The 57,671-nt window shown below is 68.3% G+C and carries 54 protein-coding genes and 1 riboswitch (1 of these 55 running past the window's edge); of the genes, 14 read left to right on the top strand and 40 right to left on the bottom strand.

Features of this window, described 5'->3' with window-relative positions:
• On the bottom strand, positions 1-294 hold a 294-nt coding region (locus QM693_RS29675), incomplete at its 3' end, for an OsmC family peroxiredoxin (RefSeq protein WP_283354130.1).
• Positions 295-333: 39 nt separating this feature from the next.
• On the bottom strand, positions 334-1,284 hold the full coding sequence (locus QM693_RS29680) for a helix-turn-helix transcriptional regulator (protein WP_283354131.1): 951 nt from the start codon (positions 1,282-1,284) through the stop codon (positions 334-336).
• A 61-nt stretch (positions 1,285-1,345) separates the two neighbouring features.
• Between QM693_RS29680 and QM693_RS29685 the strand changes: the two genes are divergently transcribed.
• Positions 1,346-1,930: a TIGR03086 family metal-binding protein gene (locus QM693_RS29685; RefSeq protein ID WP_283354132.1), complete on the top strand. Its 585-nt coding sequence runs from the start codon at positions 1,346-1,348 to the stop codon at positions 1,928-1,930.
• A gap of 68 nt (positions 1,931-1,998) precedes the next feature.
• Here the strand turns inward: QM693_RS29685 and QM693_RS29690 are convergent, their stop codons facing one another.
• The 18 genes from QM693_RS29690 to QM693_RS29775 form a co-directional block, all read right to left on the bottom strand.
• A complete protein-coding gene (locus QM693_RS29690) occupies positions 1,999-4,536 on the bottom strand; it encodes an ATP-dependent Clp protease ATP-binding subunit (protein ID WP_005244954.1) in 2,538 nt (845 codons plus the stop codon).
• 604 nt (positions 4,537-5,140) lie between these two features.
• A complete protein-coding gene (locus QM693_RS29695; RefSeq protein WP_283354133.1) occupies positions 5,141-6,076 on the bottom strand; it encodes an esterase/lipase family protein in 936 nt (311 codons plus the stop codon).
• 100 nt (positions 6,077-6,176) lie between these two features.
• Complete coding sequence (locus QM693_RS29700) at positions 6,177-6,527, bottom strand: histone-like nucleoid-structuring protein Lsr2 (protein WP_005244957.1); 351 nt, start codon at positions 6,525-6,527, stop codon at positions 6,177-6,179.
• A 138-nt stretch (positions 6,528-6,665) separates the two neighbouring features.
• Positions 6,666-8,177, bottom strand: a complete 1,512-nt coding sequence (gene lysS, locus QM693_RS29705) for a lysine--tRNA ligase (RefSeq protein WP_280779118.1) — start codon at positions 8,175-8,177, stop codon at positions 6,666-6,668.
• 45 nt (positions 8,178-8,222) lie between these two features.
• Positions 8,223-8,645 carry a rhodanese-like domain-containing protein gene (locus QM693_RS29710; protein ID WP_005244960.1) on the bottom strand — a complete coding sequence of 141 codons (423 nt, stop codon included), beginning with the start codon at positions 8,643-8,645 and terminating at the stop codon, positions 8,223-8,225.
• Positions 8,642-9,175, bottom strand: coding sequence for a cysteine dioxygenase (locus tag QM693_RS29715; RefSeq protein ID WP_005244961.1), 534 nt, complete (start codon positions 9,173-9,175; stop codon positions 8,642-8,644). The genes QM693_RS29710 and QM693_RS29715 overlap by 4 nt, the downstream gene beginning before the upstream one ends.
• A 122-nt stretch (positions 9,176-9,297) precedes the next feature.
• Positions 9,298-10,113 (bottom strand): type III pantothenate kinase, encoded by an 816-nt coding sequence (locus QM693_RS29720; protein WP_009477485.1) that lies wholly within the window; start codon positions 10,111-10,113, stop codon positions 9,298-9,300.
• Between the two features lie 3 nt (positions 10,114-10,116).
• Positions 10,117-10,563: an aspartate 1-decarboxylase gene (panD, locus tag QM693_RS29725; RefSeq protein WP_005262154.1), complete on the bottom strand. Its 447-nt coding sequence runs from the start codon at positions 10,561-10,563 to the stop codon at positions 10,117-10,119.
• A gap of 18 nt (positions 10,564-10,581) precedes the next feature.
• Positions 10,582-11,514 (bottom strand): pantoate--beta-alanine ligase, encoded by a 933-nt coding sequence (gene panC, locus QM693_RS29730; protein ID WP_283354134.1) that lies wholly within the window; start codon positions 11,512-11,514, stop codon positions 10,582-10,584.
• Between the two features lie 5 nt (positions 11,515-11,519).
• Complete coding sequence (locus QM693_RS29735) at positions 11,520-12,446, bottom strand: Rossmann-like and DUF2520 domain-containing protein (protein WP_283354135.1); 927 nt, start codon at positions 12,444-12,446, stop codon at positions 11,520-11,522.
• Positions 12,447-12,593: 147 nt separating this feature from the next.
• Positions 12,594-13,556, bottom strand: coding sequence for a DUF6779 domain-containing protein (locus QM693_RS29740; protein WP_283354136.1), 963 nt, complete (start codon positions 13,554-13,556; stop codon positions 12,594-12,596).
• 71 nt (positions 13,557-13,627) lie between these two features.
• Complete coding sequence (locus QM693_RS29745) at positions 13,628-14,095, bottom strand: DUF3180 domain-containing protein (protein WP_192817860.1); 468 nt, start codon at positions 14,093-14,095, stop codon at positions 13,628-13,630.
• Positions 14,096-14,115: 20 nt separating this feature from the next.
• Positions 14,116-14,628 (bottom strand): 2-amino-4-hydroxy-6-hydroxymethyldihydropteridine diphosphokinase, encoded by a 513-nt coding sequence (gene folK / locus QM693_RS29750; RefSeq protein ID WP_283336357.1) that lies wholly within the window; start codon positions 14,626-14,628, stop codon positions 14,116-14,118.
• Positions 14,625-14,987: a dihydroneopterin aldolase gene (gene folB, locus QM693_RS29755; protein ID WP_280779122.1), complete on the bottom strand. Its 363-nt coding sequence runs from the start codon at positions 14,985-14,987 to the stop codon at positions 14,625-14,627. The genes folK and folB overlap by 4 nt, the downstream gene beginning before the upstream one ends.
• Entirely contained in the window at positions 14,980-15,837 is an 858-nt protein-coding gene (gene folP, locus QM693_RS29760; RefSeq protein WP_283354137.1) for a dihydropteroate synthase, read from the bottom strand. The genes folB and folP overlap by 8 nt, the downstream gene beginning before the upstream one ends.
• Positions 15,834-16,451: a GTP cyclohydrolase I FolE gene (gene folE / locus QM693_RS29765; RefSeq protein WP_025431746.1), complete on the bottom strand. Its 618-nt coding sequence runs from the start codon at positions 16,449-16,451 to the stop codon at positions 15,834-15,836. The genes folP and folE overlap by 4 nt, the downstream gene beginning before the upstream one ends.
• Positions 16,452-16,511: 60 nt before the next feature.
• Positions 16,512-18,785: an ATP-dependent zinc metalloprotease FtsH gene (gene ftsH, locus QM693_RS29770; RefSeq protein WP_105419490.1), complete on the bottom strand. Its 2,274-nt coding sequence runs from the start codon at positions 18,783-18,785 to the stop codon at positions 16,512-16,514.
• Between the two features lie 211 nt (positions 18,786-18,996).
• Positions 18,997-20,343: an amidase gene (locus QM693_RS29775; RefSeq protein ID WP_280779123.1), complete on the bottom strand. Its 1,347-nt coding sequence runs from the start codon at positions 20,341-20,343 to the stop codon at positions 18,997-18,999.
• A gap of 164 nt (positions 20,344-20,507) precedes the next feature.
• Here QM693_RS29775 and QM693_RS29780 point away from each other — a divergent pair, with 164 nt between their 5' ends.
• A complete protein-coding gene (locus QM693_RS29780; protein ID WP_283354138.1) occupies positions 20,508-22,664 on the top strand; it encodes a serine/threonine-protein kinase in 2,157 nt (718 codons plus the stop codon).
• Between the two features lie 15 nt (positions 22,665-22,679).
• Here QM693_RS29780 and hpt read toward each other — a convergent pair whose 3' ends face one another.
• From hpt to dacB, 4 genes are read right to left on the bottom strand one after another with little or no spacing between them, the layout of a single operon-like run.
• Positions 22,680-23,234, bottom strand: a complete 555-nt coding sequence (gene hpt / locus QM693_RS29785; protein ID WP_005244976.1) for a hypoxanthine phosphoribosyltransferase — start codon at positions 23,232-23,234, stop codon at positions 22,680-22,682.
• A 4-nt stretch (positions 23,235-23,238) separates the two neighbouring features.
• Positions 23,239-24,216 (bottom strand): tRNA lysidine(34) synthetase TilS, encoded by a 978-nt coding sequence (gene tilS, locus QM693_RS29790; RefSeq protein WP_283354139.1) that lies wholly within the window; start codon positions 24,214-24,216, stop codon positions 23,239-23,241.
• A 22-nt stretch (positions 24,217-24,238) separates the two neighbouring features.
• Positions 24,239-25,285, bottom strand: a complete 1,047-nt coding sequence (locus QM693_RS29795; protein ID WP_283354140.1) for an Rv3626c family coenzyme F420 biosynthesis-associated protein — start codon at positions 25,283-25,285, stop codon at positions 24,239-24,241.
• Positions 25,285-26,670 (bottom strand): D-alanyl-D-alanine carboxypeptidase/D-alanyl-D-alanine endopeptidase, encoded by a 1,386-nt coding sequence (gene dacB, locus QM693_RS29800; protein ID WP_283336393.1) that lies wholly within the window; start codon positions 26,668-26,670, stop codon positions 25,285-25,287. The genes QM693_RS29795 and dacB overlap by 1 nt, the downstream gene beginning before the upstream one ends.
• Positions 26,671-26,801: 131 nt before the next feature.
• On the opposite strand from dacB, the gene QM693_RS29805 reads away from it, so the two are divergent.
• Positions 26,802-27,293, top strand: coding sequence for an inorganic diphosphatase (locus QM693_RS29805; protein ID WP_009477470.1), 492 nt, complete (start codon positions 26,802-26,804; stop codon positions 27,291-27,293).
• A 112-nt stretch (positions 27,294-27,405) separates the two neighbouring features.
• Here the strand turns inward: QM693_RS29805 and QM693_RS29810 are convergent, their stop codons facing one another.
• Positions 27,406-29,103 (bottom strand): MDR family MFS transporter, encoded by a 1,698-nt coding sequence (locus QM693_RS29810; protein WP_283354141.1) that lies wholly within the window; start codon positions 29,101-29,103, stop codon positions 27,406-27,408.
• Between the two features lie 114 nt (positions 29,104-29,217).
• Entirely contained in the window at positions 29,218-30,048 is an 831-nt protein-coding gene (locus tag QM693_RS29815) for a crotonase/enoyl-CoA hydratase family protein (protein ID WP_280779129.1), read from the bottom strand.
• Between the two features lie 82 nt (positions 30,049-30,130).
• Here QM693_RS29815 and QM693_RS29820 point away from each other — a divergent pair, with 82 nt between their 5' ends.
• Both QM693_RS29820 and QM693_RS29825 read left to right on the top strand, forming a co-directional pair.
• A complete protein-coding gene (locus QM693_RS29820; RefSeq protein ID WP_283354142.1) occupies positions 30,131-31,450 on the top strand; it encodes a monooxygenase in 1,320 nt (439 codons plus the stop codon).
• 75 nt (positions 31,451-31,525) lie between these two features.
• Positions 31,526-32,593 carry an alpha/beta fold hydrolase gene (locus QM693_RS29825; RefSeq protein ID WP_283354143.1) on the top strand — a complete coding sequence of 356 codons (1,068 nt, stop codon included), beginning with the start codon at positions 31,526-31,528 and terminating at the stop codon, positions 32,591-32,593.
• Between the two features lie 2 nt (positions 32,594-32,595).
• Here the strand turns inward: QM693_RS29825 and QM693_RS29830 are convergent, their stop codons facing one another.
• On the bottom strand, positions 32,596-33,174 hold the full coding sequence (locus QM693_RS29830; RefSeq protein ID WP_283336394.1) for a TetR/AcrR family transcriptional regulator: 579 nt from the start codon (positions 33,172-33,174) through the stop codon (positions 32,596-32,598).
• Between the two features lie 124 nt (positions 33,175-33,298).
• Between QM693_RS29830 and QM693_RS29835 the strand changes: the two genes are divergently transcribed.
• From QM693_RS29835 to QM693_RS29845, 3 genes are all read left to right on the top strand, one after another.
• Complete coding sequence (locus QM693_RS29835) at positions 33,299-34,390, top strand: ABC-2 transporter permease (protein ID WP_280779132.1); 1,092 nt, start codon at positions 33,299-33,301, stop codon at positions 34,388-34,390.
• Positions 34,391-34,424: 34 nt separating this feature from the next.
• On the top strand, positions 34,425-34,898 hold the full coding sequence (locus QM693_RS29840; protein ID WP_005244991.1) for a YbaK/EbsC family protein: 474 nt from the start codon (positions 34,425-34,427) through the stop codon (positions 34,896-34,898).
• A 164-nt stretch (positions 34,899-35,062) separates the two neighbouring features.
• Positions 35,063-35,572, top strand: coding sequence for a flavin reductase family protein (locus QM693_RS29845; protein ID WP_342365522.1), 510 nt, complete (start codon positions 35,063-35,065; stop codon positions 35,570-35,572).
• 5 nt (positions 35,573-35,577) lie between these two features.
• Here the strand turns inward: QM693_RS29845 and QM693_RS29850 are convergent, their stop codons facing one another.
• From QM693_RS29850 to QM693_RS29860, 4 genes are all read right to left on the bottom strand, one after another.
• Positions 35,578-36,204, bottom strand: a complete 627-nt coding sequence (locus QM693_RS29850) for an LLM class oxidoreductase (protein WP_283336367.1) — start codon at positions 36,202-36,204, stop codon at positions 35,578-35,580.
• 49 nt (positions 36,205-36,253) lie between these two features.
• Entirely contained in the window at positions 36,254-36,346 is a 93-nt protein-coding gene (locus QM693_RS37940; RefSeq protein WP_368680942.1) for a putative leader peptide, read from the bottom strand.
• A 4-nt stretch (positions 36,347-36,350) separates the two neighbouring features.
• Positions 36,351-37,646: an aminotransferase class V-fold PLP-dependent enzyme gene (locus tag QM693_RS29855; RefSeq protein WP_283354144.1), complete on the bottom strand. Its 1,296-nt coding sequence runs from the start codon at positions 37,644-37,646 to the stop codon at positions 36,351-36,353.
• Between the two features lie 51 nt (positions 37,647-37,697).
• Positions 37,698-37,812, bottom strand: a riboswitch (SAM riboswitch).
• Between the two features lie 80 nt (positions 37,813-37,892).
• Positions 37,893-39,140, bottom strand: coding sequence for an MlaD family protein (locus tag QM693_RS29860; RefSeq protein WP_283354145.1), 1,248 nt, complete (start codon positions 39,138-39,140; stop codon positions 37,893-37,895).
• 296 nt (positions 39,141-39,436) lie between these two features.
• Here QM693_RS29860 and QM693_RS29865 point away from each other — a divergent pair, with 296 nt between their 5' ends.
• From QM693_RS29865 to QM693_RS29880, 4 genes are read left to right on the top strand one after another with little or no spacing between them, the layout of a single operon-like run.
• The gene (locus QM693_RS29865; protein WP_283336370.1) at positions 39,437-40,918 is read left to right on the top strand and encodes a purine-cytosine permease family protein; all 1,482 of its coding nucleotides are present in this window, start codon (positions 39,437-39,439) and stop codon (positions 40,916-40,918) included.
• Between the two features lie 28 nt (positions 40,919-40,946).
• Positions 40,947-41,567 carry a TetR/AcrR family transcriptional regulator gene (locus tag QM693_RS29870; RefSeq protein ID WP_283354146.1) on the top strand — a complete coding sequence of 207 codons (621 nt, stop codon included), beginning with the start codon at positions 40,947-40,949 and terminating at the stop codon, positions 41,565-41,567.
• Between the two features lie 2 nt (positions 41,568-41,569).
• Positions 41,570-42,568 (top strand): nitrilase-related carbon-nitrogen hydrolase, encoded by a 999-nt coding sequence (locus QM693_RS29875; RefSeq protein ID WP_283336372.1) that lies wholly within the window; start codon positions 41,570-41,572, stop codon positions 42,566-42,568.
• A complete protein-coding gene (locus QM693_RS29880; protein WP_283336373.1) occupies positions 42,565-43,590 on the top strand; it encodes an agmatine deiminase family protein in 1,026 nt (341 codons plus the stop codon). The genes QM693_RS29875 and QM693_RS29880 overlap by 4 nt, the downstream gene beginning before the upstream one ends.
• Here the strand turns inward: QM693_RS29880 and QM693_RS29885 are convergent.
• The gene (locus QM693_RS29885) at positions 43,587-44,822 is read right to left on the bottom strand and encodes an RNA polymerase sigma factor (protein WP_283336374.1); all 1,236 of its coding nucleotides are present in this window, start codon (positions 44,820-44,822) and stop codon (positions 43,587-43,589) included. The two genes, QM693_RS29880 and QM693_RS29885, sit on opposite strands and share 4 nt — an antisense overlap.
• Positions 44,822-45,523, bottom strand: coding sequence for a YciI family protein (locus QM693_RS29890; protein WP_283354147.1), 702 nt, complete (start codon positions 45,521-45,523; stop codon positions 44,822-44,824). The genes QM693_RS29885 and QM693_RS29890 overlap by 1 nt, the downstream gene beginning before the upstream one ends.
• 220 nt (positions 45,524-45,743) lie before the next feature.
• On the opposite strand from QM693_RS29890, the gene QM693_RS29895 reads away from it, so the two are divergent.
• Both QM693_RS29895 and QM693_RS29900 read left to right on the top strand, forming a co-directional pair.
• Positions 45,744-49,634 carry a Pls/PosA family non-ribosomal peptide synthetase gene (locus tag QM693_RS29895; protein ID WP_283354148.1) on the top strand — a complete coding sequence of 1,297 codons (3,891 nt, stop codon included), beginning with the start codon at positions 45,744-45,746 and terminating at the stop codon, positions 49,632-49,634.
• Positions 49,631-50,947 carry a M1 family metallopeptidase gene (locus QM693_RS29900; RefSeq protein ID WP_283354149.1) on the top strand — a complete coding sequence of 439 codons (1,317 nt, stop codon included), beginning with the start codon at positions 49,631-49,633 and terminating at the stop codon, positions 50,945-50,947. Before QM693_RS29895 ends, QM693_RS29900 begins: the two co-directional genes overlap by 4 nt.
• Before the next feature lie 7 nt (positions 50,948-50,954).
• Here QM693_RS29900 and QM693_RS29905 read toward each other — a convergent pair whose 3' ends face one another.
• The 7 genes in view from QM693_RS29905 to QM693_RS29935 are tightly spaced (at most 40 nt apart) and all read right to left on the bottom strand, a layout consistent with a single transcriptional unit that may run on beyond the window.
• Positions 50,955-52,211: an MFS transporter gene (locus QM693_RS29905; protein ID WP_283354150.1), complete on the bottom strand. Its 1,257-nt coding sequence runs from the start codon at positions 52,209-52,211 to the stop codon at positions 50,955-50,957.
• Positions 52,208-52,855, bottom strand: a complete 648-nt coding sequence (locus QM693_RS29910) for a GntR family transcriptional regulator (RefSeq protein ID WP_005262092.1) — start codon at positions 52,853-52,855, stop codon at positions 52,208-52,210. Before QM693_RS29910 ends, QM693_RS29905 begins: the two co-directional genes overlap by 4 nt.
• A gap of 40 nt (positions 52,856-52,895) precedes the next feature.
• A complete protein-coding gene (locus tag QM693_RS29915) occupies positions 52,896-53,336 on the bottom strand; it encodes a RidA family protein (RefSeq protein WP_283354151.1) in 441 nt (146 codons plus the stop codon).
• Positions 53,329-54,921 carry a gamma-glutamyltransferase family protein gene (locus QM693_RS29920; RefSeq protein WP_283354152.1) on the bottom strand — a complete coding sequence of 531 codons (1,593 nt, stop codon included), beginning with the start codon at positions 54,919-54,921 and terminating at the stop codon, positions 53,329-53,331. The genes QM693_RS29915 and QM693_RS29920 overlap by 8 nt, the downstream gene beginning before the upstream one ends.
• Positions 54,918-55,280, bottom strand: coding sequence for a Rieske (2Fe-2S) protein (locus QM693_RS29925; protein ID WP_283336384.1), 363 nt, complete (start codon positions 55,278-55,280; stop codon positions 54,918-54,920). Before QM693_RS29925 ends, QM693_RS29920 begins: the two co-directional genes overlap by 4 nt.
• A gap of 29 nt (positions 55,281-55,309) precedes the next feature.
• Entirely contained in the window at positions 55,310-56,752 is a 1,443-nt protein-coding gene (locus QM693_RS29930; protein WP_283354153.1) for an aldehyde dehydrogenase family protein, read from the bottom strand.
• On the bottom strand, positions 56,749-57,671 hold the 3' portion of the coding sequence (locus tag QM693_RS29935; RefSeq protein WP_283354154.1) for an NAD(P)/FAD-dependent oxidoreductase. 316 nt of this gene lie beyond the right edge of the window; 923 of the gene's 1,239 nt are visible here — the last part of the coding sequence; its start codon lies beyond the right edge, outside the window; the stop codon is at positions 56,749-56,751. Before QM693_RS29935 ends, QM693_RS29930 begins: the two co-directional genes overlap by 4 nt.

Raw genomic sequence — 57,671 nt, forward strand, 5'->3', positions numbered from 1 at the left:
GCCGGTGAGCTTGAACCCCGGGTTGTCCGGTCCGAGTGAGACATCCGCCTTCACCTCGAGGCTCTGCGGGGTGCCGCCTGCCTCCGCGATGAGCGCGGACAGCTGCATCGCATAGCAGGAGGAATGCGCCGCGGCGATCAGCTCCTCCGGGCTGGTGGTTCCACCCGCCTCTTCGGCCGCCCGCTTCGGGAACGAGACGTCGAACGTCGCGGCACCGGAACTGGTGAGTTCCACCTGGCCGCTTCCCTGTTCGAGCGATCCATTCCAAGCGGTCCGTGCGGTACGTGTCGGCATGCCACATCCTCTCGTGGTTCTTCGGTTTACGTGTCGAACCTACTCGTACCGGGCGGCCATCCGCAGCGCGCGGGAACGCAGGGCCGCCCGCAGAGCGTCCGGTGCCAGCACTTCCGCGTCCTCACCGAACGCCCACAGAACCCCGCGTGCGTGGGAGTCGTCGCCGAACACCACTTGCAGGCGCACCCGGTCGTCGTCGACCGACTGCTCGGAGCGGACGGCGTAGGCACGCTCCACCAGGTCGTCGCGTCGCTCACGGCGCACGAGAACGTCGGCGACCACCGGCGTCCCGCGCGCCCGGAACTCAGAACGGCGACGCTCCCAGATCGCGGCGAGGTCGATGTCGGCCGATCGCTGCGCCGGCTCGTCGAGTTCGCGGACGTCCTCGATGCGCTCGAGCCGGTACGTCCGATCGCGGCCGGCGTCCGTCGCCACCAGATACCACCGTCCCGCCGCATGGATGAGCCCCTGTGGGTCGATGACGCGCCACGCCGCATCGTTGCCCCGCGACGGGTACAGGATGCTCAGCCGCCGGCCCACGAACACCGCCTGCTGGATCAGCCCGAGATGATCGTCCACCGGTTCCGGATCGGTCAGCCACGATCCCTGGGTGACGAACACCCGCTCCGCCACCTTCGTCGCCGCCGCCCGGTGCGCGTCCGGCATCGCCGCCACCACCTTGCGCATCGCCGACGCGAACGCCGGCGCCATGCCCAGCGATTCCGACGTCATCGCCGACCCTGCCGCCAGCAGGGCCTTGGCCTCGTCGACGGTCAGGCCCGTGAGGTCGGTGGTGAAGCCCGGCAGCAACTCGAAGCCGCCGTCACGACCGCGCTCGGCGTACACCGGTATCCCCGCCGTCGACAGTGCGTCGATGTCCCGCAGCACGGTGCGCGGGGACACCTCGAGTTCGCGGGCCAGCGCCGACGCCGACATACGCCCGCGGTTACGAAGCAGGAGGACGAGCGAGAGCAGGCGGTCGGCGCGCATGCGGAAAGTCTGGCAGAAATACATGACAGGAGATGTCGTGTTTCACGGCGATAGTTGCCTCATGACACACAACACGACCGACCCCCGGCCCCTGTACCGCGAAGCCCTCTCCTGGACCACCGCCCTCGTCGAGAAGGTCCGCGACGACCAGCTGACGGCATCCACTCCGTGTGCCGACTTCGACGTCCGCACCCTGCTCGGCCACCTCGTCGCCACCGTGGAGCGTGCCCGCGTGATCGGTGAGGGCGGCGACCCGGGCACCGTTCCGCTCGTCGTCACCGACACCCCCGACGATGGCTACGCAGACGCCTACCGCTCCGCCGCGGACCGCATGTGGCCCGTCTGGACCGACGACAGCCGGCTCGACGCGACGGTGACCGCGCCGTGGGGCACCGTCCCCGGCCGCGCCGCGATCTGGGGCTACATCAACGAAACCCTCGTGCACGGGTGGGACCTGGCCGTCGCCACCGGCCAACCCTCCGAAGCCCACCCGGAACTCGCCGAGGCCATGCTCGCCGTCGCACGGCACGCGATCCCGGCGGAGACGCGCGGCGGCCACGTGCCGTTCGCGGACGTAGTCGAACCGCACCCCACCGCCGGACCCACCGAGCGCCTCGCCAACTGGTCGGGACGCAAGAGCATCTGACCCGCACACACGAACGGGCCGCCGGTGGAAAACCACCGGCGGCCCGTTGTCGTTCGGTTACTGCTTGTCTACTCCGAGTCGGCTGCGCCGGACTTCGCCAGGTCGACCGGAACCTCGTCGGGCACCGTGACCGGCTTCGTCTCGCCACGGAACGTGAACTTCGCGTCCTCGCCCGCGCCTTCGCCGTCCCAGTTCTCGACGTCGACGTACACGATCTGACCGGGGCCGACCTCGCCGAAGAGGATCTTCTCCGACAGCTGGTCCTCGATCTCGCGCTGGATGGTGCGACGCAGCGGCCGCGCACCCAGGACCGGATCGAAGCCACGCTTGGCCAGCAGCGACTTGGCCTTGTCGGTGACCTCCATCGTCATGTCCTTGTTCTTCAAGGCCACCTCGACACGCGCCACCATCAGGTCCACCATCTGAACGATCTGCTCGGTGGTGAGCTGGTGGAACACGACGATGTCGTCGATGCGGTTGAGGAACTCGGGACGGAAGTGCTTCTTCAGCTCGTCGTGCACCTTGAGCTTCATCCGCTCGTAGTTCGACTCGTCGCCCTTACCGGACGTGAAGCCGAGACCCACAGCCTTGGAGATGTCCGAGGTACCGAGGTTCGAGGTGAAGATGAGCACCGTGTTCTTGAAGTCCACGGTCCGGCCCTGACCGTCGGTGAGACGGCCGTCTTCGAGCACCTGCAGGAGGGTGTTGTAGATCTCCTGGTGTGCCTTCTCGATCTCGTCGAACAGCACCACGCTGAACGGCTTGCGGCGCACCTTCTCGGTGAGCTGGCCGCCCTCTTCGTAGCCGACGTAGCCGGGAGGGGCACCGAACAGCCGCGACGCGGTGAAGCGGTCGTGGAACTCACCCATGTCGATCTGGATGAGAGCGTCGTCCTCACCGAACAGGAAGTTGGCGAGCGACTTGGCCAGCTCGGTCTTACCGACACCGGACGGGCCGGCGAAGATGAACGAACCGGACGGACGCTTCGGGTCCTTCAGGCCGGCACGGGTACGACGGATGGCCTTGGCGACAGCCTTGACCGCGTCTTCCTGACCGATGATCCGCTTGTGCAGCTCCTCCTCCATGCGGAGCAGACGCGTGGTCTCCTCCTCGGTGAGCTTGAACACGGGGATGCCGGTCCAGTTACCCAGGACCTCGGCGATCTGCTCGTCGTCGACCTCGGCGATGACGTCCAGGTCACCGGAACGCCACTGCTTCTCCCGCTCCGCACGCTGAGCGACGAGGGTCTTCTCCTTGTCGCGCAGGTTCGCGGCCTTCTCGAAGTCCTGCGCGTCGATCGCGGACTCCTTCTCGCGGCGGGCGTCGGCGATCTTGTCGTCGAACTCGCGGAGGTCCGGCGGTGCGGTCATCCGGCGGATGCGCATCCGGGCTCCGGCCTCGTCGATGAGGTCGATGGCCTTGTCCGGCAGGAAGCGGTCGTTGATGTAGCGATCGGCCAGGGTGGCCGCGGCGACGAGTGCACCGTCCGTGATGGACACGCGGTGGTGCGCCTCGTAACGGTCGCGAAGACCCTTGAGGATCTCGATGGTGTGTTCCACCGTCGGCTCGCCGACCTGCACCGGCTGGAAGCGGCGCTCGAGTGCGGCGTCCTTCTCGATGTACTTGCGGTACTCGTCGAGGGTGGTGGCACCGATGGTCTGCAGCTCACCGCGGGCGAGCTTCGGCTTGAGGATCGAGGCCGCGTCGATGGCGCCCTCGGCCGCGCCTGCACCCACGAGGGTGTGCAGCTCGTCGATGAACAGGATGATGTCGCCGCGGGTGTTGATCTCCTTGAGAACCTTCTTGAGGCGCTCTTCGAAGTCACCGCGGTAGCGGCTGCCTGCCACGAGCGACCCGAGGTCGAGCGTGTACAGCTGCTTGTCCTTGAGCGTCTCGGGGACCTCGCCGTTGACGATGGCCTGAGCGAGACCCTCGACGACGGCGGTCTTACCGACACCGGGCTCGCCGATCAGCACCGGGTTGTTCTTGGTGCGGCGCGACAGCACCTGCATGACGCGCTCGATTTCCTTCGAGCGGCCGATGACGGGGTCGAGCTTGCCTTCGAGGGCGGCCTGGGTGAGGTTGCGACCGAACTGGTCGAGCACCAGCGACGTGGACGGGGTGCCCGCCTCGCCGCGAGTGCCGCCGGCCTCGGCCGGCTCCTTGCCCTGGTAGCCGGAGAGCAGCTGGATGACCTGCTGACGCACCCGATTGAGGTCGGCACCGAGCTTGACCAGCACCTGCGCTGCCACGCCTTCACCCTCGCGGATGAGGCCGAGCAGGATGTGCTCCGTGCCGATGTAGTTGTGTCCGAGCTGCAGTGCCTCGCGCAGGCTGAGCTCCAGGACTTTTTTGGCACGCGGGGTGAAGGGGATGTGGCCGGACGGGGCCTGCTGGCCCTGGCCGATGATCTCCTCGACCTGGCTGCGCACTCCTTCGAGGGAGATGCCCAACGACTCCAGCGACTTGGCAGCGACACCTTCGCCCTCGTGAATGAGGCCGAGCAGGATGTGCTCCGTACCGATGTAGTTGTGGTTGAGCATCCTGGCTTCTTCTTGAGCCAGGACAACAACGCGCCGTGCGCGATCGGTGAACCTCTCGAACATCGCTCTCCCTCACACTTTCCGACGTGCAGTCACGAGACCGGGTGTCTCGTCCCTGTTCGCCGCGTTTCGCTCCGGCACTACAAGCAGATCGCCAGCGCCTGCTCGGAGGGCAGAAGCCCCGAACCGACGAAGGTTCCACGACCCCAGCTATTACTCTAGTTGGCTGCCGATCGACCTGCTGCCCCTCCACCCCTTTAGATGGAAGAGCAGGCCTGCTTACCCGTATTTAACGCCCCAGCTCCGGCAATCGTTTCCCCTTCGCTGTACGCCTGGAGCGAACAGGTTCCGCGATGCCGATGTGGACCACCATGTCGTAGCCACCGGGACTGGCTCGAATGGACACTTCTTTCCAGTTGTTCACCATCCAGACGTTCCTGGACGGGACCCTGCGGGCACGTCGTGACCGCGGTGTCGCAGAAATGCGACAACCTCTTGCCCGCGTAGTTCGCGACCCGTTCCCCGAAGGAAGCGAGACCTGCGTGTCCGGACAGGGTATGTCGATGAGCTGTGAGTTCGCCACCCATACCTTTCCGCCGGCGTCGGCCGCGATACCCAGCGGGTTGCTCAGGACTCCCCCGGTAACCGGCGACGAGGCGAGAAAGGGCTACCCCGCGATGGGGGCGACGAAACGGCAGGGCACGTCGCGCGGGTGGCCGGGATCCAGCGCGTTGAGCACGAATCCGGCGGCCCGTGCCGAACCGGCGACGGCGACGTGGTCGGAGTAGTCCTGCTCGCAACCGTCCTGGACGACGATGTTCGTGGTGTTCGGGCCCGGCTCGATGCCGCTCGTGTACGGGACGACCAGTTCGTCGTAGCGGGTGGCGATGTTCGTGTACTCGATGCCGGGGACGTAGACCCCGTCCGCCCGCATGCGGTCGATGAACGCGGACCCCTGGAACATCTCGGGACAGGCCCCACAGACGGGGAAACCTGCCGCCACCTCGTCGTCGATGCCGAGCGCCCGCATGGACCGCCCGACGCTGATCTGATCGGTGCCGTACGTGCCGTGCCACGGCGGTGCCAGTGACACGATCTTCGAGACCTTGTCTGCGCCGCCGAAGAACTTCACGTAGTTGTTCGCCTGCAGGGTGCCCTGGGAATGTCCGACGAGATCGACTTTCGAGGCCCCCGTGCTCGACAGCACCTGATCGACGAACGTGGCGATCTGAGCGGTGCCGGTGTCGATGGGAGTCATCCCGCCGATCGCATCGAGTGGCCACGGCAGTTCGGGGAAGTTGCCGTAGGTGAGGGAATACACGCAGTAGCCCTCGTTGGCGAGGAGCGGTGCGTATACCGCCCAGTTGGTCTGGCGTGCGCCTCCCGTGCCGTGGACGAGGACCACCGGTTCGGGATGCGCGTCACTCGGCACGCAGGACCAGTCGTTCGAACCCGGGGCCGCACCGCCCGGATTTCCCAATTCGAGGGGCACTCCGGCGAGGAAGGAATCCGGCACCGGATAGGTCGGCGCTGCGGACGCCACCCCGGACCACATCACGAACGCCAGGAACAGAATCCCTGAAACGGTCACGCAGCGCCGCACAGCTACCCCCCGAACTTCCCGATTAACGGATCAGTGCGGGACGGTAACAGTCCAGGTCACGTCGCGGAGCGAATCAGCGAATTCTGTCCCCAGCTAACTTTCAGTTCGCCTTGTTGTAGGCGTCGATAATTTCCGCGGAGATACGTCCGCGCGCAGAAACCTTTTTGTTGTTCTTGCGCGCCCATTCCCGGATAGCGGCGCTCTGTTCCCGATCGACCGAAACTCGGGACTTGGTGGCGGCCGGAGCCGCCACGGCCTTGCCGCGCTTGCGCGAGCTCACCTTGCGCGCGTGGGAAACCCACACGTCGAGCTGCTCGCGCAATTTCGCCGCATTCTCCGAGGAAAGGTCGATCTCGTACTGAACACCGTCGAGTCCGAACTCGACCGTCTCGTCGGCAGACGCCTCTTGATCGACATCGTCGATCAGGGTGACAGTGACCTTCTTAGCCATGGGATGAAATTCCTCTCGAATGAAGCGACGTCTCATCGTCAACGTGAGCTACGACCCGGAGGTAACCATACCCCTGTTCTTCCGATTCGGAATACGAGGAATGGATCGAATTTATCCGCGCGAATTCACCCTGGTGAATCAGCGAGAAGAAGGCCGAACAATGGGAAAGAGGATTGTTTCGCGGATTCCCAATCCCGTCAAAGCCATGAGCAGACGGTCGATTCCCATTCCGGTACCGGTGGTCGGCGGCATTCCCTGCTCCATTGCGGCGAGGAATTCTTCGTCGAGAGCCATCGCCTCGTCGTCACCGGCCGACGCGAGACGCGCCTGATCGACGAACCGCTCACGCTGGATGACCGGATCGACCAATTCCGAATAGCCCGTAGCCAACTCGAAGCCGCGGATGTAGAGGTCCCACTTCTCGGTCACCCCGGCCTTGCTGCGGTGGTCACGAGTCAGCGGTGACGTCTCGACCGGGAAATCACGGACGAACGTCGGCTCGAACAACTGGTCGCCGCACTGGTGCTCCCACAGTTCCTCGACGAGCTTCCCGTGCCCGTAACCCTTGTCCTTGGGGACCTCCAGGCCCACCTTCTCGGCGAGCGCCAGTAATTCCTCGACGGTGGTCTCCGGAGTGACCTCGACACCGATCGCCTGCGACAGCGACGGGTACATCTCGAGGGTCTTCCATTCACCACTGAGGTCGTATTCGGTGCCGTCGGCGAGAGTGACGACCTGCGAACCGAAAGCGGCCTGCGCCACTTCCTGGACGAGTTCGCGGATCATCACGGCGGAATCGTCGTACGTGCCGTACGCCTCATATGTCTCGAGCATCGCGAATTCCGGCGAGTGCGTCGAATCGACACCCTCGTTGCGGAAATTCCGGTTGATCTCGAAGACCTTCTCGATACCGCCGACGACGCACCGCTTCAGGAACAGTTCGGGCGCGATACGGAGATAGAGGTCGATATCGAGGGCATTGGAATGAGTGATGAACGGGCGGGCCGCGGCGCCACCCGCCACCGTCTGCAGCATCGGCGTCTCGACCTCGAGGAACCCGCGACGCTCGAGCGCGTTCCGGAGCTCACGGACGACAGCCACCCGCTTACGCGCGTTCTCCCGCGCCTCGGAGCGCACGATCAGATCGGCGTAGCGCTGCCGGACCCGCGACTCCTCGTTCATCTCCTTGTGCGCAACGGGCAGGGGCCGGAGCGACTTGGACGCGATCTGCCACGAATCGGCCATCACACTCAGCTCACCGCGGCGGGAACTGATCACCTCGCCGTGCACGAACACGAAGTCACCGAGGTCGACATCGGCCTTCCACAACGCGAGAGCATCCTCGCCGACAGCGGCGAGACTGATCATCGCCTGCAGCTGGGTGCCGTCGCCTTCCTGCAGCGTCGCGAAGCACAACTTGCCCGTGTTGCGCACGAAGATCACCCGGCCGACGACACCGACCTGGTCACCGGTGGCCGTGTCGGGCTCGAGTTCCGGGTACTTGGCCCGGATCTCCGCCAGCGAGTGGGTGCGCGCCACCGACACCGGGTACGCCTCGCGTCCCTCCGCGAGGATGCGCTCACGCTTCTCCTGGCGGATGCGAAGCTGCTCGGGGGTGTCGTCGACTGGCTGGGCTGCTACTTCACTCACGGGTCACCAGCCTAATCGACGCCCGCGCGTGCCCCTATTCAGAGGTCAGTGAGCCGAGACGGTGGCCAGCTCCCGCACGCAGTGCTGCGTGGCGATGAGCGAGCCCAGCAAACCCGCAGCCTTGATCGCCTTGTACCCGCCGACGAGATCGGTCGCCTTGTGCAGACCCAGCTGCTGCAGCGCCGCCGCGGCGAGGCTCGACGTGTAGCCCTCGGAGCAGACGATGATCCACTCGACGTCGTGGTCCACCGCGAGCGCCAGGTGCGCCGAGCTGGTGGGATCGCAACGCCACTCGAGGACGTTGCGTTCGATGGCGAGTGCGCCGGGCAGCGTTCCCTCGATCGCCCGCTGCGCCTGCGGGCGGATGTCCACGACGATCGCGCCACGCGCCACGGCCTCGGGCAGCTCGAATGCGTACATACGGTCGATCTGGGTGCGGGCCTCTTCGAGCATCTGGTCGATGTTCACTTCGAACCACCCTCGGGGAGATCGGTGAGCTCGGTCCGGGTACGGCGCAGAGTGCCGTGGTCGGTGACCTCGTAATAGGACATGGCCGATAGTGGCGGTGAGTAGGCGTGCACGCTCAGCGTCGGCGTCACCACCTCCGCCCCGGGTGCGTCCGGCGCCCGCACGACGTCGTGGACCCAGCCGAGCGGGAACGAAGCCTGATCGCCTGCCTCGAGAGTGCGGTGACGCAGACGGTCACCCGCCCAACGGAACTCGGACAGTGCTCCACTGAGAACCGTGAGTGCGCCGAAAGAGCCTGCGTGGTCGTGCAATTCGGTGTTCCGGTCGGGAACCCAGCTGATCAGCCAGACGTCGACGTCGTCGTCCGAGTAGAGCCGGGTCGACCAGCGCTCGTCGGTGGGCCAGCTCTGCGGGAGCAGGACGTCGTGGCGGCCGTCGAGTACCTCGGATGCACCCTGATCGGTGATGCGCAGCAGGTCAGCCGGGCGAAGACGGGTAGGTACAGATGCAGAAGAATACGTTGCGAGCACGAGAGAGACTCCCAGAAGTGTGAATTGGTCAAGGCAGCGTTCAGCCTCGACAACACTCCTGAGCACTCGTGCAGAGATTCACGGGGACCATTCTGACATAACTTCCGCGAAGAGGGAACCCGTCACTCGAGCGGGCTGCGACGCGCACCCCGGCGAGCCTGATTCCGCTCGTAGACCAGGCGCAGCCCTTCGAGCGTGAGATCCGGTTCGTGCTCGTCGACGGTTTCCGTCTCGGGCATGATCAGCGGCGCGCGGTCACCGGTCGCGATCACCACCACGTCGGAACCGGAGAAGGCGGGCAGTTCCTTGCGCACGCGGCGGACCAGCCCGTCGACGAGGCCGGCGAAACCGAACACCGCACCCGACTGCATGCACTCGACGGTGTTCTTGCCGACGACGGAGCGGGGCCGCACCAGTTCGACCTTGCGCAGCGCCGCCGACTGCGACGCGAGTGCGTCCGAGGAGATCTCGAGGCCGGGCGCGATGGCGCCGCCGAGAAACTCGCCCTTGGCGGACACGACGTCGACACACGTGGACGTCCCGAAGTCGACCACGATGCACGGTGCGTCGTAGAGGTGATGCGCCGCAAGACTGTTCACGATCCGGTCGGCGCCCACCTCCTTGGGATTGTCGACGAGCAGCGGAACACCGGTTCGCACCCCGGGTTCCACCAGCACGTGCGGGACATGCCCCCAGTACCGCGTCAGCATCACGCGGATCTCCCGCAGCACCGACGGCACCGTCGACAGCGCGGACACACCTGTGATCTGATCGGTGTGCGTGCCGAGGAGCCCCCGGAAGATGAGGGCCAGTTCGTCCGCCGTCATCCTCGCATCGGTGCGCATCCGCCAGTCCTGCACCAACTTCGAGTGTTCACCGGAACCGGTGAACAGTCCGAGAACGATGTTCGTGTTCCGGACGTCGACGGTGAGGAGCATGGGTTACACCAAACTGGATTCGCGCTCGGCGTCGAGCGTCGACAGCATGCGCGGGGTGATGAGACCGGAGCCCTCCGGCGCGTGCGCCGGGTCGGCGCCGAGCTCGATCGGCGAGTTGGCGGCGTCGACGAACACGACACGCGGCTCGTAGTCGCGCACCTCCTGCTCGTTCATGACGCCGTACGCGATGAGGATGACGAGGTCACCGGGCTTGACCAGATGTGCTGCCGCACCGTTGATCCCGATGACGCCACTTCCCCGCTCGCCTGCGATCACATAGGTTTCGAGCCGCGCGCCGTTGTCGATGTCGACGATGCACACCTGCTCGCCCTCGAGAAGGTCGGCGGCGTCCATCAGATCCTGGTCGACCGTCACCGAGCCCACGTAGTGCAGGTCGGCGTGCGTGACGGTGGCGCGATGGATCTTCGACTTCATCATGGTGCGAAACATGTTGTGGTCCTTACTCTTCTAGCGGGGTTCGTCTGCGGCCGACGCGTCCGACGGTGGTTCGGCGTCGCGTTCGAGGAAACCGGTGCCGACGGCGACACCGACGTTGTCGATCAGGCGGGTGGTCCCGAGCTTGGCGGCGACGAGCAGCCTGCCGTCGCCGCGCTCGGGGGCGGGGCAGAGATCGACGCCTCGCACTTCGAGGTAGTCGACCTCCACCTCCGGGACGGACGCCAGCACCTCGCGCGCAGTGGCGAGGATCGCCTCGGCGCCACCGGCGGCGGCGTGGGCGCCGGCGATCAGAGCCGCGGACAGTGCCGTCGCCGCGCTGCGCTGCGCCTCGTCGAGGTAGCGGTTGCGCGAAGACAGTGCCAGTCCGTCGTGCTCACGCACCGTGGGCACGCCGAAGATCCGGACGTCGAAATTCAGGTCGGTCACCATCTGCCGGATCAACGTCAGCTGCTGGTAGTCCTTCTCACCGAAATACGCGACGTTGGGCGCCGCGATCTGCAGCAGCTTGGCGACGACGGTGAGCATGCCCGCGAAGTGCGTCGGCCTGGACGCGCCCTCCAGCTCGGCGCCCAGCGGTCCGGGATGGATCGTGGTCCGCGGTCCTGCCGGGTACATGGTGGCTGCGGTGGGCACGAACGCCAGCTCGACTCCGGCCTCGCGCAGCAGTTCGAGATCGGCGTCGAGGGTGCGCGGGTAGGCGTCGAGGTCTTCGCCGGCGCCGAACTGCAGCGGGTTGACGAAGATCGAGACGATCACCACCGCGCCGGTGAGCTTGGCCTGCCGCACCAGCTCCAGGTGACCCGTGTGGAGGGCCCCCATCGTCGGCACGAGCGCGACCTGGCGGCCGACACCGCGCAGCGCCTTCGAGACCCGGGTCAGCACGCTCGGGTCGTGGTGCACGGTCAGTTCGCCGCGCTTGTATCCGCCCTGCAGATCGCTCACGGAACTCACCTCCGGTCTTCCAGGATTTCCAGCAGTTCAGGTGTCGCACCGGCGCGTTGCGCCGACCTCAGGGACAGGGCGCGGTAGCCGGCCGCGATCCGCGGATCGACCTCTTCGAGTACCCGCAGATGCGTGGCGACCGCTTCCGAATCGCCCCGCGCGACCGGCCCGGTCAGCGCCGACGGCCCGCGCCGCAGGGCGTTGTCGAGCGCCGCGGACAGCAGCGGCTGGAGTACCCGTTCGGCCAGGCCGTTCGGAGCGTCGCCGATCAACTCCTGGCCGAGCAGTTCCTGGCCCTCGAGGGCGACCCGCAACGCGGCCACGGCGTCGACGACGAGCGTCACCAGGTGGTTGCTGCCGTGGGCGAGAGCGGCGTGGTACAGCGGTCGCATGTCCTCGCGGACCCGGACGGGCTCGCCGCCGATCTCGAGGACCAGCGACTGCGCGATGGCGTAACCGATGTCGTCGGCGGCGGTGATGCCGAAACAGGCGGACGCGAGACGGACGGTGTCCTCGTCGTGCCCGGTGAACGTCATCGCGGGGTGAATCGCGAGCGGTACGACGCCCTGCTCGGTGAGGGGGTCGAGGATCCCGATGCCGTTCGCGCCGGACGTGTGGGCCACGATCGCGCGACTCGGCACCGCACGGGTGGAGGCCAGTCCCGCGATCAGCGACGGCAGTTCGGCGTCGGGGACGGCGAGAACGAGCAGTTCGGAGCGGGCCGCGACCTCTGCCACCGGCAGAATCTCGGTCTCGGGAAGCCGGGTCCGTGCCCGGTGACGTGACGCGTCGGAAACGGCCGAGCAGGCGACGACGACGTGACCTGCCCGCTCCAACGCGGCACCGATTGCTGTACCGACCCGGCCGGCGGAGACGATTCCTACCGTCAACCTCGCAGGCGCAGGGCCATTAGTGATCCCGAAAGAGGTCACCTTCGTCCTCTCGTTCGTTCCAGTCCCGCTCGGCGGGTACCAGACGTTCCACGGTGAGGATAGCCCGGCTCGAACACACCCCGCCATGCGCTGGCAGAGTGATATATGCCTCACACGATGCGGGTTGATCCTCGGGCGCGTCCGGCCTTATTCGGCCCGGCGGCGCCTGCCTCCGGTGCTCTGGGCGGCCCCGGATGCCGACTGCATGTTGGCCATGATCTCGGCGACGGACCGCCCGTTGGAGTGTGCACCAGACGGTTCGTCGTCCTCGGGCGCCCGTCGGCGGCCCGGCCGCGCTTCGGGCTCAGCCTCGGCCTCTGCCTCTGCCTCGGAGTCGGGCTCGGGCTTCGCGACAGGTTCGGGCTCGACCTCCGCGACCGGCTCCGGCTCGGGTGCCTGCCGGGTCTCGGCACCCTGCTCGGGCTCCGGTTCCGGCTCGACCTCGATCTCGGGTTCGGTGGATCCGGCATAGGCGGGCTCGACGATGGACGTCTCGGCGGTGACCGGGTCGTCGTCCGGATTCGCGAAATGGTGCGACGACTGGGCGGAACCGCTCTGATGCCCCGCCCCGGCGGCATGTCCCGCTCCCGGGATGTACAGGCCCGACGCAGCAGGCTGGTAGCTGCTGTACGACCCGCCGGCAAGTTCCTGCACACGCGTCGAATCCGCCCGCAGCGCGATCCGTTCGGTCGGCATCGCGCCGTCGAACAGGGCCTCGAGATTCTTGCGGAGCGACGAGAGTTCGGCACGCAGCGCGGCGAGTTCTTCGGCGTCGGCGCGCACCTCGCTGCGTACCCGCTTCTCGACGGTGAGCTCGTATTCGCGCCGTGCCGAGATCTCCCGCTCGAGCTGCAACTCGTAGACGGTCTGCAGGTCGTTGACCTTCGCCTTGTCGAGCGCCGACTCGCGCCGGTACTTCGTCATGGCGATGGCACCGACAGTGGCGGCCCACAGTGCGGCCACCAGGCCCACCCGCAGGAGTTGGACGCTGTCGCTGAAGATCAGGAAGAGGGACGCGATCACCGCGAGGGCGAGCAACCCCGCAACGATCATCTGGCTCGCGCTGCGCCTGTTGCGGCGCGCAGACTTGAGGCGACCAGGATTCGTCATGGTGCCAGGGTACTTGGCCGTGAAGGGTGCGCCGCGCAATTCCATCGGACCTGCGGCGATCCCCCATGTCCCTAATGCGCCGGCTCGTCCGAGGGGTCGTCGGGGGTGCGGCAGCAGTGTTCCAACCACAGCGCCGCGCCGACGAGGGCGAGCGCAGCGACGAGACCCACCCACGCGCCGGGGGTGTCCGAGACCGCGGCCCGGAGCACCGACCGCTGCGGAAGCAGGTACAGCAGGAAGCCGCCCCACACTCCCGCCGTCGCGGCACCGACGAGCGCGGACGCCTTGGCGAGCGCCGCCACTCGGGCGGCGGTGATCGGGTGAAGCTGACGCGGTCCGTCGCCCACCTGATGATTGCTGACCCGGGATCGCACCATGAACGCGAGCACGACCTCGATCAGCGCGACCGGGTACAGCGACGCCCCGGCATACACGGGAATCGGCGGAAACGAGCCGTAGAACACGCGGACCAGGATCCAGGTGGCGGCGACGGCGAGAGCGGCCAGGAACAGCAGATCCCAGATCCGGGTGGGTTTCATCGTGCCCGTCGGTTCCGGCTTCATCGCGACCGCCGGTCCAGAACGAGCTGCGTCCGGTGCACACCGGCCCGTTCCTCGTCGTCCAGCAGTGGCAGCAGCGCGTCCACTCGGGTCGTCCTCCCGTCGACCGGCAACACGGCGTCGGGTTCGACGTCCAGCCACGGAATCAGCACGAACGCACGCTCGTGTGCTCTCGGGTGCGGCAACGTCAGTTCGGGGTCGTCGCTGCGGACGTCGTCGCACGTGACGACGTCGACGTCGAGCGTGCGGGGTCCCCACCGTTCGATCCGCACCCGGTCGGCGGCGGCCTCGAGTTCCTGCCCGCGCCGCAACCAGCCGTAACCGTCGAGTGCGGGATCGTCGACGACGAGAACCGCGTTGAGGAAGTCCTGCTGCTCCACACCGCCCCACGGCGCCGTCGAATACACCGGAGAGACCGCCACGACCGCGTCACCCAGCCCGTCGAGAACGGACTGCAGATGGGCAAGACTGTCGCCGACGTTCGATCCGATCGACAACACCGCGCGACTCATGGTCGCGACCTGTGCGCGACCACCGCGACGTCCGCGAACGTCAACGGGATCGGCGCGGACGGCTTGTGCAACACCACCTCGGTGCGCCGGACGCGAGGGTCGGTCATCACCCCGTCCGCGATCTCCGCGGCAACGGTCTCGATGAGGTCCCGTGGGGGTCCCGCGACGATCGCGGCCGCGCGCTCGGCCAGTCCGCCGTAGTCAAGGGTGTCGTCGAGGTCGTCCGATGCGGCCGCCGGGGCGAGGTCCATCCACACGGTGATGTCGACGTAGAAGTCCTGACCGTCCCGCTTCTCGTGTTCGAAGACGCCGTGATTGCCACGAACCTTCAAGCCACGCAACTCGATTCGATCACTCACGTCCGGCTGCACCCTTTGCCCAGGCCTCGGCGACCGCAATGGCGTCGAGGGAACCCTGCGCATCGTGCACGCGCACTCCCCACGCCCCGTGGGTCGCGGCGAGCGCCGAAACGACGGCGGTCGCGATCTCCCGGCCGGCGGGCGGCCGCGGTTCCCCGTCCGCATCCGCCAGCAGCGAACCCAGGAACCGCTTGCGGGACGCGCCGATGAGGACGGGGAATCCCAGCTCGTTGAACTCGGGCAGCGCCTTCAGCAGAGCCCAGTTGTGGTCGGCGTTCTTCGCGAAACCGAGACCCGGATCCAGCACCAGGGAACCCGGATCCACCCCGGCCTTCACGGCCAGGTCGACCTGGGTCATCAGTTCGTCCCGAACCTCACGGACCACGTCGTCGTAGTGATCGGCGGTGCCGCGGTGCACGTAGTCGGCAGCCGAACGCCAGTGCATCAGGATCCACGGCACTCCGGCGTCCGCGACCACCGAGGCCATCGCGGCATCCGCACGGCCACCGGCGACGTCGTTGATGATCGACGCCCCCGCCTCGATCGCGGCCTCCGCGACCGACGCCCGCATCGTGTCCACGCTGACGCAGATGCCCTCGCCCACCAGATCCGAAATCACGGGTGCGACGCGACCGGCTTCGACGTCGGGATCGACCCGCGCCGCGCCCGGCCGGGTGGACTCGCCACCGACGTCGACGATGTCGACGCCGAGACGCTTCAGTTCCAGACCGCGCGCGAGCGCCGCGTCACGATCGAAGAAACGTCCGCCGTCGGAAAAGGAATCGGTGGTGACGTTCAGGACGCCCATCACCACGGTTCGGCCTGGCGCGGGCAACTCGATCACGGTCACTTCCGCAGAATAAGGTCCAGAGCCTCGGAACGTGAGGCCGCGCTGGACTGGAGCAGACCACGCACCGCGGAGGTGGTGGTACTCGCACCAGGCTTGCGGATCCCCCGCATCGCCATGCACAGGTGCTCGGCCTCGATGACCACGATCGCACCGCGCGGGTCGAGCTTGCGCATGACGGCGTCGGCGATCTGGCTGGTCAGACGTTCCTGCACCTGCGGACGCTTGGCGTAGAGGTCGACGACGCGCGCCAACTTCGACAGCCCGGTCACCTTGCCCGTCTTACCGGGGATGTACCCGACGTGGGCGACCCCGTGGAACGACACGAGATGGTGCTCACACGTGGAGTACAGCGGAATGTCGCGAACGAGCACCAGCTCCTGGTGCCCCTCGTCGAACGTCGTGTTCAGCACGGTGTCCGGGTCGGTGTAGAGGCCCGCGAAGACCTCACGGTACGACCGCGCCACGCGGGCGGGCGTATCCCGGAGTCCGGGACGGTCCGGGTTTTCACCGATCGCGATCAGCAGTTCGCGCACCGCGGCTTCGGCACGCGGCTGATCGAACACCCGGCCTGTCTCGAGTGCCACGGGCTCACTACCGAGATGATTCACCGACAACCGAAACTCCTCCAGTACCGGGACCGATCGTCCCGAAGCAACAGCCTAGTGTCGGGCGGATCAGTTCGATCCGTCCGGTCCTTTCCAGGCCCTCGTCTGCGCGTCGTCGTCGCCGGTGCCACGCTGCTCGTGCGGCGGGTTCCACTGGTTACCCGGACCCTGGTTACCGGGGTACTGACCCTCGGGGTTGTTCTGGTTCCCCGGGTCGCGAGGCGGCCAGCCCGGAGCCGACCAACCCGCGGGGGCGCCGTAGTCCGGACGCGGCTGCGTCATCCCACCCTGCGGCCGGGCCGGTGCCGGCTGCGAGTAACCGTTGGCGGGTGCCGGCTGCGGGTACTGCTGCTGCGGCGGAGCCTGCTGCGACTGCTGCTGGGCGAACACCGGCTCGGGCTGCTGAGGCCACGGCTCGCCGCGCTCGACAGCGAGTTCCCGCGGCGTCTTGACCGGCGGCTTGTCGGACGGCGTCCGGTGGCCGAAGTCGTTGAACGCCGTGATGCGCGGGCGCTTCTCGACACTGTGGAAGATCTTCTCGAGATCCTTGCGGGTAAGCGTCTCGCGTTCGAGCAGCTCGGTAGCCAGGATGTCCAGCACGTCGCGGTACTCGTTGAGGATCGCCCACGCCTCGGTGTGCGCGGCCTCGATGAGGTTGCGGACCTCTTCGTCGATCTCGCGCGCGACCTCGTGGGAGTAGTCGGACTGCTGACCCATCGACCGGCCCAGGAACGGATCTCCACCCTCCTGGCCGTACCGCACCGCACCCAGCTTGGCGCTCATGCCGTACTCGGTGACCATCGACCGGGCGATCTTCGTCGCCATGTCGATGTCGGAGGACGCACCGGTGGTCGGCTCGTGGAACACGAGTTCCTCGGCCGCGCGGCCACCCATCGCCATGACGAGTCGGGCGATCATCTCGGACCGTGTCATCAGGCCCTTGTCGTCCTCGGGCACCGTCATCGCGTGACCGCCGGTGCGGCCACGGGCGAGGATGGTGACCTTGTAGACGGGCTCGATGTCGGGCATCGCCCACGCGGCGAGCGTGTGCCCGCCCTCGTGGTACGCGGTGATCTTCTTCTCGTGCTCGCTGATGATGCGGCTCTTGCGGCGGGGACCGCCGACAACACGGTCGACGGACTCCTCGAGCGCGGCCTCCGTGATGACGGTGCCGTTCTCGCGAGCCGTGAGCAGCGCGGCCTCGTTGATGACGTTGGCCAGATCGGCACCCGACATTCCGACGGTGCGCTTGGCCAGGCCCTCGAGGTCGGCGTGCTGATCGATCGGCTTGCCCTGCGAGTGGACCTTCAGGATGGCGCGACGACCGGCGAGGTCGGGGGCGCCGACCGGGATCTGCCGGTCGAAGCGGCCCGGGCGCAGCAACGCCGGGTCGAGGATGTCGGGGCGGTTGGTGGCGGCGATGAGGATGACGCCGGTGCGGTCACCGAAACCGTCCATCTCGACCAGCAACTGGTTGAGGGTCTGCTCACGCTCGTCGTGACCGCCGCCGAGGCCGGCGCCACGCTGGCGTCCGACGGCGTCGATCTCGTCGACGAAGATGATGCAGGGGCTGTTCTGCTTGGCCTGGTCGAACATGTCGCGTACGCGGGACGCACCCACACCGACGAACATCTCGACGAAGTCCGAACCGGAGATCGTGAAGAACGGGACGCCGGCCTCGCCTGCCACCGCGCGGGCGAGGAGGGTCTTACCGGTTCCGGGCGGCCCGTACAGCAGCACGCCGCGCGGGATCTTCGCGCCCAGCGACTGGTAGCGCATCGGGTTCTGCAGGAAGTCCTTGATCTCGTACAGCTCTTCGACGGCCTCGTCCGCACCCGCGACGTCGGCGAACGTGGTCTTCGGCATGTCCTTGTTGAGCTGCTTGGCCTTCGACTTGCCGAAGCCCATGACGCCGCCGCGACCGCCGCCCTGCATGCGACTCATCACGAAGAAGAAGATGCCGAGCAGGATCACCATCGGCAGGACGAACAGCAGGATGGACGTGAGCCAGCTCTCCTGCGTGACCGTGGTGTTGTAGCTCTGCAGGCCCTTGTCGGAGATCTCGTTGAAGATCTGCTCGGACGCCGACGCCGGATACTTCGCGAGGATCTCGGTCTTGCCGTCGGTGGCGTCGTTGCCGTCCTTCAGCCACAGGCGCACCTGCTGCTCCCGGTCGTCGATCTGCGCCTTGTCGACGTTGTTCGCGTCGAGCTGCGCGATCGCCACGGAGGTGTCGACACCCTGGAATCCGCGCGTGTCGTTGCCGAAGTAGCTGAAGGCGTAGATCACCAGCAGGATGCCGGCAACTATCGCCAGGTTTCGAAACACAGTCTTACGGTTCATACAGGTCGGCCGATATGGCCGGTCCTTTCGAGAGTGCGGGTCTTCCGGGTGCGCCTTCCGGCTGCCAACCGGACAAACCAGGTTACCGCGAAGGCACCCCGGCGACTCCAGGTAGCAGCCAACCGCCGTTGGGAGCGGTCTCTTTTCTTTCAACGCATGCGGTTGCCCATCGGTTCCCTCGGACTCGATCCGAGTCCGAATGTGCGGGAGTTCACCGCACGGGCGCGACCCTCGGCCAGCCGCCGCCCACCCGCTCGATGTGAGCGGCCAGGGCCAGGATCCTGGCCTCTCCCCCGGGCGGCGCCGCGATCTGCACGGCCAGCGGGGTGCCCGAATGCGAGTGCGTGCCGACGGGCACACTCGCCGCAGGCCACCCGACGAGATTCCACAGCGCGCTGAGCGGGGCGTACCGCACGTTGGCCACGATGTTCGACAGCCACGACCGCTCGCTCCACGTCGTCGCCGCGAGCGGCGGCTGCGCGAGAGCGGGTGTGATCACCACGTCGTAGTTCTCGAAGAATGCGCGTAGCGACTCTTCGAGCCTGCCCACCTGCTCCGGGCGGACGAACCGGCCCAGCGCGCGGCCCACCGCGACGTGTCTGCGGGTCCGCGGCTGCAGTCGCCGCAGATCGAGTCCCTTCGCGTCGGCGGCCGTTCCCGCGGTCCAGCGGGCGAGAACGGGAAGCAGGTTGACCGGGTACGGCAACGTCGCAGGCTCGACGTCGTGACCCGAGCCGGTCAGTTCCGTGCCCGCGCGCACGGCCGCGTCCCGCCACTGCGGATCGACCGTGGCCAGGAACGTCGGCGACCCTGCCGCCACCGCGATCCGCAACGGTTCCGATGCGCCGATCCGCGCGAGTTCGGGTCGGTCGGCGAGGACGGACAGCATCAGGGCGGCGTCGTCGACGGTCGTGGCGATGGGCCCGTTCTCGGCCATGCCGAACCACGAGGTGGCGCCGAGTTCGGACGGCACGACACCCCTGCCCGGTTTGATGCCGAACACCCCGCAGTTCGCCGAAGGGATGCGGATCGACCCCAGACCGTCGGTCCCGTGAGCCAGGGGCACCATCCCCGCGGCGACGGCGGCGGCCGCTCCCCCGGACGAACCCCCACAGGTCAGGGAAGGATTCCACGGATTGCGGGTGATGTGGCCGGGCGCGTCGGTGGTACCCCACACCGCCAGTTCGGGGAGGGTGGTCAGGCCCACGACCACCGCTCCCGCCGCCCGCAGTCGCGCGACGACCGGGTGATCGGCAATCTTCGGTTCCGCACTGGTCGCACCCGATCCCTCGCGCATCGGCAGTCCGGCCACCGAAATGACGTCTTTGATCGCGACGGGCACTCCTGCCAGCGGAAGTGTGGACAGATCCGGCCGGCGGGAGAGGGCGAGCGCGTCGGCTCGGGCCTGTTCGGCGAGGACGGTGACGAACGCCTGAATCTTCGGTTCACGCTCTTCGATGGCCGCGAGCGCGGCCTCGACATGCTCCATCGGGCTCGAGACGCCCGAGCGAACCTGCTCGGCGACGACGACGGCTGAGGTGAACGGGGAGTCCCCCATTACCCGAGTATATGGTGCAGAGAAGCAGTCATTTCGAGTATTCGCGCTGGATACGCTAGGTCTGTGGGGTTACCATTCGCTTGTCCCTGGATGGGACTCTTCACACCGCTCCAGACAACCTCGATGTGCCCAGAGAACCCGCCCAGTAGAACCCTCGATGTGCAATGACCAGAGGAAACGGGTCGGGCAGAGACGGATCGGCCGCTGGATCGGACTCTGCCGAACGGACCGTCGGAGTCACGAACTCCGAACACGAGAGCAGCGAAGCGACGGTCGCGGCCGGACCGTCGACGGTGGTTGCTGCGCACACCGTGTCCGCACGGACGATGACCGCCGAACAAACCGCGCCCGCCGAACAAACCGCCGCCGCCGAACAAACCGCGCCCGCCGAACAAACCGCCGCCGCCGAACAAACCGCCGCCGCCGAACAAACCGCCGCCGCCGAACAGACCGCGGCCGCCGGTCCGACCGTGACCGCCAGGCAGCCGGACACGCTCATCACCAAGCCGCCGAGCAATGCGGCTCTCGACGATGTGGAGGTCGGGCAGCAGGTCGACGACTTCGATCTGCTGATGAGTCTGGGCAGCGGCGCGTTCGGCCGGGTGTTTCTGGCACGCCAGCGGTCGATGCAGCGACTCGTCGCGGTGAAGATCTCGCACGACAAGGGGAACGAGCCGCAGACCCTCGCAAAACTCGACCACAACTACATCGTCCGCGTGTTCGACCAGCGGTTGCTCGAAGACCGCCAGCTGCGCCTGCTCTACATGCAGTACCTGCCGGGCGGCACCCTGCTGCGGGTTCTGCGGCGCGTGCGTGTGACCCCGGAACAGGACCGGACGGGCAGCCTGCTGCTGGACGTGGTCGACGAGGAGATGCGGGAGAAGGGCGAGATCAGGCCCACCGACTCGAGTGTGCGGGACGAGATCGCATCGCTGACCTGGCCGGAGACGATCGCGTGGCTGGGGCGGCGACTGGCGGACGCCCTCGACTACGCCGGCAAGCGCGGCGTCCTGCACCGCGACATCAAGCCCGCGAACATCCTGCTGACGGCCGAGGGGGTGCCGAAGCTCGCCGATTTCAACATCAGTTTCAGCGACACCGTCACCGGCGCGTCACCGCTCGCCTACTTCGGCGGGTCCCTGGCGTACATGTCCCCCGAGCAACTCGAGGCGTGTCACCGCGGTATGCCCGGGACGGCGGCGGACCTCGACACCCGCAGCGACATCTTCGCGCTCGGCGTGATGTTGTGGGAGCTGATGTGCGGGCGGCGTCCGTTCGAGGACGAGGACGTGTCGAGCGAGTCGCTCGTCGCACTCGAAGCGATGCTGGACCGCCGCAGCCGCGACATCGACCCGGAGTTCCTCGACCAGTTGCCCTACGACTGCCCGCCGTCGCTGCGCCGGGTGCTGCTGACGTGTCTGGCACCGAAGCCGGAGGACCGGTGGTCGTCCGGTGCCGAACTGGCCCAGCAATTCGACCTGTGCCTGAATCCGCGGGCCCGGGACCTCGTCGATCCGCCGCCGAACAGTTGGCGCATGCGGCTGCGCCGATTCGCGCTCCCGATTCTGGTGATCGGTATCGCGGTGCCGAATGCCCTCGCGGGCGCCTACAACTATCACCACAACAAGATGCTGATCATCAGCAATCTGACGCCGGAGGCCCAGCACTCGTTCGAATCGATCCAAATGGTGATCAATTCGATCGCGTTCCCGTTGGGCGCGATCATGCTGCTCTACTGGTGCCGATATCCGCTGCTCGTTCCGCGGGGTCTGCGCAAGGGTAAAACGTACGACCGCCAGACGCTGGCCCGGGCCCGCACCGACACGCTGCTGCTCGGCGACCGCGTCGTGCTGGTGGTGTTCGGGTTGTGGGTCATCGCGGGCATCGCCTATCCGATTTCCCTGCAACTCGCGGCGGGGAACGTGCCGCCGGGCGCGTACGTGCACTTCATCGCATCACTGATCGTGTGCGGTGCCGTGTCGGTGGCGTACCCGTTCTTCGTGGTGGCGTTCTTCGCGGTGCGCTGCATCTACCCGACCCTGCTGCCGCAGGACATCGCCAGCAGCGCCGACGCGCACAAGCTGCGGGGTCTCGACCGCCGGAGCACGCTGTATCTCGCGGTGGCCGCCTCGGTTCCGCTGGCCGGTGTGGCCGGGGTGACGTTCCTGTCGCCCGACGAGATCACGCTGGTGATCATCGCGGTCCGCATCCTGTGCGTCGGCGGCATCTTCGCGTTCGTCGGCGTGTACTGGCTGTTCCGGCAACTGGAGCAGGACCTGCGGGCGCTGGAGCTCGCCGTGTCACACGAACCCGTCCGCTGACGGGCGGCGCGGAGATCAGCCGCCGTAGACGGAAGGCTCGAGGGTCCCGATGTACGGCAGGTCGCGATAGCGCTCGGCGTAGTCGAGGCCGTACCCGACGACGAATTCGTTGGGGATGTCGAAGCCGACGTTCGCGACGTTGACGTCGACCTTGATGGCGTCGGGCTTGCGCAGCAGCGTGACGACCTCGAGGGACGCGGGGTTGCGGCTCGACAGGTTGCGCATCAGCCAGGACAGCGTCAGACCGGAGTCGATGATGTCCTCGACGATCAGCACGTGCCGGCCCGCGATGTCCTTGTCGAGGTCCTTGAGGATGCGCACGACGCCGGAGGACGACGTGGACGACCCGTAGGAGCTGACGGCCATGAACTCCATCTGGGTGGGGATGGGGAGGGCCCGCGCGAAGTCGGTCATGAAGAAGATGGCGCCCTTGAGGACACCCACCAGGAGCAGATCCCCTTCCGGGGCGCCCTCCGGGTAGCGCTTGGCGATCTCCTCGGCCAGTTCGACGGTACGTCGACGGATCTCGTCCTCGGAGATCAGTACCGATGCGATGTCGCCTTCGTACACGCGATCAAACCCTTCGTCGGTCGTCCAATCCGACGTTCAGCCTGCCACGTCGTCGGCGGACCACCAACCTCGCGTCCGGTGTTCCGCCCCCGATCGCCACCTGCCCCTGTCCCCGCCACCGTGCGACGAGGTCGTCCACGGCCCGCAGCTGGGTGTCTCCGAGACCGCGCGCACCGGCCGCGAGGAGCCAGCTACGCAGCACCCGCCGGCGGACGGGTGGCGCCGACAGAACGAGTAGGTCGGTGTCGATTTCGCCGTCCACCACGACTTTTTCTTGGGCGTCGGCGGCCAGCGTGTCGAGGACCGCTCCTTCCTCGCGCAGGTGTTCCCCGGTGCGGGCGAGGGCTCCGGCGACGCCGCCGCCCAGCACGTCCTCGAGCAGCGGCAGCACCTCGGTGCGCAGCCGCACCCGCACGAAGTCGGGTGAGGCGTTGTGCGGGTCCTCGTACGGGCTCAGTCCCAGTTCCGCGCAGGCCTGCCGGGTCACCGCGCGGCGCACGTCCAGCAGCGGACGCCCCCACGGGCTGTCGTACGCGCTCATCCCCCAGATGGATCGACCGCCCGAACCGCGCGACAACCCCAGCAACACCGTTTCGGCCTGGTCGTCGAGGGTGTGCCCCAGCAGCACCGGGCGGGTTCCGCGCGCCGAGTCGAGGGCGCGGTAACGGGCCTGCCGGGCGGCCGCCTCGAGCCCGCCCGACCCGGTCACATCGACGGGAAGCACCGCGGCGGACGCGCAGCCGAGCGCTCGGGCACGGGCTGCCGCCTCGTCGGCTACGTCGGCGGAACCCGGCTGCAGCCGATGATCGACGACGAGGGCACACACCGACCGTGCCTCGACGGCGGCCGCCGCGGTCAGTGCCAGTGAGTCGGCGCCACCCGACAACGCGACCGCGATCTCACCGTCCGGGGCGTGCGCCGCGATCCAGCGCCGCACGGCGTGACGAACCTCGAGGATCGCCGGCTCCTCGGGAAGCACCATCACCGGCTCAGCCCTTCTCGAATCAGCCCAGAACCCGGGACACCCAGACGTCCGGCGCGTCGATCTCCGCGAGCCGGGGCAACGTGTCGGGGCCGGTCCACACGACGTTGAACCGGTCCATCCCGACCTTGTCCACGACGGCGTCGACGAACGCCTTGCCGCGCACGTACTGCGCCATCTTGGCGTCCATTCCGAGCAGTGCCCGGATGAGACGCTGCACAGGATTGCTCTTGCGGCGGCGCCGCTGATCGAACGCTGCCCGGATCGCGGCCACCGACGGCACGACCGCGGGGCCGACGGCGTCCATCACGTGGTCCGCATGTCCCTCGAGGAGGGTGCCGAGCACCAGCAGGCGGTCGAGCGCCTCACGTTGCGGCTCGGCCTGGGTCGCGCGCAGCAGTCCGACGATGCCGCCCGGTGCGCCCGAGTCGTCCGGCTCCGTGCGCCCGCGGGCGCGCAGCGCGGAGGACAACCGGCCGACCATGTCGGTGAGGGACTCGTCTTCGGCGGATCCGAGGGTCTCCACCGACTCCTGCATGTATCCGGTGAGCCACGGTGAGGACGAGAACTGCACCCGGTGCGTCACCTCGTGGAGGCACACCCAGAGCCGGAAGTCGCTGGGCTGCACCCGCAACGTGCGCTCGACGGACACCACGTTGGGCGCCACCAGCAGCAGGGTTCCGTTGTCGCCGGTAAACGGGTCGTACTGGCCGAGGATCGCCGACGACAGATACGCGAGCATCGCCCCGGCCTGAATGCCTGCCGGCTTGCCGACCAGCGTGCCGGGAGCGGCGTCGCCGCCCGTGAGTTGCGACATCGAATGCGCGGCGGCGTGGATCCACCCGGCCCGGTCGAGGATCTGGGCGGTCGGCACCGGAAGTCCGTCGGCGAGGCCGGTGACTTCCCGGACGGGCAGTTCCGCGCGCATCGACGCGTCGGCCAGTTCCGCGACCACGGTTTCGGCGGTGTACCGCGACGTCACCGGTCCGCTGCGCGCGAGTTTCACCCCCGTCCTGGCTGCCAGCTTCCAGTCGACGGCGCCGCTGAAGGCATTTCCCTCGGCGGCCATCACTGGCACCCGCACGTGCGGAGCGCGGCCGCCAGTGCGTCGAGTGCGGGACGGCTGACCTCCGGCGGGCGGTCGTTGGACATCAGCGCGAACGTGAGGACACGCCCGTTCTGGTCCACCACGTAGCCGGCGAGCGCGCTGGCCGTGGACAGGGTGCCGGTCTTCGCCCGCACCCATCCGGCGCCCGTGCGGTTCCCCGACGCGTACCGGTCCGACAGGCTGCCCGTGGCACCGGCCACCGGCAGGTAGTCGAGCATCGGGCGCAGGGCCGGATTGCCGTCGCCCGCGGCGGCCGTGAGGACCTGGTCGAGCGTGTGCGGGGCGATGCGGTCGTCGACGGACAACCCGCTGGCGTCGTGCAGGGTGAACCCCGACAGATCGAAGCCGGCCGCGGTCAGGGTCTGGCCGATGGTCGCGACGGCGCCGTCGAACGATGCTTCCGCGCCGGCATTCATGGCAACCTCCCGCCCGATCGCTTCGGCAAGCACATTGTCCGAGTGTTCCATCATCTGCCGCAACCGGTCGCGGAGCGGCGCGGACTGCACGCTCGCCACGGTAGCCGCACCGGGCGCCGCGACCCCCGACGTGACCGCCGACGGGGCGACGCCCAGCGCACCGGCGAGCGTCCGCCCGGCGTCGAGCGCGGGTGTCGCACTGCGCGGCGACTCGTCCACGAGCGGGTCGGCCCGTCCGCCGTCGATCATGATCGGTTCGGTGGGGGTGATGAATCCGGCGCCGACGTCCGTCGGGAACCACCCCTGCGCCATGGTGTCGCCCGAGTAGATGCTGGTGTCGACCACGATGCTCGTCACCTGGATGCCCGCGTTCCGGATCTGATCGACCAGTTGCGAGATGTGCGCCGCACCCGGGTAATAGCCGTTCTCCCCGACCGGTTTCGCGGTGAGTGTGGGATCACCGCCGGCAACGAGGACGATCTCGCCGGGAGTCGCCCCCTGCACCACCTTCGTCGTCACGCGACGGTCGGACGGCAACGCCAGCAACGCGGATCCCGCGGTGAGGACCTTGGTGGTCGACGCCGGGGTCATCGGGGTCTGCGGGTTGACACTCCACAGGACCTGACCGGTGACCGCGTCGGCGACCGTTCCGCTGAACTTGCCGAGGTCGGGGTTGGCGGCGGCCGGACCGACTGCGGCGGCGATCCCCTGCGCCGTCGGCATCGGGGCGTCGTCCGGCACCGGCGTGACCTGCGGGGCCGCCGTGATCGGTGCCGGTTCGGGCGCGATCGTCAGTTCACCGCGCCCCGCCGACGCGTTGTGCGCGGTCACCGCGACCACCAGAACAGCCGCCATCGCGAGCACCACGACGACGACCGACGCGAACAGAATTCGCATGTTCCGACGGTGGCGTCCCGCCAACGAGCCCATCTTCTTCTTTCCCTGGCTCGGCAACGCGCCTCCGTCTTCACTGTGATTCGTGGGTGGTCAGACAACCAACCTTATCCTCGACCCGATATCCTCTCCCCGAATCATCATCGACACGACAGCGAGGAATCGGCGTGGAGTTCGACGTCACCATCGAGATCCCCAAGGGTCAGCGAAACAAGTACGAGGTCGACCACGTGACCGGTCGCGTGAAGCTGGACCGCTACCTCTACACCGCGTTCGGCTACCCGGCCGACTACGGCTTCATCGAGAACACGCTCGGCGAGGACGGCGACCCGCTGGACGCGCTGGTCCTGCTCCCCGAGTCCGTGTTCCCCGGCGTCATCGTCGAGGCACGTCCGGTCGGCATGTTCAAGATGGTCGACGAGGCCGGCGGCGACGACAAGGTGCTGTGTGTGCCGGCCGGCGACCCGCGCTGGGATCACATCCAGGACATCGGCGACGTTCCGCAGTTCGAACTGGATGCCATCAAGCACTTCTTCGTCCACTACAAGGACCTCGAGCCGGGCAAGCACGTCGAGGCCGCCGACTGGGTCGGGGTGGCCGAGGCGAAGGCCGAGGTCGAGGCCTCGTTCAAGCGTCTGAAGGACAACGGCGGGCACTGAGCCGGCGGCGAATCGTCGGGCACTGAGCCGGCGGCGAATCGTCTGGCACTGAGCCTCCCGATATTTACGGCAACGGCGCCCATCCCCCGCGGGGGTGGGCGCCGTTGGCGTCTCACTCCTGCGCGTCTCCCCGCGCCGCGGCCTGGAGGCCGGACTCGCTGCGGAGTGGCACTTCCTTCCACAGCAGAGTGAGGACGAAGGCGACGACGGCGAGCATCGACACGCTGAGGAAGACGGATCCGATTGCGTCGGCGAATCCTTCGCGGAAGGGCAGGGCCAGCACGTCGTCGAGTTTTCCGATCACCGAGCTGTCCGTGAGGACTCCGCTGACGCCGGCGTGGTCGGGGCTGAGGATCCCTTGGCCCATGGCGGCCTCCGCGGGGTCGTTGCTCTGTGCGGCCGCGGCCACGGCTCGACGGAAGTCGGCTGTGCCGGCGGCGGCTGTCACGCGTTCGCCGATGGCCGGGGTGAGGCGGGAGAAGAGGATCGACAGGAAGATTGCGACGCCTGCGGTGCCGCCGATCTGCCGGAAGAACGTGGCCGCTCCGGTCGACACCCCCATGTCCTGCGGGGGCAGTGCGTTCTGAATGGCGAGGGTGAGGGGCTGCATCAGGTTTCCGAGACCGAGTCCGAGGATCAGCATGAACACCATCACGACGGGCATCGGGGTGTCGGCGGCCAGCGTGTGCAGCAGGAACGCGCCGATCCCGATCAGAGCGGTGCCCAGGATCGGGAAGTACCGGTACCGCCCGGTCCGCGAGATCATCTGACCGCTGACCACCGAGCCGGCCATGAGGCCGAGGACCATCGGCAGAATCTGGAACCCGGCCAGGGTGGGGCTCGAGCCCTTCACCACCTGTAAGTACTGCGGCAGCAAGGTGATACCGCCGAACATGACGGCGCCCACGACTAGGCTGATCACGACACCGAGCGCGAAGGTGCTGTTACGGAAGAAGCGCATCGGGATGAGTGCGTCGTCCTTCATCGCCAATTCCACCGACACGAAGGCGAGCACACCGATGACGCCGATCACGTAGCACGCCAACGACTTCGAGCTGCCCCACCCCCAGCTGTGCCCCTGTTCGGCGACCACGAGCAGCGGCACCACACCCACCGCGAGGGCGATCGCGCCCCACCAGTCGATCCGCCGGCTTCCGCTCGGTCGCCGCGGCAGGTGCAGCACGCGGGAGACGACCGTGAGCGCGACCAGTCCCACCGGCACGTTGACGAGGAAAACCCAACGCCAGCCGTCGATTCCGAGGATCACATCCTGCCCGGCGAACACTCCGCCGAGGACGGGGCCGAGGACGCTGGAGGTGCCGAACACGGCCAGGAAGTAGCCCTGATATTTGGCCCGTTCACGCGGGGAGACGATGTCGCCGATGATGGTGAGCGCCAACGAGAACAGACCGCCCGCGCCGAGCCCCTGCACTGCACGGAAGGCCGCGAGCATGTACATCGACGTCGAGAAGGTGCACATGACCGAGCCGATCACGAACACCGTGATCGCGAACATGAAGAACGGTTTGCGGCCGTAGATGTCGGACAGTTTGCCGTAGAGCGGCGTCGCCAGGGTGGCGGTGACGAGGTATGCGGTGGTGGCCCACGCCTGCAGCGAATACCCGTCGAGGTCGTCGGCGATGGTCCGGATCGCCGTCGCCACGATCGTCTGGTCGAGCGCGGCGAGGAACATGCCGAGCATCAACCCACTGAGTACAGCCAGGATCTGCCGGTGGGTGTAGGCCACCGGCGTTTCGACCGAATTCGACACTGTTTCCTCGCTGCGCTGTCGTTTACTTGTAGTCCGCAAGTATGCGAGGGCGGCGAGGTTTCGGGCAACTGATGAACTGGGCTTTACCTGCGGATAAGCGACTACGACGCGGCCGCACCCCGTCCCGGAGGTGCGGCCGCGTCGGCGGACGGACTATTCGCCCGTGAATTCGGGGGCGCGCTTCTCGAAGACGGCGGTGATCGCCTCGGTCAGGTCCTGCGACGGCAGGAACGCGGCGTTCCACGCGGCGACGTAGCGGAGGCTGTCGTCGACGGCGGCCGCGCGGGAGTGGTCCAGGACGTCCTTGATGCCGTGCACGACGAGCGGCGGGTTCGCCGCGATCTCGGCCGCGGTCGCGTGCGCGGCGGCGAGGACGGCGTCGACGTCCGCGAAGACACCGTTGACGAGACCGATCTTCTCGGCGCGCCCGGAGTCGATGTCCTTACCGGTGAGCGCGAGTTCCCGCAGGTGGCCGTCGCCGATGATGGCGGGCAGCCTGGCGAAGCTGCCCATGTCCGCGACGATCGCGACTTTGACCTCACGGATGCTGAACTTCGCGTCGGTGCTGGCGTAGCGAATGTCGCACGCGGAGATCAGGTCGACGCCGCCGCCGATGCACCAGCCCTGGACGGCCGCGACCACCGGCTTGCGGCAGTCGGCGACCGCGTTGATGCCGGACTGCATCCGCTTGATCATGTCGTGGAACGCGGTACGCGGGCCGGCCTGCGCCTTGTCGGCGAGGACGGACCCGAAGCTGCCGCTCATGGCGGGCAGATCCAGACCGAAGGAGAAGTTCTTGCCGGAGCCGGCGATCACCACGGCCCGCACGTCCGGATCGGTGTCGAGTTCCCCGAAGATCTCGGGGAGCTCGCTCCAGAAATCCGGGCCCATCGCGTTGCCCTTTCCGGGTCCGATGAGCGTCACCTGCGCGACGTGATCCTTGCGCTCGACGGTGAACGCATTCCAGGTCTTCTGTTCGGTCATTACTCCAGAGTAACCACCGCTCTTCGAGGTCAGGAGAAATACCCTGGAGGTCTCTGCACCGTCTTGTGAACGGACAGCCGCCATGACGCACCGGACGACCCCGGCCGGCAACGCCGTAGTCGTCGGCGCCGGAATGGGGGGACTGCTTGCCGCGGCGGCTCTCGCCGGCTCGTTCCGGAGCGTCGTCGTCCTCGACCGCGACATCCTGCCCGACACAGCCGTCGCGCGCAGGTGCGTGCCGCAGGCCCGGCACGTGCACGCGCTTCTCGCAGGCGGGCAGGCCGCGATGGAGGACCTCCTTCCGGGGTTCGTGTCCGAGCTCCTGGCCCTCGGCGCCACCGCGGGCGACGCACTGGGCGACATCCGGTGGATCGTCGACGGGCATCGGATGGCGCGCGAGATCAGTGGCGTCCCCGGTATTCTCGCGAGCAGACCGCTCGTCGAGTGGCAGATGCGCAACCGGGTCGAGGCCCTGCCGAACGTGCGGATACGGGACCGCTCCGACGTCACGGGTCTCACCGTCGACGGCGGACAGGTGACCGGTGTGACCGTGCAGCACCGGGGCGGCGTCCCGCCGGAGGTCGTCGAGACCGATCTCGTCGTGGACTCGTCCGGCCGCAGTTGGCAGACTGTCGCCCGGCTCGGCGAGCTGGGGTTCGCGCCGCCGGCCGAGTCGCAGCTGGCCGTGGACGTCAGCTACGCGACGAGGCACTTCCGGCTCGACCCGCCGCATCTGGACGGGGATTCCGGCATCGGGATGGCGCCGGGACCGTCGAGTCCGCGCAGCGGATTCATGGGCGTGCAGGAGGACGGCACCTGGATCGTCACTCTCGCCGGGTACGGGGACGACGTGCCGCCACTGGATCCGGACGGCTTCCTCGACTTCGTGAAGTCGTTTCCCGCCCCCGACATGTACGACGCGCTGCGCACGGCCGAGCCGGTGGACGACGGCGTGCGATACCGAATCCCGACGACCGTCCGCCGGCACTATTCCGCGGACGATCTGCCGTCGAATTACCTGCCGTTCGCGGACGCCATCTGCTCGTTCAACCCGATCTACGGCCAGGGCATGAGCGTCGCCGCGGTGGAGGCGACGATCCTGCGGGACTGTCTGCGGTCGGGGCGCGCCCATCTCGCTCGCCGGTTCCTCCGCGGGGCGAACCGGTGTATCGATGCCGCGTGGACGCTCACGGTAGACAACGACCTCCGGATCCCGGCCGTGCCCGGTCGGCGGTCGGCGCGGGTCCGGTTGGTCAATGCGTACACGTCCCGGCTCGATCGGGCGGCGTCCGTCGACCCGGCCGTGGGGTCCGCGTTCCTCCGGGTGACGCATCTGCTCGACCGCCCGGGGGTGCTGCTCCGGCCCGCGACGGTGCTGCGGGTTCTGCTTGCCTCCCGCTGACGGGCGACCGCCAGATTACCTGTATGTTTGCGTCACAGATACCTGAAGGGTCTGCGCCGCCACGAGAGGAAATCCGTGCTCGACATCGCCTGGAACCCGACGCTGAACACGCTGACCCGCAACGCCTGGCGACTGTCCTTCGGCGGCGGAATCGCACCGGTCCAGCGAACCCCGTCGACGCGCATCCACGAGGCGCCCCATCAGGACCTGTACCGATTCGACAGCACCGAGACCGACGGCGGCCGGCCCGTCCTTCTCGTGCCTCCGCTCGCCGCGCCCGCACACTGCTTCGACCTCCGGCCGGGCCAGAGCCTGGCCGCGCACCTGGCCGGTTCCGGCAAGGCGGCGTATCTCGTCGACTACGGCACCATGGGCTATTCCGACCGCGGCCTCGGGTTCGAGGACTGGATCGACGACTTCATCCCGGCGGCGGTCGAGCGGGTGTCCCGACTCCACGGCGGTGCACCCGTCGACCTGATCGGCTGGAGCCTCGGGGGAACGATGTCGCTGCTCACGGCGGCGGGCCGGAACTATCTGCCGATCGGTTCCGTGACGGCGATCGGCACGCCGATCGACTACGAGTCGGTGACCATGATCGCGCCGCTGCGGATGGTCGGCCGGTTCACCGGCGATCGCCCCCTCACCACCGCGACTTCGGCGATGGGCGGACTCCCCGCGCCGCTGGTCCAGGCGAGCTACCGCTTCACCGCGCTTCAGCGCGAGCTCACCAAGCCGTGGTTCATCGCCCGGAACCTGCACGACACCGAGACCCTCGCGCGCATGGAGTCCATCGACCGGTTCATGGCCGACATGCCGGGTTATCCGGCCCGGTTCTTCCGCCAGGTCTGCACCCAGCTGATCCTCGGGAACGCGCTCGCCGCGGGGAGTTTCCAGACCCGGAACGGCGCGATCGCGCTGGCCGATCTCGCGGTGCCGGTTCTCGCGATCGGCGGCACCGAGGACGTCATCGCCCCGATCCCGTCGGTCCGGGCGGCGACCGACGTGTTCACCGGTTCTCCGTCGGTGCGGTTCGAGTCCGCGCCGGGCAGCCACCTCGGGCTCGTCGCGGGCCCGAAGGCGAGGGACTCCACGTGGGCGCACATCGACGGATTCCTCGACGGGGTCGTCGCGCACACCGCCTGAGATCAGGTCAGCCCGGCCCTCGCGACGGCGCCCGCGAACAGTGCGGTGACCGCGGCGCCCATCGTCGCCTGATCCACTTCCTCGGGATCGACGGAGTGCTCGAGCACGAGGCCGGAGATGAGGGCCATCAGCGAGATGGCCGTGGTGCGGACGTCGAACGTGTCGTCGACCCCCCACTCCCGCGCGCGCTCGCCGATCAATTCGACGAGCCTTCCCCGCAATTGCCGCCGCTCCCGCAGGTAGGCCTGGGCGATCTGCGGGTCGCGTGCGGCGAGCACACCGAATTCGAGTACCAGCAGCGACCACCCCGGCTCGCGCACCATCCACGACGCGATCGCCTCGCCGCCTTTGCCCGCGGCATCCGAGGGGTTCATGCCGGCGATCTCGGCGAGGACCCGTCCCGCCAGTTCGAGTGAGCGCGCGGCGAAGAGTTCGGCGAACAGGTCCTGCTTCGACTCGAAGTTCGAGTAGACCGCCCCCTTGGTGAATCCGGCCCGGCGTGCCACCTCGGCGAGCCTGGCCGCACTGAAGCCGCGCTCGGCGAATTCCTCCGCCGCGGCGTCGAGGAGGCGCTGACGCACGACGTCACGACCGGGACGCGTCGTGGGCGCCCATTCGGTGTGACGACTGTCCGGTTGACGATCTGCAGTCACGATACCTAGGGTATTCAATACCCACGGTATCGACAAGGATCGAGGACGTCCGATGACCATGACCGACAGCGAATCCACCACCCCGGCTCCCGTGCACCACGACAGCCCGGTGTCGAAGTACGGCGCACCCAAGGTGATGGTCGCGCTGGTCTTCGGCGTTCTCCTCCTCCAGCTCGGCTTCATCCTCAGCTACGTGGCCGCGTTCCATCAGCCCACGCCCCGCGACATCGAGATCGGCGTCGTCGCGGCGGAGGGACTGCCCGCAGGCACGGACCAGCAGGTCGCCGACCGGCTCGATGCGATCGACGACAGGCCGCTGCGCGCCCGTGTCGTCTCGGACACCGCGGAAGCCCGGCGGCTCCTCCACGACCGCGAGATCCAGGGTGCGTTCGTCATGAACCCCGTCGGCCCCGACACCCTGATCACGGCGAGCGCGGGCGGCAGCTCCATCTCCAGCGCGCTCGAATCGGTCTTCGCCCAGGTGGAGAACAGCCAGGGTCGCCAGTTCACGGTCCGCGACGAAATTCCGGTCGGCGCACACGACAACCGCGGACTGTCCGGCTTCTATCTCGCGGTCGGGTGGGTGGTCGGCGGCTACCTGCTCGCGGCGGCGATCGGCCTGTTCATCGGCGCCCCGCGAAGCCTCCGCCAGGCGACCGTGCACACGGCTGTCCTGTTCGGCTACGCCGTGGTGTCCGGCGCCCTCGGCGCCCTGATCACCACTCACGTGCTCGGCACGTTCGCAGGCCATTGGTTCCCGCTGTGGCTACTCGGAACAGGTGTCGTCTTCGGCACCGCCGTGTTCACGCTGGGGTTGCGCGCCTCGGTCGGCATCCTTGCGGTGCCCCTCGCGATCGCCGTCTTCGTCATTCTCGGCAATCCCAGCGCCGGCGGTGCGTTCGGTTCGAACGTCATTCCCGCCTTCTACGCGGCCATCGGACGCTGGATCACCCCGGGCGCCGGCACCGAGGGAATTCGAAGCATCGTGTACTTCGACGACGTGGGGCTCGGACAGCCCGCGCTCGCCCTCGCGCTCTATTCCGTGGTCGGGCTCGGACTGCTGTTCGGGTTCACCGCCCGGCGCCTCCGGAAGCCGGAATCGACTACGCCCCGTTCCGATGTCGTGTCGGACGACGCTTCTTGATGTCGTACCGGAGGAATGGACCTACTCTTGGTTCATGCCGACGCCCCTGCACCCCCACGCCGCGCATGTCGCCGAGACTCTGATCGCGCGAGGACACCATGGGGTGATCGTGACCCAGCCCGACTCCACCCACTCCGCGGCCGAGGCGGCGGAGTCTCTGGGGGTCGATATCGGCGCCATCACCAAGTCGCTGGTATTCCTCCTGGACGACGATCCGATCCTGCTCCTCGTGTCGGGGGCGCACGAGGTGGATCTGGCGAACACGGGCAAACGACTGCAGGGAAATCTGACCCGGGCACCCCTCGACATGGTGCGGATCGCGACCGGACAGCCGATCGGGGGTATCGCCCCGCTCGGACATCCCACGAACCTTCCGACGTACGTCGACAACGCCCTGTCGGAGTACGCGGAACTGTGGGCGGCCGCCGGGCACCCGGACACGGTCTTCCGCACGTCGTTCTCCGAGTTGGTGCGGATCACCGCGGGCCTGGCGATCGACGTCGACTGAATCCCGGGCGGTTGACGCCCCTATAGTTGACGTCAGATCTCGTGAACGAGAATGACACAGTGCCCGCACGGGCCGACCCGGAGAATGATTTGTCCGACAGAGCCGAGAACGCCGAAACCGTCGATGGTTCGGACCTCCCCCGCGACCATCGACTCGCCCCCGGAATCTGTGCCGAGGATTACCGCGCAGCCCTGCGTCGGCACCCGGCGGGCGTCACCATCGTGACCCTCGATTCGGGGTCCGGCCCGGTCGGCTTCACCGCGTCCTCGTTCTCCTCGGTTTCACTGGACCCGCCGTTGGTGTCGTTCAACATCGCGAACACGTCGTCCAGCATCGATGCACTTCATTCCGCGGATTCGCTGGTGATTCACCTCCTCGGCGAGCACCAGCAGCACCTGGCTCAGCGATTCTCCCGAAGCGCCGACCAGCGGTTCTCCGACGAGTCGCTCTGGGCGCGACTCGACACCGGCGAACCGGTCCTCCACGGAACTCCCAGCTGGTTGCGGGTGATCGTGGACCAGCTGATTCCCGTCGGCGATCACACGCTCGTCATCGGCCTCGTCACCCGCGTTCATGCCGAGGCAGACGACGACTCCGCTTCGGCTCCCCTGCTGTATCACGAGGGCCGGTACTACCGGCCCACTCCGCTCGGTTCAGCGAACAACGGCAACTGACCAGGTCAGGACGCCAGTACCCGCTCGCGGAGGGGGAGGTCGAAGCGACGCAGCGCCTCGTCGACGGCGTCGGCGGAGGTGACGAGACCTCGCTCCTCCAGCCACGGGAGGGTGCCGTCGACGAGCTGCTCCAGAACCCTGGGCAGCGACAGCGGCAGCACGGTCACACCGTCGGCGACGCCTGCCGCCTGGATGTCGGCGATGAGTCCGGCGAGGCCGACCGGAGTTCCGATGTACTGCAACGACACCGGAGCACGGGGCGTCGCCAGGGCGCTGTCGAGGAGGGCCAGCTCCTTGCGGGCGGCGCGGGCCTCCACGGCGATGAGCACCTCGAGGTCCACCAGGACGGTGACGCTGTCGGGGTCGCGACCGTCGGCGACGAGTTCGGCGCGGATCCGTGCGCGTTCCTGCTGCGCCTCACGCAGATCGGACGCCCGGATCCGGACGACGTTCGGCGGGAACGACGTGAGGTCGAGCTGATCCGTCGAATCGGCGGTCAGGTCCACCCAGTAGTCCGCGCCGTTGATCGGCCGCGTGCCGGTGGCACCCTCGGCCGCCGGGTGGTGGCCGGAGCCGGTCAGTTCGACGGCGACGCGAAGTGGACGGGATACGAAGGCATTGTCTCGAGACATAGGGGTTCCTCGGGAATGACGTGTGAATGAAACGGAGCTGGAAGAACGGTCAGCTCGAACACATACCCGAGGCGGTTCGGCACAGATCGACATGCCGACGGCACCAGTGAGCAATCATTGTGCTCCCAGCCTGCGATGCCATGCGGTCATACTAGCGCGTCCCGCGAAAAACGCGTCTCCGGCACCGGATTCCACTGGCCGCTCTCCTTGGCGTAGGTCCAGCTCCGGCGGCCCGCCACCAGGGTGCGCACCGCGTCGACCAGCCGATCCACGTCCTCGGAGCAGCTTCCGAGACCCACACTCACCCGCACGGCGCCGTCGGGCCTGCCGAGGCGGCCCAGCAGAGGATGGGCGCAGAACCGCCCGTCGCGAACTCCGATTCCATGTTCGGCGGAGAGGTAGGCGGCGATCTCTCCCGGCTCGAACCCGTCGATCGTGAACGTCACGATCCCCACGGTGTCGGGGGCGTCCGACCACAGCCGCAGGAACTCCAGGCCGTCGACGGAGCCGAGGCCGTCGAGGAGCCGGCCGGTGAGTGCCGCCTCGTGTGCGGCCACCGTGCCGAAGTCCAGCTCGGACAGTGCATCGCACGCGGCGGCGAGCGCCGCCGCGCCGAGCACGTTGGGGGTTCCGGCCTCGTGCCGGGCAGGGGCGGGCGCCCACTGGGTCGATTCGACGGTCACGTTCCGGACCGCCCCGCCGCCTGCGAGATAGGGCTCGGCGGCGTCCAGCCAGTCCCGGCGGCCCACCAGCACACCGGCGCCGAAGGGGGCATACAGCTTGTGCCCGGAGAACGCGAGGTAGTCGACGCCCCACTCCTCGACGTCGATGCGCCGGTGCGGCGCGAGCTGAGCGGCGTCGACGAGAATCCGTGCGCCGCAACGATGCGCCACCTCGGCGAGGGCGGCGATCGGCAGAACCTCGCCGGTCACGTTGGATGCACCCGTCACCGCGAGCAGGGCGGTGGGCTTGGAGCACAGTTCTGCGACGAGCAGGCGGACCGTCTCCTCCAGCGTGTCCGCCGCCCTCACGACGCGAGAGTTCTTCCACGGCAGCAGGTTCGCATGATGCTCGATGTCGAGGACGACGGTGCTGCCGGGGACGCAGCCGGCCAGCAGATTCAGCGAGTCGGTCGTGTTCCGGGTGAAGACCACCACCTGGTCCTCCCCCGCTCCGACGAACCGGGCGACAGAGTCGCGGGCGTTCTCGTAGCACTCGGTCGAGACCCGCGACGCGTAGCCGGCGCCGCGGTGCACGCTGGAGTACGTCGGTAGCAGTGCCCCGATCCGGTCGGTCACCTGCGCCAACGCCGGCGCACTGGCGGCGTAGTCGAAGTTGACGTAGGCGCAGTCGCCGCCCTGAACGAGCGGAACCCGCAGGTCGGAGCCCGAAACCTGGGCCAAGGGGGCAACACACACGTCAGCGGTCAGTACAGCAGTCATCACGACATCCCTCGTAGTCAGGGACTCGTCGCAGGGTCGGTGCCCTCTCGGAGTCCGCGCTTGCCGGGTCCGGTATGGACCTCAGCCTGGTCGTCACCCGGAGCACCCCGCCGCGGTGGAGGGTTGCCGACCAGCTAGCCGGGGCTTGACGCTGGTACTCGTGACCTGTTTCGAAGATTGCAGGATCGACGCGCTGTTGTCAACCCGAAACCCGGAGGGTCCCGGATCCGGGACCGAGAACTCGCGTCAGTTGGGAGTCACCCCGAGGAGCGGGGCGAGCTGATTCGCAATCGGGTTGAGGTCCAGCCTGTTCGGGTCCTTCTTGGGCGTGGAGTCCCACGGCTGAACGGTGGCGGGGTCGCCGAACACGATCCGGTTCGCACTGCGGACGCCGGTGAGACTGCCCTGTGGGGCTTCGCAGGACGCGGCGGTGTTCTGCGGGAAGTCCTGCTGCGTGTCGTCGAAGTTCGGGTCGTTCCGCTTCATCTCCTGGAGGATCGCCTGGGTGCCCTCGTAGCCGACGGTGCACGACGGCGGATTGTTGGTCTCGGCCACCAGGCCCAGGTGCACGGTTCCGTCGTCGGGCGCAATGGTCGACGACGCTGCCGCCACCCCCGGCAGGTACACGAACAGGGTCTGCAGGGCGGTGGCTTGCACCGAGATCGCCTTCGCCGTGACGGACAGGTTGGCGAGGTTCGTCGTGGCACCGGGTCCGGCCTCCGAGACGAGTTGCCCCAGTAGATCGCTCGCCGGATTTCCGTTGTCGATCAGCCGCCGGACGTCCGGGTCGCTGCTGCGCAGACGATCCGCGAGCGAGTCCAGGTCGGCACTGAAATCCTTGATCGCCGAGGACTGTTCGGACTGCGTATCCAGTACAGTGCGACCGTCGCGCACCAAAGCCATTGTCCGATCGAGCGATTCGGAGCCCGACCCCGACAGCCCGGACAACGAATCCGCGAGCGACTGAAGGTCTTCGCCCTTGCCGTCGAATGCCGCACCGAGTTCCGTCACGACGGTGTGGAGCGCGTCGATCGGCACGGATTCCGTCAATCCCCGTGTGCTGGCGAGCAATTCTTCGACGGGCACCGGCGTCGACGTGTCGGCGGCGGCGATTCGGGACCCGTCCGCGAGGAACGGCCCCCGATCGGTGGCGGGCCGAAGGTCGACGTACTGCTCGCCGATCGCCGACCTGTTGGCCACGACGGCTTTCGCGGAGGCGGGAATGTCGGGCGCGCTCGTGTCGATCCTCAGTTCGACGACGACGCCGTCCGGGGTCAGGGACATGTCCCCGACGCGGCCGACCGGCACGCCGCGGTAGGCGACTTCCGCATTGGTGAAGATGCCGCCCGACGTCTCCGATTCGAGGTGCACGGTGTATTCGCCGAACCCGAGGAGATTGCCCAGGCGCACATAGTTGGCACCCACGTAGACGAGGCCCGTGAGAGCCACGAGAACGAAGCCGATCAGCTGCCACCGGACGAGCGGCGACCTCACCGTCGACCCTCGATGTCGCGTCGCCCGAACGCCGTCCCCGCTGCGGCTGGCAGGCACCGGTTCGCGAAATGACTGTTGATGGCGGCGGCAGACACAGGCACTCCGATGACAGTGGGATATGTGAGACAAGCGGTCACACATATATCTAGTCCGGTCGCCGTAGCAGCGCAAACTCCGAACCACCCTCGGTGGCGCACGTCACTCGACGGTCTTGACTGAATTTTCAGTTTGGAATATCTTCGGTTCCCAACAGGACGTGATGACAGTCACCTCCGCCCCGAAATGTGAGGTCCGCAGTGTCCACGAATCTCGACCCGACGACGCCCCTCGACGACACCGCCCCCTCCCCGCCGGAGGACCGCTTCGGACACGTCGAGACGATCGGCGTGGAATACATCCCCGAATCGGAACGCGATTCGCGACCGCTCAACATGCTCGCCGTGTTCTTCGGCGGCAACCTGGCGTTCTCGGTGATCGTGTTCGGCTGGCTCCCCATCACGTTCGGACTCGGGTTCGGCAGCGCGATCGCGGCCAGCGCGGTCGGCATCGGACTCGGCACGCTCCTCATCGCTCCCCTGTCACTCCTGGGCCCGCGCACCGGCACGAACAACACCGTGTCGAGTGGTGCGCACTTCGGAGTGAGCGGACGGATGATCGGCTCGGGGCTCACCCTGCTCTTCGCCCTCGCGTACGCCGCGATCGCGGTCTGGACCTCGGGTGACGCGCTGATCGCCGCCGCCCACCGCCTGCTCGGCACACCGGTCGACAACGGCATGCTCGCCCTCGGCTACGGCATCATCGCCGCCGAGATCGTGGCCGTCGCGCTGTTCGGCCACGGCACGGTGGTCGCGCTCCAGAAGTTCGTGCTGCCCGTCGTTGCCGCGCTGCTCCTGCTCGGTGTGTTCGCGTTCGGGGGTCGCTTCGACGGCGGGTCGGGCAGCGGCGACTATCTCCTCGGCGGGTTCTGGCCCACCTGGATTCTGGCCGTGGTGCTCGCCGTCGGCGGTCCGCTGTCGTACGCCCCGACACTCGGCGACTACAGCAGGCGGATCTCCCGGGTGCGGTTCAGCGACCGTACGATCGTCGCGGCCACCATGGCAGGCATCTTCTTCGGGCTGTTCCTGACCGCGGCTTTCGGATCGTTCACCGCGTCGACGTTCACCACGCTGAGCGACTCCTACGTTGCCGACCTGGTGGCGGAGGCGCCCGGTTGGTACGTGCTGCCGATCGTCCTCGTCGCCCTCGCAGGAGGACTCGGCCAGGGCGTCCTCAACGTCTACGCCAGCGGTCTCGATCTGGAAGCGCTGATCCCCCGGTTGCGCCGCGTCCACACCACGCTGATCACGTCGGCGCTCGCGGTCGCCCTGCTCTACATCGGCGTGTTCGTCGTCGACGCCGTCGATTCGATCACCGCGATGACCTTGGTGCTCAACGGTTTCGCCGCGCCGTGGGTGGCGATCAACGTCGCCGGCTTCCTGGTTGCGCGGCGAGGGCAGTACGACGCCGTCGACCTCCAGGTCTTCAATCTGGGCCGCAGGGGTGGGCGCTACTGGTTCACCGGCGGCTGGAACCTGCGCGCCGTCATCCCGTGGGCGGCCGGATCCGTGTTCGGCGTCCTCGCCGTCGACACGTCGCTGTACTCCGGGCCCCTTGCCGACATCGCGCACGGTGTCGATGTCAGTCTTGTCGGATCGTCGGCCATCGCCGTGGCCGGCTACCTCGCCGCGCTGCGACTGTGGCCCGAACATGTGGCCCCGGTCGAGGCGCCGAGGTCCTAGGGCGGCACGAACCGAAGGAGATTCACCGATGAGCGAGCGACGCGATGCGATTCTGAAGGCCAGCGCGACGGCCATTGCCCAACGAGGCATTCGCGGGCTTCGCGTCAACGATGTCGCGGAGGTCGCGGGCGTGTCGCCGGGACTGCTGTACTACCACTTCAAGGATCGCATCGGCCTCCTCGAGGCCGCCCTGAACTACATCAACGACCGTGCCCGCGCCTACCGCAGCGAGGGTGAGGGATCCGGCGACTCCGCTCGCGACCGCCTCACCCGCTCCCTCCTCGGGGAGATCCAGGACCGTCCCGAGGTCGTAGAGAACTCGTTGGCCTGGAACGAGTTACGCGCCTCCGCTGTGTACGAGGAGGCGCTGCAGGAGCCCCTCGCGCGGACCACCGCGGCGTGGGTGTCGGAGATCGCCGACGCGATCGCCCAGGCGCAGGTCACCGGCGAGATCTCCCGCTCGCTCGACCCCCAGCCCACCGCGATCACGATGACGGCCCTCGTCGAGGGTCTGTCCGGGCGGTGGCTCTGCAAGGAGATCTCCACCGAGGACGCCCGCTCCCATCTGCTCGGCGCGATCGACGTCGTGATGTCCGAGCCCACCCACCACATTGCCGACACCCCCGTCACACCCACACCGAAGGAATAACCATGACCATTCGCACGATCACCGCACTGCCCGCACCGTCCTCACCGGCGCGCTTCACCGAATCCGCCCGCACACCGCTGCGGGTCGGACTGGTACAGCACCGCTGGCGACCCGATGCGGACGCACTGCGCACCGCGTTGACCGACGCGATCGGCGAGGCAGCCGCACTCGGCGCTGCGGTGGTGTTCCTGCCGGAACTCACGTTGTCGAAGTACCCCGCCGACACCCGCGCGACCGGGGCCCCCGGCCGCGACGCCGAGCACCTCACGACCGGCCCCACGTACAGTTTCGCGGCCGCCGCCGCTGCCCGGCACGGGGTCTGCGTCCACGCTTCCCTCTACGAACGAGCCGACGGCCCCGACGGTCTCGGTTTCAACACCGCGATCCTCGTCGCCCCGTCCGGTGAATTGCTCTCCCGGACCCGCAAGCTGCACATCCCGGTCAGCGCCGGCTACTACGAGGACACCTACTTCCGCGGCGGTCCCGCCGACGACGCCTACCCCGTCTACCGCCCGGGCGAACTGGACGGTGCCGCACTCGGTTTGCCGACGTGCTGGGACGAATGGTTCCCCGAAGTCGCGCGGATGTATTCGCTCGGCGGCGCCGAGATCCTCGTCTACCCCACCGCTATCGGGTCGGAGCCGAGCGCCCCGTCCTTCGACACCCAGCCGATCTGGCAGCACGTGATCGTCGGAAACGGCATCACCAGTGGCACATTCATGGTGGTCCCGAACCGCTGCGGCAACGAGGGCGGCATCGACTTCTACGGTTCCTCGTTCATCTCCGACCCGTACGGCCGCGTGCTCGTGTCTGCTCCCCGCGACGAGGAGGCGGTCCTGGTGGCCGATCTCGACCTCGATCAGCGGAAGGACTGGCTCGATCTCTTCCCGTTCCTGACCACCCGCAGGCCGGACACGTACACCCGGCTGACGGATCCCGTGGACCACGAGCACCCCTACGGACTTCCGACGACGGTATCGGCCGCGGAGACCCGGTCATGACCTGGCGGATGCCGAGCGAGACCGAACCGCAGGAACGGGTGTGGATGGCGTTCCCGCCCCTCGGGGCCTCGATGACCGCGACCGCGGACGACGCGCACGAGGCGCGAACCGCGTGGACGGCCGTCGCCCACACGATCGCCGAATTCGAGCCGGTCACCATGGTCGTCGATCCGGCGGATCGGGATGTCGCCCGGCAGTACTTGTCCGCGGACATCGATGTGGTCGAGGTTCCCCTCGACGACGCCTGGATGCGCGACATCGGACCCACGTTCGTCCTCGACGAGGACGACCGCCTCGGTGCCGTCGACTGGACGTTCAACGGCTGGGGACAACAGGAGTGGGCGACCTGGGATCGCGACCGGTCGATCGGCGCGGCCGTCACCCGGTGGTCCGGTGCGCAGCCGGTCCCGTCGTCGATGGTCAACGAGGGCGGCGGGATCCAGGTCGACGGTCGCGGAACCGTGCTCGTCACCGAGACCGTGCAACTGGACCCGCTGCGCAACCCCGGCCTGGACGCGGCGGGAGTCGAGGCGGAACTCGCGCGCACGATCGGCGCCGAGCACGTCGTCTGGCTCCCCCGCGGCCTCACGCGAGATTCCGAGAAGTTCGGCACCAAGGGGCACGTCGACATCGTCGCGGCGCTGCCCGCACCGGGGGTGGCTCTCGTGCACTCCCAGCGCGACCGATCCCACCCCGACCACGAGGTGTCCGCCGAGATCCTGAAGGTGATGTCCGACAGCCGTGACCGTTCCGGTGCGCCGTGGCGGATCGTCGAGGTGCCTGCCCCGACGGTCCTGCGTGACGAGGAGGGCTGGGTCGACTACAGCTACATCAATCATCTCGTCGTCAACGGCGGCGTCATCGCATGCGGCTTCGACGACCCTCACGATGCCCTCGCCCGCGACATCCTGTCGAGCGTCTACCCCGGTCGCCGCGTCGTCACGGTCGATGCCCGGCAGATCTTCGCGCGGGGCGGCGGCATCCACTGCATCACCCAGCACCAGCCTCGCGGGCGGATCTAGCGGGCACTGTTCTCGCTGTCCACTTCCGCGAGCCGCCTCGCCAGGAATCGCCGGGTCGGTTCGTTCGCCGCCAGACCGATCGCGGCGCGGTACTCCGCGCTCGCCTCGGCGGGCCTGCCCGCTCGGCGCAGCAGGTCGGCGCGGGTCGCGTGCACGGTGTGCGTCCGCGCCAGCCTCGGCTCCCCGGCGAGTGCGTCCAACTCGGCGAGGCCGGCGTCGGGGCCGTCCCGGAAGCTCACTGCGACAGCGCGATTGAGACGGGCGGCGGGCGAGTCACCGTACGTGCCGAGTTCGTCGTATCCGGCGACGACGGCGTTCCAGTCGGTCGCCGTCCAGTTCGGCGCCGTCGCGTGGGCGGCCGCGATCGCGGCCTGCGCGCTGTACGGACCGCTTCCCCTGCGTCGTGCGGCCCGCAGGCACACGACGCCTTCCTCGATCTTCGCCCGGTCCCAGCGCCGACGGTCCTGCTCCTCGAGTGAGACGAGATCACCCGCGTCGTCCGTTCGCTGAGCACGCCTGCTGTCGTGAAACAGCATGAGCGCCATCAGCGCCCACGCCTCACCCTCGTCCGGCATCAGCTCGCACAGCAACCGGCCGAGCCGCAGCGCCTCCTCGCAGAGTTCGTCGCGGATCGCGGTGTCGCCCGACGTCGCCGAATAGCCCTCGGTGAACACCAGATAGATGCAGGCGAGTACCTGCGGGGTGCGCTCGGGCAGCAGATGGTCGGGCGGGACCCGGAAGGGGATACCGGCGGTCCGGATCTTCGACTTCGCTCGGCTGAGCCGTTGGGACACGGTCGGTTCCGGGGCGAGGAACAACCGGGCGATCTCCGCCGGCCTCAGCCCGGCCACCAGGCGGAGAGTCAACGCGACCTGCGACTCCGGGGACAGCGCAGGATGGCAGCACGTGAACATGAGCCGCAACTGGTCGTCACGCACCGGCCACACCTCTTCCTCGTCCGGAGGGGGAACGAGCCGAGCCGCATCGTGCTCCTTGTCGCCGCGCAACGACTCCCGGCGCAACCGGTCCAGTGCCCGGTTGCGGGCGACGGTCGTGATCCAGGCTCCCGGGTTCTTGGGCAGTCCCGCCTCCGGCCAGCTGCGGATCGCCTCGGCGAACGCCTCCTGCACCGCGTCTTCCGCGAGGGACAGGTCGCCGACCATCCGTGCCACGGTCGCCAGCGCCCGACCGGACTCCTCCCGGAAGACGCGGCTCAGCGTGTCGCCGTCCATTACTCGGCGTAGGCGACGATCTGCCGGAGTTCGACGCAGCCCTTCGGCGTCACCGGGATCTTCGCCGATAACGCGATCGCACTCTCCCGGTCTTCGGCTGCGAGCACGTACAGGCCATTCGCGACCTCGGCTGTCTCGGCGAAGGGGCCGTCGGTGAGAAGGAGTTCCCCGTCGCGAACGCGGATCGTCGTCGCGGAGTCCGGCGGATAGAGGGCCCCGCCGCCACGCACCGCGGACCCGGCGAGCCGACCGAACTTCTCGTGCTCGGCCATTCCCTCGTCCCACTGGGGTGTGCCCGGCGCCACCGCCGCCGCCACCGGTTCGCGGAGCAGCGCCATCCAGCAGCCTGTCTGATCGGTCACGGGCATCCACTCGAACATCGGCCACAGCTCGATGATCGCCTCCGGGATGTGCCGCGCCACATTCAGCACCTCGTCCAGGTCCGGTCCCTCGAGGACGTAGAAACCACCGATCACCTCCGCGGTCTCCGCGAACGGACCGTCCGTGATCAGCGCCCGGCCGCCCTCGTTCCGGATGGTCGCCGCCTCCGCGCTCGGATACAAGGCACCCCCTCCGACGATCGCGGAGCCCGCTCTCTCCGTGAACGCCTGGTGGCGCGCAACGGCCACCGCAAACTCCGGACTGTCCGGTGCCCATTCGGTGGCGTTCTTCTCGTCCGCCAGCAATGCCAGGTAGTACATGGGGTCATCCTTCCTCGAAAAGAAGGAACTCGGGTGCTCCTTCTGACCAGACGACGAAGAAGAGGGACGAACTTCGACACGTGCGGTGAGAGAACCGGCACCTGCGGGTGAAGAATGGACGACGAAGCCCTACGAACCACCAACTGTTCACCATCTGGCCACTTGATCGTGAGATAACGAGCCGTACGCACCACCACCCGCTCAGAGAAGGAATTCTGGATTGTCTCTCCAGTCGCCGACGGATTCGGACCTGTCGCTCCGTATACCCCGGGAATTCCTCCGCCGTGAATTCGCACCGGCGCCGCGCACACTCGTCGACATCCTGTTCGCGACGGCCGAGGCGAACCCCGAAGCCCCGGCGATCGACGACGGCTCGACGTCGCTCACCTACCAGGAACTGCTCGAGGAGATCCGGCAGACCGCGGAGGTCCTGGCCGAGTCGGGAGTCGGGGCCGGCGATCGCGTCGGAATCCGAATGCCGTCCGGATCCTGCTCGCTCTACGTCGCAATCCTGGCGACGCTCGCCGTCGGCGCCGCCTACGTGCCGGTCGACGCGGACGACCCCGAGGAACGCGCCGAACTCGTGTTCGGTGAGGCGCAGGTCCGGTGCGTGATCACCGGCACCGGGATCACCGCAGGTACCGCCCCCGACAGGGCCGAGTCGCCGAGCGCCCGTCCGCCGACCGTCGACGACGACGCGTGGATCATCTTCACCTCCGGTTCCACCGGCACCCCCAAGGGTGTCGCGGTGAACCATCGCAATGCGGCGGCGTTCGTGGATGCCGAAGCCCGGATGTTTCTGCAGGAAGACCCGATCCGGCCCGGCGATCGGGTGCTGGCCGGACTGTCCGTCGCGTTCGACGCGTCCTGCGAGGAGATGTGGCTCGCGTGGCGTCACGGCGCCTGCCTCGTTCCCGCGCCCCGATCCCTGGTGCGCAGCGGCATGGACCTCGGCCCGTGGCTCGTCGCGCGCGACGTCAGCATCGTCTCGACGGTGCCGACCCTCGCGTCGCTGTGGCCTGCCGAGGCCCTCGAGGCCGTGCGCCTGCTGATCTTCGGCGGCGAGGCCTGCCCACCCGAACTGGCGGAGCGTCTCGCCGTCGACGGACGCGAGGTATGGAATACGTACGGGCCCACCGAGGCGACCGTCGTGGCGTGCGGCGCCCTGATGGACGGCAAGAGTCCGGTCAGTATCGGCCTCCCGCTCGACGGCTGGGACCTCGCAGTGGTCGACGCGACCGGTGAACCCGTCCCCGAGGGCGAGGTGGGCGAACTGGTCATCGGCGGTGTCGGCCTGGCCCGGTACCTCGACCCGCAGAAAGACGCCGAGAAGTACGCACCGATGCCGACACTCGGCTGGGATCGCGCATACCGCAGTGGCGACCTCGTCCGCCTCGACCGCCGCGGACTTCTGTTCCAGGGTCGCGCAGACGATCAGGTGAAACTCGGTGGCAGGCGGATCGAACTGGGCGAGGTCGACAACGCCCTGCAGAACCTTCCCGGCGTCGGCGGCGCCGCCGCTGCCGTCCGCCGGACCGGAGCCGGTCACCAGGTACTCGTCGGCTACCTTGTCAGCACCAACCCCGACTTCGACCTCAAGGCGGCGCACGCGGCGCTCACCGAGCAGCTGCCGGCGGCGCTGGTTCCCCGGTTGGTCCTGGTCGACGAACTGCCCACCCGCACGTCGGGCAAGGTCGACCGGAACGCCCTGCCCTGGCCCCCGCCGGGTGTCGACGACGCCGCGGAGAAACTGGGTCTCGAGGGCACGCAGGCCTGGGTCGCGGGGCTGTGGACGGCGATTCTCGGTGCCGAGATCACGGGCCCCGACGACGACTTCTTCGAGCTCGGCGGTGGATCGCTCTCGGCGGCCCAGCTGGTCACGGCGCTGCGCGAACGGTTCCCCGAGGTGACGGTCGCGCAACTGTACGACCATCCGCGGCTCGGTTCGCTCGCGGAATACCTCGACGAGCTGGCGCCGATCGACGCCGCCGAACCCCGCCTCGTCACGCCGACTCCGCGTCGGAGCCAGCTCGCGCAGATCGCGGCGACCGTTCCCCTGACGACGCTCACGGGCCTGCAGTGGGTCACGTGGCTGGCCATCGCGAACAACGTCTTCTCCTGGTTCACGACGGTGCCGTGGGCGCCCACGGTGTCGTGGTGGTGGATTCTGCTCGCGTTCTTCGCGTTCATCAGCCCGGTCGGCCGGATGGCGATCTCGGTGATCGGTTCGCGGATCCTGCTGCGCGGACTCGAGCCGGGAACGTATCCCCGAGGCGGCAGCGAACACCTGCGGCTGTGGGTGGCGCTGCGCCTGACCGAGGCCAGCGGTGCCGCGAACCTGTCGGGCGCGCCGTGGATGCTCTACTACGCGCGGGCGCTCGGCGCGAAGGTCGGCAAGGGCGTCGACCTGCACACGCTCCCGCCGGTCACCGGCATGCTCGAGCTCGGCGACGGGTGCTCCATCGAACCCGAGGTCGACCTGTCCGGGCACTGGGTGGACGGCGACGTCGTCCACATCGGCGCCATCAAGATCGGTCCGGGTGCGTCGGTGGGCGCCCGGTCCACGCTGGTTCCCGGCGCCACCATCGGGCGCAACGCCGAGGTCGAGGCCGGTTCCGCCGTGTTCGGACGCGTCAAGGCCAATCAGCACTGGGCGGGTTCACCGGCGGTCAAGGTCGGCAAGGCCGTCCACCCGTGGCCCGAGGAGACTCCACGCCGCGCGGCCTACTGGGTTCCCGCGTTCGGCGTGACGTCGATGCTCATCGCCGGACTGCCGATCTTCGCCCTCGTCGCCGGCATCGTGGTCATCGGCTGGTGGATCCGCGACGCCGGCACGATCGGATCCGCCGTACTCCAGTCGCTGGTGATCCTTCCCGTCGCGACGCTCGTCAGCCTCGCCGTATTCGCCGTCCTCACGGTCGTGTCCGTCCGGCTGCTGTCCATCGGGCTGCGTGAGGGCTACCACCCGGTCCGCAGTCGCATCGGCTGGCAGGTGTGGGCCACCGAACGACTCATGGACTCCGCCCGCACGTTCCTGTTCCCGCTGTATGCGAGTCTCCTGACGCCGGGATGGCTGCGGTTGCTCGGCGCCCGGATCGGCAAGAACGTGGAAGCGTCGACCGTGCTCATGCTGCCGAAGTTCACCACCGTGGCGGACGGCGCATTCCTCGCCGACGACACGATGATCGCGAGTTACGAACTCGGCGGCGGCTGGATGCACATCGAACACGCGAAGGTCGGCAAGCGCGCCTTCCTCGGCAACTCCGGGATGACCGGTCCGGGTCGGCGCGTGCCCAAGAACGGTCTCGTCGCGGTGCTCTCGGCCACGCCGTCGAAGGCGAAATCCGGTTCCTCCTGGCTGGGCAGTCCCCCGGTCCGCCTCCGCAGGGCGCCCGGCGACACCGACGCCTCCCGCACGTTCCGTCCCCCGGTCCGGCTCAAGATCGCCCGCGCGGTCGTGGAGACGTGCCGCCTCATCCCGGTGACGGTGACGTTCGGAATCGGCCTCGGCGTGCTGTTCGCGCTGCAGGTGCTGGCTCACCACATCGGCTTCTGGCTCGCGGCGCTGGCGAGCGGTGTCGTCCTCCTCGTCGCGGGCGCGGTCGCCGGGCTGATCTCCGTGATCGCGAAGTGGCTGGTGGTGGGTCGGATCGGGAAGATCGAGCACCCGTTGTGGAGTTCGTTCGTGTGGCGGAACGAGGTGTCGGACGCCTTCGTGGAAACGGTCGCCGCACCCTGGTTCGCCCGTGCCGCCACCGGCACCGCCGTCCTCAACGTCTGGTTGCGGGGCCTCGGAGCCACCATCGGCAAGGGTGTGTGGTGTGAAACCTATTGGCTGCCCGAGGCGGATCTCGTGACGCTGGGCGACGGCGCGACCGTGGAACGGGGGTGTGTCGTGCAGACTCACCTGTTCCATGATCGGATCATGTCCATGGACACCGTCATCCTCGGAGCCGGCGCCACCCTCGGCCCGCACTGTGTCGCGCTGCCCGCCGCCCGGATCGGCGAAGGCGCCACGGTCGGCCCGGCCTCGCTCGTCATGCGCGGCGACACCGTGCCGCCGTCCACGCGGTGGCAGGGAAATCCGATCGCCCCCTGGGCGGCCACGTGAAGGCTGACAAGGGGATCGACGAGCCGGTCGACCCGTATCTCCCCCAGAACGGAAACCGCGGATACCGGGTGTCCCGGTACGAACTCGACCTCACCTACAAGGTTCACAGCAACCGGCTGGCAGGCAAGGCCACGATCACCGCGGTCACCACCGAGGCCCGCTCCCGGTTCGCCCTGGATCTGGCGTCCAATCTGCACGTCACGAAGGTCGCGACCAACGGTTCCCGCAACACGAAGTGGTTGCATCGGAACGGCAAGCTGGTCGTCACGCCCGCGCAGGCGATCCCCGCGGGCGGCGCCCTCGTGCTCACCGTCCAGTACGGGGGTTCGCCGAAACCGATCCGCAGTGTGTGGGGTGAGGTCGGCTGGGAGGAGTTGTCCGAGGGCGCGCTGGTTGCCAGCCAGCCCAACGGGGCGGCGTCCTGGTTCCCGTGCGACGACCACCCGAGTTCGAAGGCCAGTTACCGCATCGCGATCACGACCGATTCGCCGTACTACACGGTGGCCAACGGTGCGCTGGTGAGCAGGCAGACGCGGGCCAGCCAGACGACGTGGGTGTACGAGCAGACCGAGCCGATGGCGAGTTATCTGGCCACCATCCAGATCGGGCCGTACGAACGCCGAAGCCTCGGTTCCGCCGGAGTCCCCATGTTCGCCGTCCACCCGCCGCGGCTGCGTCCGACGTTCGACGTGGACTTCGGCCGGCAGCCTCAGATGATGGACGTGTTCTCCCGACTGTTCGGCCCGTACCCGTTCGCCGACTACACGGTGGTCGTGACGGACGACGAGCTGGAGATCCCGCTCGAGGCGCAGGGACTGTCGATTTTCGGTGCCAACCATTGCACGGGCCGGCGCGGATACGAACGTCTGGTGGCGCACGAACTCGCCCACCAGTGGTTCGGCAACAGCCTGACACTCGGTCAGTGGCGGGACATCTGGCTGCACGAAGGTTTCGCCTGTTACGCGGAGTGGATCTGGTCGGAGAACTCGGGCGGCCCTTCGGCGCACCAGCTCGCACAGCAGGCGCATCAGGGCCTGGCCCGCAAGCCGCAGGACCTGGTGATCGCCGATCCGGGACCGCAGCTGATGTTCGACGACCGCGTCTACAAGCGCGGCGCGCTGACGCTCCACGCGTTGCGACGACGGCTCGGCGACGACAAGTTCTTCGGGCTGCTGCGGCAGTGGACCCTGGCCCATCGCCACTCCACCGTCACGAGCGAGCAGTTCACCGACCTGGCCACCCACTACACCGACGAGCCGCTGCGCCTGCTGTGGGATTCCTGGCTCGGCGAGAAGACTCTGCCGCCGATGTGAGCTGCGGTCACTCCGGGTTCGGCAGGTGCGCGCGCCACTTGGTGAGTGCGAGCGCAAGACAGCCGGCGGCCGCGATCGTCCCGAAGAGGAACATTCTCGGGTACGTCACCGCTGGGAACGTCTCGGACAGGTAGGCCATCACGGCCGGCGTCCCGAATCCCAGGTACGTGAGCGAGTAGAAGACGGCGGTCAGTCCGGCGAGGTCGTTCGGGCCCGCGATCCGCTGAATCTCCTGCAGTCCCGACACCATGGCCATGCCGTATCCGCAGCCGAGCACGACGGCGGCGGCGAGCGCGAGCGGAACGGTCAGCGCCGACGCGGCGACGGCGGCGACGCCCATTCCGACGAGGACGACGACGAGTGACACCACGACGGCACGCGCGTTGCGGGGGGTGTCGATCTTGCGTCCGAGCGCCTGGATCGCGAATCCCGCCCCGAGGCCGACCATGCACATGAGCGCCGAGAACGCGAGCGGCAGCCCACCGGTGTTCCCGGACATCAGCGACGGCAGGACCGCGTAGGCGGCGGCCGCAGTGCCGAACACCCAGGGTGCGAGCGGCGCGATCACGAACAGGAATCGCTTGTGGGCGGCGGACGGGATCGCGAGGTCGCGGGCGAGCGAGACTCGTTCGGAGACCGGCTGGGCCGCGCGGGTCTCCGGGGCTCGCCACAGTGCGACGGCAGCGGCGACGGCGATCGCGCTGTGCACAACGTACGACAGGACACTCGGCAGCGGCGCCCACTGCGCGAGGACGCCGGCGACGCCCGCGCCGAGACCGAATCCGCCGGTCAGGCTCATCGCTGCCCGTCGCGCACCGGCACCGTCCGTGGCCGCGGGATCCCACGGCGCGGTCGACAGTTCCTTCACCCAGCTGCCGCCGACGGCCATGCCGAGGCCGAGCGCGACCCCGCACAGGACGCGGCCGACGATGAGCATGGCCGCAGAGTCGGCGCCGAGGGCCAGGAGCGCGGAGCCGGCGATCGTCAGGAACGGTGCCGGGAGCAGGATCGGCCGTCTGCCCAGCCGGTCGGACAGTGGTCCGCCGACGAGGAGGGCGGGCACGATTCCGACAACGTAGGCAAACAGGAACAGATCGACCGTGACCGGCGAGAAACCGTGATCGGCGCGGTACATGCCGAGGAGCGGCGTGAATTCGTTGCCGCCCCACGCGACCGCGAACATGGTCGCGGCCACCAGCAGCCAGGCGCGCGGCGACGCGAGGGTCTCCGGCACCTCGATCGGGGATTCGCGGACGACGGTCATCGCGCAACTCCTCTCGGGTTGAGGGCGTGGACCTGGCGCATGTGGACGAGCACCGCGGCGTCGAACCCGGCGGCGTCACCCGCTTCGACGAGTTCGGTCAGCTGCTCGTGGTCGGCGATGATCCTGGGCAGCTGTCCCGGGTCACGGGTGATCGAGTGTGCCGTCATGCGTCGCTGACGCTCGCGGATGCTGGAGTAGAACGTCGCGAGCAGCGGATTCTCGCCCGCCTCGACGATCATCCGATGGAAGTCGGCGTCGGCGGCGCTGAAGGCGGCGACGTCGCCGCGCTCGGCGATCTCCCGCTGCTCGACGAGGTTCTCGCGCAGGCGGGCGACGAGGAGTTCGCGGGCGTGTGGCTGGTCGGCCAGCACCCGGACGCTGTGCGTCTCGACGAGTTGCCGGGCGTCGACCACGTGCTCCGCCTCGCCGTCCGCGACGGGCACGATGAGCGCGCCCCGCTTCGGGTACAGCCGCATCCAGCCCTCGGACTCGAGCCGGAGGAAGGCTTCGCGCACCGGGGTACGACTGAGCCCCATGCGCCCGGCGATCTCGCCCTCGCTGATCAGCTCACCGCCGGGCAGACCGCCCGACAGGATGAGCTCCTTGACCTCGCGATAGGCCTGCTCCGCGGCGGAATACAACATAGACACAAGAAGTATTTAACACCTGGAGCCGGGTGCGGGTCTATGCACGGACAGCCACTGTGAGCTCTATCTCCACGGGTGCGCCGGACGGCAGGGCGTACACGCCGATCGCGCTGCGCACCGGCAGAGCGTCGGCCCCCAGGCATTCGACCAGCACGTCCGACGCGCCGTCGGCCACCGCGGACAGCTCACGGAAGTCCGGGGTACAGGCGACGAAGACGCTCATGCGCAGGCACCGGGAGATCGCCGCCGTGCCGCCGACGGCCGCGGCTATCGCGGTGATCGCGTTCCTCGCCGCCAACCCGGCCGCCTCCCGGGCCCGCGGGATGTCCAGGTCCCGTCCGACGACGCCGGTAACCGTGAGCACACCGTCGCGGCGTGGCGTCATCCCGGCGCTGTACGCGATCCCGTCGTGCACGACCGCGGGAATGTAGCGGCCCTGGGGCCGTGGGGCGGCGGCGACGGATTCCTGCTCAGACACCGAGTGCTATTCCTTCCTGGCGGGGGTCGGCGGCGCCGGACAGCAGGCCGCGCGCCGCGTCGAGGGAGATGATCTGCGCGCTCCCACCGGCGGCCCACGGACCCTGCAGTGCGACGTCGTGACCCAGGCTCTCCAACTCGGTGCGCACCTCCTCCGGAATGCGGGACTCGCAGCGCAGTTCCGCCGGGCGGCCGACCACATCGGCGTCACTGCCGGGGAAGACCGTGAAGCGGGGTGCCGCGACTGCCTCCGCCGGGTCGAGTCCGTGGTCGAGCAGGTGCGAGATCAGTTGCATGTTCCATTGCACCTGCCCGTCCCCGCCCGGGGTGTTCCCGACGTGCAGGAGATTCCCGGACGTATCGGTGATCACCCACGCGTTGAGGGTGTGCAGCGGTTTACGCCGCGGCGCCGCGGCGTTGGGATGCCCCGGGATCAGATAGGCCCCGCGGCCGAATCGGTTGTTCAGCACCACTCCGGTGCCGGGGACGGTCATCTTGGCGCCGAACGTGAAGGCGAGCGAGTGGATGAAACTGACCGCGCGGCCGTCGGAGTCCACCGCGACGGTCGAGGTGGTGTCACCGGCGCTCACGCTGAAGGCGCCCGACGACGCCCGGCGGCCGTCCAGCCTGTCTCTCGCCGCCCCGATCGCGGTCGGCTCGAGCACGGCCCGCCACCCGTCGTTGCCGGCGCCGCAGGTCGCGAACCGATCCTCGAAGGCCAGACGGGCCGCTCGCGCCATGCGATCGACGGCCGGAGCGGTGAGCCACGGCGAGAAGCCGACGACGCCGTCGTTCAGCGCCGCCTGCTGCAGCACCATCCATCCGGGGGTGGGCAGGGGCGTCTGGTGAACGACCGCGCCGGCGTAGTGCCCGCTGATCGCGGACTCCCGTCGCACGTCGGCGCCTGCCGCCCACTCGTCCCCGCCGAACGGCGCCCCACCGGCGCGGAGCGCCTCAACCGCCTGCTGAGCGAACGGGCCGGTGTAGAAACCGTGCACGTCGCGCGCCAGTGCCTCGATGGTCCGGGCCAGGTCGCGCTGCGGCAGCCGCTCCCCGACCTGCGGCAACCGGCCGTCCGGGAGGTACACCGCACGCAGTCCGGGGTCGGCGGCGATCGCGGTCTGCGCCTCTCGCACGTCGTCGCGGGTCTTGGCCGAGCAGGGAAGCCCCTTCTCCGCCGCGCACACCGCCGGTGCCCAGAGGTCCATCAGCGAGCGGGTGGCGCCACCCGCGTGCAACGCGCCGAGGGCGGCCGGCGCCCCGGGAACCGCCACCGCCAGCGCCCCGTCGAGGGGAATCGACCGCAGCCCACGTTCGGTGTAGAAGTCCACGTCACCGCCGTCGGGCCCGAAGCCGCTGCCCCCGACCGTCCACACCGATCCGTCCGGTTCGCGGACGACGGCGAACGCGTCACCGCCGATTCCGCATTGCCCCGGCAACGTCAGCCAGGTCATCGCGGCCATGGCCAGCGTCGCGTCGATGGCGTTGCCTCCGTCGGCCAGAACGCGGGCACCTACCGTGCTCGCCGCGGGATGACTGGACGAGACCATGCCGTCGGCGGAGAGAGTGGACGGTCGGGGGTTCACTTCATGCACCCCCGCGCGGCCCGCCGGCGCGGGATGGAACTGGTGTCGTCGGGGTCGACGCCGACGAAGATCTCGCCGTCACGTTCCTCGACCGGGTAGGTCTTGATGGCCACCGTCGCCGGTGGGCACACGGGTTCCCCGGTCTCCAGATCGAACACGCTTCCGTGGCAGGAGCATCCGATACCGTCGTCGACGAGTTTCCCGGACGAGAGCAGGCAGTCCAGGTGTGTGCAGTAGTTGGACGTGGCGTAGGCCTTCCCGTTCAGGCGGGCCACGGCGAACTCGTGTTCACCGGCGAAGAAGCGGCGCACGATGCCTTCGGAAACCTGTCCGGAGCGCGCAACGCGAGTGAATTCCATGGTCTTCTCCCTCTGTCGACAGGTAGGTCTCAGGCCGAAGGGCTGAGGTAGACGGTCTTTTCGGCTTGGTAGAACTGCATCATCGAGTCACCCGCCTGCTCCTTGTGGGTCTGCGTGCTCGAGGCCTTGTATCCGCCGAACGGAGCGTTCATGCTCATGCCGGTGGTGGGCTGGTTGATCTTCACCAGGCCCGATTCGGAACGGCCCGCGAACGCAAGCGCCTTCGTTACGTCGTTGGTGACGATTCCCGCGCTGAGCCCGAATTCGGTGTCGTTCGCGAGCGCGACGGCATCGTCGAAGCCGGACGCCCGCAGGAAGACCAGCAGTGGTCCGAACACTTCGTCCGTGACCACCCGCATGTCAGGGCTGCCACCGGCGAACACGGTCGGAGCAGCGAAATAGCCGTTCCCCCTGTCGAGACTTGCTCCGCCGCAAACCAGTTCGGCTCCTTCGTCGCGGCCGATCTGCACGTACTCGAGGAACTTGGCGAGCTGCGCCTTGCTCGCGAGAGCTCCCATGCCCACACCCGGTTCGGCGCCCGGGCCGACGGTGATCCCTTCGGCGAGTTCCACCACGCGGTCCAGCAACCGGTCGTGGATCTCGTCCACCGCGATCACCCGGCTGGTGCCCGTGCACGCCTGCCCGGACAATCCGAAGGCGCCCTTGACGATCAGTGCGGCCGCCTTGTCCACGTCGGCGTCGCCGAGGACCACGACGGGGTTCTTGCCGCCCATCTCGAGCTGGCTGCGGCGAGACGGACCCACCGCCGCGTGGATCGCACGGCCCACGTGGGTGGAGCCGGTGAACGTCACGGCATCGACGCGCTCGTCCGCCGCGACCGCGCCGCCGGCGCGACCGGAACCCTGGACCAGGGCGAGGGCACCGGCCGGAAGCCCCCCGGCCAGCAGCGCCTCGACCAGCCGCTGTCCCATCAGCGGGGTGAGTTCGGATGGTTTGAACACCACGACGTTTCCGGCGGCCAGCGCCGGTCCGAGTTTGCGCGACGGAATGTTGAGCGGGAAATTCCAGGGGGTGATCGCCCCGACGATTCCGACAGGTTCGCGCAGGGTGATGACGAGTCCCTCCCCCGGGGTGGGGTACGTGCTGCCGGTGGTGCGGAGCGCCTCGCCCGCGTAAAAGCGCAGGTTCATCGGTGTGCGACCGACTTCCATGGTCGCCTCCGTCCGGGTCTTGCCCTCCTCGCGGACGAGTTCGTCGACGAGGTCGCCTGCCCGCGCCTCGAGGTGCGCGGCCGCCGCTTCCAGGATTGCCGCGCGGCGTTCCGGGGGCGTCGCGGCCCACTGCGGCGCCGCCTTGGCCACCGCGCTGACGGCGGCATCCACGTCGGCCTCCGTGGAATCCGGGAACACGCCGATCACGTCGTCGTGATCCGCGGGATTGCGCCGCTCGAACGTCGCGCCGGAAGACGACGGGACCCACTGCCCGTCAATGAGATTGAGTCCCTCGATCATGACACCGTCACCAATTCCTCGTCATCGTCCATCAGGTCGAACAGGTCGACGTCCTCGTCCGCCAACCGGGCAGGCGCGATCGACCGGCCGATCAGTTCTCGGGCCGCGCTGATCTCGTCGCCGCGGTCGAGCGTGAAGGCGCCGCGCAGAACACCGCTGTCCAGATAGAAGGCGGTGAACTCGCCGTCGTCGGCGCTGCCGCGAAATACCAGGTCGGTGTAGCGGGCCGCGCCGGTGAACTGGATGTTCTTGCCGAACTGATCGGACCAGAACCAGTGCGCGGGGTCCACCACCCCGACGCGTCCGAGCATGAGGTTCGCGGTCGCCGCCCCCTGCTTGCTCGCGTTGTCGAAGTGTTCGACGCGAACGTGCCTGCCTGCCGCGTCGGAGAATCGCGCTGCCACGTCGCCGGCGGCGTAGACGTGTGGAGTCGAGGTCCGCCCCTGCGCGTCCACGAGGATTCCGCCGTCGACGGCAAGTCCGGAGGCCCGCGCGACCTCGACGTTGGGGACGATCCCGATGCCCACCACCACGACGTCGGCCGAAATCACCTCTCCGCCCTCGAGCGCGATGAGCACGCCGTCCGGCTGGGTCGTCACGGTGTCGACCCGGACGCCGCCGCGGACGGTGACTCCGTTCTCCCGTTGCAATCGAGTGCAGACGTCGCCCATCTCGGGTCCGAGGATTCGAGCGAGTGGCACCTGGTCCGCTTCGAGGACGGTCACCTCGGCGCCCAGGGCTGTCGCAGTGGCGGCAATTTCGAGTCCGACGAAGCCTCCGCCGATCAGCACCAGACCGACGCCGGGACGAAGGTGGGCGGCGAGCCGTTCGGCGTCGTCGATCGTCCTCAGGTAGTGCACCCGTTCGGGCGCAGGCCCGTTCACCGGCATCGTGCGCGGTCTGCCGCCGGTCGCGATCA

This window comes from Rhodococcus sp. IEGM 1305, assembly GCF_030058635.1.
Taxonomy (GTDB): domain Bacteria; phylum Actinomycetota; class Actinomycetes; order Mycobacteriales; family Mycobacteriaceae; genus Rhodococcus_F; species Rhodococcus_F opacus_D.

Bases quoted from the DNA above. Each gene is read 5' to 3' on its own strand.
- QM693_RS29680 (WP_283354131.1), bottom strand. From the start codon at position 1,284: ATGCGCGCCGACCGCCTGCTCTCGCTCGTCCTCCTGCTTCGTAACCGC.
- QM693_RS29685 (WP_283354132.1), top strand. From the start codon at position 1,346: ATGACACACAACACGACCGACCCCCGGCCCCTGTACCGCGAAGCCCTC.
- QM693_RS29690 (WP_005244954.1), bottom strand. From the start codon at position 4,536: ATGTTCGAGAGGTTCACCGATCGCGCACGGCGCGTTGTTGTCCTGGCT.
- QM693_RS29700 (WP_005244957.1), bottom strand. From the start codon at position 6,527: ATGGCTAAGAAGGTCACTGTCACCCTGATCGACGATGTCGATCAAGAG.
- QM693_RS29720 (WP_009477485.1), bottom strand. From the start codon at position 10,113: ATGCTCCTCACCGTCGACGTCCGGAACACGAACATCGTTCTCGGACTG.
- panD (WP_005262154.1), bottom strand. From the start codon at position 10,563: ATGTTTCGCACCATGATGAAGTCGAAGATCCATCGCGCCACCGTCACG.
- QM693_RS29740 (WP_283354136.1), bottom strand. From the start codon at position 13,556: ATGACGAATCCTGGTCGCCTCAAGTCTGCGCGCCGCAACAGGCGCAGC.
- QM693_RS29745 (WP_192817860.1), bottom strand. From the start codon at position 14,095: ATGAAACCCACCCGGATCTGGGATCTGCTGTTCCTGGCCGCTCTCGCC.
- folK (WP_283336357.1), bottom strand. From the start codon at position 14,628: ATGAGTCGCGCGGTGTTGTCGATCGGATCGAACGTCGGCGACAGTCTT.
- ftsH (WP_105419490.1), bottom strand. From the start codon at position 18,785: ATGAACCGTAAGACTGTGTTTCGAAACCTGGCGATAGTTGCCGGCATC.
- QM693_RS29775 (WP_280779123.1), bottom strand. From the start codon at position 20,343: ATGGGGGACTCCCCGTTCACCTCAGCCGTCGTCGTCGCCGAGCAGGTT.
- QM693_RS29780 (WP_283354138.1), top strand. From the start codon at position 20,508: ATGACCAGAGGAAACGGGTCGGGCAGAGACGGATCGGCCGCTGGATCG.
- tilS (WP_283354139.1), bottom strand. From the start codon at position 24,216: ATGGTGCTTCCCGAGGAGCCGGCGATCCTCGAGGTTCGTCACGCCGTG.
- QM693_RS29795 (WP_283354140.1), bottom strand. From the start codon at position 25,285: ATGGCCGCCGAGGGAAATGCCTTCAGCGGCGCCGTCGACTGGAAGCTG.
- dacB (WP_283336393.1), bottom strand. From the start codon at position 26,670: ATGGGCTCGTTGGCGGGACGCCACCGTCGGAACATGCGAATTCTGTTC.
- QM693_RS29815 (WP_280779129.1), bottom strand. From the start codon at position 30,048: ATGACCGAACAGAAGACCTGGAATGCGTTCACCGTCGAGCGCAAGGAT.
- QM693_RS29820 (WP_283354142.1), top strand. From the start codon at position 30,131: ATGACGCACCGGACGACCCCGGCCGGCAACGCCGTAGTCGTCGGCGCC.
- QM693_RS29835 (WP_280779132.1), top strand. From the start codon at position 33,299: ATGACCATGACCGACAGCGAATCCACCACCCCGGCTCCCGTGCACCAC.
- QM693_RS29840 (WP_005244991.1), top strand. From the start codon at position 34,425: ATGCCGACGCCCCTGCACCCCCACGCCGCGCATGTCGCCGAGACTCTG.
- QM693_RS29850 (WP_283336367.1), bottom strand. From the start codon at position 36,204: ATGTCTCGAGACAATGCCTTCGTATCCCGTCCACTTCGCGTCGCCGTC.
- QM693_RS37940 (WP_368680942.1), bottom strand. From the start codon at position 36,346: ATGGCATCGCAGGCTGGGAGCACAATGATTGCTCACTGGTGCCGTCGG.
- QM693_RS29855 (WP_283354144.1), bottom strand. From the start codon at position 37,646: ATGACTGCTGTACTGACCGCTGACGTGTGTGTTGCCCCCTTGGCCCAG.
- QM693_RS29870 (WP_283354146.1), top strand. From the start codon at position 40,947: ATGAGCGAGCGACGCGATGCGATTCTGAAGGCCAGCGCGACGGCCATT.
- QM693_RS29875 (WP_283336372.1), top strand. From the start codon at position 41,570: ATGACCATTCGCACGATCACCGCACTGCCCGCACCGTCCTCACCGGCG.
- QM693_RS29880 (WP_283336373.1), top strand. From the start codon at position 42,565: ATGACCTGGCGGATGCCGAGCGAGACCGAACCGCAGGAACGGGTGTGG.
- QM693_RS29885 (WP_283336374.1), bottom strand. From the start codon at position 44,822: ATGGACGGCGACACGCTGAGCCGCGTCTTCCGGGAGGAGTCCGGTCGG.
- QM693_RS29890 (WP_283354147.1), bottom strand. From the start codon at position 45,523: ATGTACTACCTGGCATTGCTGGCGGACGAGAAGAACGCCACCGAATGG.
- QM693_RS29905 (WP_283354150.1), bottom strand. From the start codon at position 52,211: ATGACCGTCGTCCGCGAATCCCCGATCGAGGTGCCGGAGACCCTCGCG.
- QM693_RS29910 (WP_005262092.1), bottom strand. From the start codon at position 52,855: ATGTTGTATTCCGCCGCGGAGCAGGCCTATCGCGAGGTCAAGGAGCTC.
- QM693_RS29925 (WP_283336384.1), bottom strand. From the start codon at position 55,280: ATGGAATTCACTCGCGTTGCGCGCTCCGGACAGGTTTCCGAAGGCATC.
- QM693_RS29930 (WP_283354153.1), bottom strand. From the start codon at position 56,752: ATGATCGAGGGACTCAATCTCATTGACGGGCAGTGGGTCCCGTCGTCT.